Source organism: Aliirhizobium wenxiniae (assembly GCF_014201355.1).
Classification (GTDB): domain Bacteria; phylum Pseudomonadota; class Alphaproteobacteria; order Rhizobiales; family Rhizobiaceae; genus Neorhizobium; species Neorhizobium wenxiniae.
Genome location: NZ_JACHEG010000003.1, coordinates 343,142 through 400,627, shown reverse-complemented (window position 1 = coordinate 400,627; position 57,486 = coordinate 343,142). Strand labels below are relative to the sequence as shown.

Genomic DNA, 57,486 nt, shown 5'->3' with positions numbered 1-57,486 from the left:
CTCCGCGCGCCTCAATTGACCAAACCAAATTTGCGGAACTGAAATCGACAAGCTGACCAAGCTCATGACTGACATCCTTACATCGTCAGTGACGGGTAGCCGCTTTGGTTTGAGGTGGCTCCGCCACCGGAAGCGCCGCGCTCCATGAGAGCGGGACCAGAGCATAGATTCAAAAGAACACGACTGAACAGAAAGGAACCCACATGCGCTTCACGTTTCTAATCGTCTCGCTTACCGCCATAGCCTTCGAACCTGCCTTTGCGGCTTCTGAACATTTCGTTGCCGGCCGACTGGAATGCGAGCTTTCACGTTCCGCAGGAGAAGTTCTCGGCTCGAAGCAGGACGTCAATTGCCTCTTCCTCCCATCCGAGCAGGGTGCATCTGTGCACTACGCGGGTCTGATCGACAATTTCGGGCTCGATATCGGCCAAGTTGAGAAGGCGAAAATGGTGTGGGCCGTCACCGCGCTCAGCAGGCAGCAGAGCTTCGACCTGGAGGGCACCTATCGTGGCGTGGAAGCTGCGGCAGCAGTCGGCGTTGGCGGCGGCGCGGCTATCCTTACGGGCGGAACCCACGGCACATTTTCTCTGCAGCCGATCGCTGTCAGTGGACGGGAAGGGCTTGATGTCTCCGTCGGGATCACGCAGCTGCACCTCAAGCCAGCCATCTGAGGGCTTGCTCTTCCAAATGATGGTTCTACGCAAGGCCGACGAGCAATTTTCGTCGGCCTTTGCCTACTTCTCGTATGCTCGCCGGAACTGCTTTTTACAAGAAACGAGGAACGCGAAAGCCCATTGTCTCGACCAAAGTTCGGTAACAAAGCTCGTCTGGATATTATCGCATGCGCAACGCTCTTTTTTCGGTCAGCCTCCTTTTCCTGAGCGTCCCATTCGCGAGTGCCGCCCAAGTGGATGACAAAACGGCGGTCCAGATCGCACAGCCGCGCGAGACCATCTTCGAAAGAGGGGCAGACCGAAAGCTTTTCGCGCAAAGCGCCACAGCCGCCGACAACTTCTACGGCTTCTGGAATAACGGTAGCCAGGCGCTGCTCGACGCCGCGATATCGAGAGACTTCGTGGACCACACCCTTCCGGCAGGGCGACCCCAGGGCCCGACTGGCCCTGTGATTGCGTCGAAAGCGTTTCTTGCCGCCGTACCAGACCTTCGTGCGGAAGTCGTGCAGCGACTTTTCGTTGGAGACCGGGTGGTGTCACACCTGCGCTTCACGGGCCATTTCACAGGCGAATTCATGGGCAGGCAAGGCAACGGCGAAGCCGTGGACTTCATTGCGACCGACATCCTTAGGGTCCGTGAGGGGCGCATCACCGACAACTGGCATCTGGAGGACAATCTGACCTTCCTTCAGCAGATCGGCGTCATTTCCGGGGAGTGAGCGCGGGATCTCATCTCGCCACGGTGATCGTCAGCTCAGACTTCCTCAATGCACCTGATCAGGTCGTCGGCCAGAATCGGCTTTTGGAGAAGATCCTTAGCCCCGCCGGCGATCGCACGTCTCCTGATGACTTCGTCCTTCAGGGCGGTCATCATTATGATCGGCATTTCCGGCCAACGCTTCTTCACGATATCAAGCAGCTCAAGCCCGGTCATCTCGGGCATGTTGATGTCGGTCAACAACAGAGCGACAAGGTCGATATGATCATAGGCGAGAAACGAGCGCCCAGAGCTAAAGGGAAGGGCGTCATAGCCCATGGACTCGAGAAAGCCTGAAGTGGCCTCGAGCAGCGCCTCGTCGTCGTCGACGATCGCAACGGATTTTTTGTCGCCAGACACCTGATGTTTCCTTTTGCCCGACATACGGGCTTTGACATCTAGTTAGATGGACTGGCGGGAATTTGTAATAATACGATTGTATGGGTAGGCCGCGTTCGCGAACGGAGTCGTCGGGCCGCCGGAATTGGTGGCGTCGAATGACGCTCTCAGGCCAGCGACTTGAGGATCTCGGCTTTGCGAACCAGGTCGGCAAGCGATGTGACGTTCATTTTCCGCATCACGTTGCCGCGATGGATTTTCACGGTCACTTCGGAAATGTCGAGGAGATGAGCCACCTGCTTGTTAAGGAGGCCTTTGACGACGGCTTCCATCACTTCATGTTCGCGGGGGGTAAGGGAGGATGCAGCCTTAACCGCTTCATTGGCGGCAGTGAGTTCGAGACGCCGCGACCTGTCTCGCTCGATGGCCACTGAGACAGCGTCGAGCATCTCCTGGTCCCTGAATGGCTTCGTCAAGAAGTCAGTCGCTCCTGCCTTCATAGCACGCACGCTCATTGGGACGTCGGCATATCCGGTCATGAAAACGATCGGGAGCTTGTTGCCCATGCCGTTTAGTTTTGTCTGCAGGTCCAGACCGCTCAGTCCGGGCAGTCGCACGTCGAGGACCAGGCAGCCGGGGCGGTCGGGCAGCGGCTCCGCGAGAAGTTCCGTCGTGGAAGAAAACCCGAGTGAATCGATGCCGACCGAGCGCAGAACGTCCATCAGGCCATCGCGCATCCCGTCATCATCGTCCACGACGACGACCAATGGCGTATCGGCTTTGGCAGCAGAGGCGTCATTCGCCCGATTACCTATTGCAGCCGACATTGGCGAGGACCTCAAAATTGTCGATTGGAAGCGGCGCATTCCATCGACGTTACAATGGAGCCTGCGCAACTGTTCCCGCAAATAGTTACTACGCGTGGGCGCAAACCTCGACCTAGCCATAAGGATAGGTTCTGGCCACCCTCCATTATTGTAAAGTTCGGTAGGTTTGGGAGGGCCGAAAATATAAAGAAATCCCGGGATCCGCATCCATGAACGTCAGAGCCCAGTCCGATACTCCATACGTCGGCGACGAACCTATGCCGAGCGGAATGACGTTCAGAATTCTCATGTCGAGTCTGGTCGGCACTTCCGTCGAATTCTACGATTTCTATATTTATGCGACCGCGGCCAGCCTCGTGTTCGGCCCGCTTTTCTTTCCCGCATCCGTTTCATCGATGGAGCTGATTGGTGCCTACGCCAGCTTTGGGATAGCGTTCATAGCTCGACCCCTCGGCGGTGCGGTTTTCGGCCACTTCGGGGACCGGGTCGGGCGCAAGGCGACCCTTGTGGCTTCGTTGCTTCTCATGGGGGCATCTACGGCGGCAATCGGCCTGTTGCCCACCTACGCCGTCGCTGGCTGGCTCGCTCCGGCTCTCCTATGCCTGCTGAGATTTGGCCAGGGGCTGGCGCTCGGTGGTGAATGGACAGGGGCGGCGCTCCTCGCGCTCGAGAATGCACCCAAGGGATGGCGAGCGCGTTACGCGATGTTCGCCCCGCTCGGCGCGCCTATCGGCTTCTTATTGGCGAACAGCCTGTTTCTGATTCTGACGCTGACACTGTCGCCAGAGCAGTTCGCAGACTGGGGATGGCGGGTGCCCTTCCTCCTGAGCGCACCACTGGTATGGATGGGCATCTGGATCCGATTCAACCTCGTCGAAACGAGGGACTTTCACGCCGCGATAAGCAAGTCGAAGCCTTCGCGTGTACCTTTGCTCGACATTTTCCGACTGCATATGGACCAGGTGATATCCGGTGCATTCGGCGTCGTCGCCTGCTTCTCGCTCTACTACGTCGTCACGGCCTTCGCCCTCGGATACGGCACTTCGGAGCTGGGCTATACCCGGTCTTCGTTCCTCATGGTCGAGCTAGGGGCGATCCTGTTTATGGCTGCGGGCATCGTGGTTGCGAGCTGGCTATCCGATCGCATCGATCCCGAGCGTATTCTGATCTTCGGATGCGTCGGCACCATAATCTCAGGCGTCGTGCTCGCACCTATGCTGGGAAGCGGGTCGCTGGTGGTTATCTTCATCTATCTTGCTTTCTCCCTCTGGGTGATGGGCTTCGTGAATGGGCCACTCGGCGCGTGGCTCCCTGGCCTGTTTCCGACCCGGGTCCGCTATTCTGGAACATCGGTCGCGTTCAACATCGGAGGCATCATCGGAGGGGCACTGACTCCCGTGGTCTCCCAGGCCCTTTCCCAATACAGCGGGCTTGTCGCTGTCGGTTTCTATCTCGCCATCACTGGCGGGTTGAGCCTGATCGCCTTCGACGCGAGCGCAAGGCGAAAGGCATTGGGAGCGTTGGCGCAGAGCGAGATACGATATCGCTCCATCTTTGCGCAGAACCACGTCTCACTCTGCGAGGTCGATCTTTCCATGCTTTGGAAGCGGCTGGAGGCGGTACGAGCCTATCCTCCGGCAGCGTTGCGTGCATATCTCGATGCCACGCCGGAGTTCGTGAACCAGAGTTCGAGGCTTGTGAAGTTCGTGGACGTCAACGACGCTACCGTCCTGCTACTTGGCCGAGAGAGCGAGCAGGAGGTCCTTGGCTCAATAGATCGCTTCCTTCCAGCGCATAGCGAGTTGGTGGAGGCTATCATACTCGGTATGTGCTCGGGAGATGACCGCGTGGAGATGGAGGCACGACTTCTGCGTAGCCCCGGCAACGAGGTCATCGTCATCTTTGTCATCGCCTTCCCGGAGGACAAGGACGCCTTCGACCGCGTCGCGTGCGCGATGATCGACGTGACACAGCGCGAGCAGGCCAAGGAAGCTCTCATGGCGGCACAGGACGAACTGGCAAGGGTCGGCAGGGTCGCGACGGTGGGCGCGATCTCCGCGTCGATCGCCCACGAGGTGAACCAACCGATCGGCGCTGTTGTCATGAGCGCCCAGGCCTGCATGCGCTGGCTCCAGGCAAACCCGCCGGATATCAAGGCCGCTTCGACGGCGGCAGAGCGTGCGATCAAGCACAGCATGCGCGCCAGCGAAATCATTCAACGCACCCGGGAACAAGTTCGAGGTACCAAACGAAGGCTCGAAAGCGTCGATCTCAGGAATATAGTCACCGAGGTACTCGGGCTGTTGGACCGCGAACTGATTACCGCTTCGACCAGAGTGATAACCGATTTCTCGATCTCCGACCCGGTTGTTCTGGCCGACAGAGTTGAGATGCAACAAGTAGTAGCAAATCTCATCACAAACGGCCTCCATGCGATGGGAGGCATGCCCGTGGATCAGCGCGACCTGAGCATATCGATGGCCGCTGTAGAACCGGACATGGTCAGGCTGCAAGTCCGTGACCATGGCACCGGGATCGCGCCGGAAAATCTAGCGAAGCTTTTCAATCCCTTCTTCACGACCAAAAACGAGGGCATGGGTATCGGGCTCGCGATCTGCAAAACGATCGTGGAATCCCACGGTGGGTCGCTGACCGCGCGAAACCACGACGACGGCGGCGCGATCTTCGAGATCGTGATGCCGCTTTCGGTTGAAGAACAACAAGACCTGCCTCAGGCAGCGGCTCAGGGCGCATAATCGCAAGCTATCGGATGAGCCTGACAGTCTTCTCGGATGGCTCTTCTAGTCGTGACCCGAAGTTACAAGAACGTGCCGGTGAGAAAAACTACGGTGGCGCGCCTTCGAGGCGTTTGACGCCTCGCAATGAAAATGGAGTTTCCGATGAAAACAAATGTGGACAACCTTTTCCCAGCCGTGCAGTCAAAGACTCAGCGTCGCCGTGCCATCCTAGTGGGTGCGCTCGGTCTGGTTTTGACCTGGGAGGCGCAGGCTCATGCACAATCGACAGTCGCAGTCGATGCCGCCACCGCGCGCAAGGTGATTTCCGCAGCGATCGTGGAAGCGCAAAAAGGCCCTCCCTCGAGTATTTTCGTGGTCGATAACTCGGGAGCGCTCGTCGCTGCCGAACGCATGGACGGAGCGTTTCCGGCGAGCGCAAAGATCGCACAGGGCAAGGCCGAGACCGCCGCCGCGTTCTGGCAGAGTACGGGTAACTTGGAAAATGCGGCGAACGGTGGCAGGGCAGCGCTGCTGTCGTCGGGGTACGTCGTCATGCAGGGTGGCATTCCGCTCAAGATTGACGGCAAGGTCGTCGGGGCTATCGGCGTGAGCGGTGGCAACAAGGACCAGGACGAAGCGGTCGCTAAAGCCGGAGCAGCGGCGTTCGCGAAATGAGTGCGGAAGATCTGACCCGACCGTAGTGATACTCCGGCTGGCTCAAATATGGAAATGCCCGCTGAGTTTAAACTCAACGGGCATTTTTTGGGGAGGCGCTAGGATCAGCCGTCATCCACCACGACGGTCTCCGGCCTATCGCCACCCCGAGCGTGTTCGCTTCGCCACGTGCCGTCCGCAGCCTGGTATGTGATCTCGGCGTCGCGACCTTCAAGATGCTGGCGCTCAGCCGCGGCCATGGCCGCCTTGAGCGCTTGCTGGTGTGTCGCAAATGGTTCAGACCAGACGTTATCAAGTCGGTAGGCGTAACCCCCGTCATGTTGAGCGACGTGATAGGTGATCTTCAAAGAGGCTCTCCTCGAATAAGGCGCTCCGGGGGAGCGCGGCTATGTTTTTGACCATGTGCCACGCAGATCTGCATCGCCCCTAGGAGCCTCACAATAGCAACGGTCATACTGGGGGGATTGTCCAATACGCGCGCGCTCACCAGCCGTTGGTCGATTCGGCTTCCTGGGACTGCGCCATCCGCGATCTGCAGCTCAGGCATTGCATCATCCGCTTCCGCCAACAGAAATCTCCGTCCTGTTTCCGATGAACTACGCCAGTGGACGTCAGCGCTTGGCGACTGGCTGCTCGTAGAGTTCGGGCATGTCAGCGATATAGATGCGAGGTGTGGGACGCGCCCTGAATGTCTCGCCGAAAGCGACCAGATATCCGAGCATGCCGACCATCACGCAGAGGATGAAAAGGATCATGGGGCCTGTGCCATAGCCGGCCGGGGCAGGTGGATAGCTGTCTCTCATCGATTTTCTCCTTTCTGGAGGCATTGATGAGCGAAAGCTATGATCGTTGGTCCGGCCGTTATTGTATGAATTGGCGAGGTGGATGCGGAGCTGGTTCAAGAGGATAGGATTGTCCAAAAGCGCGGACCCCAAGTTCGTGCAAAGGCCGTAAGTTACAATAGCCGTGTGGGGTCAGTGGACAGAATGTCTCTTTGGAAATACCTCGAGAGATAAGGCTCCGACCATGAAACGTCACCTACCCGCCAGCTCGCGGAAGCATGTGCAGTCAGCCATCTTCGCGACGTTGGCCACGTTCTGTTCCGCGACTGCGACGCTGGGACAGGATATTTCAGCGCCCCCGCCTGTCTCCGTCGCCAAGCCGTTGGTCCGCGAGGTCACGGAGCAGGACGACTTCATCGGCAGGTTCCAGGCGGTGGAGGAGGTTCTCGTTCGCGCGAGGGTCGGAGGATATCTCGACAAGGTTCAGTTCACGGACGGCTCGCTCGTCAAGAGCGGAGACCCTCTGTTCGTGATCGACCAGAGGCCATTCATAACAGCGCTCGAGGAAGCGACTTCGGCGCTTGAGGTCGCGAAATCGACCCTCACTTATGCCGAGGCTCAGTTCCATCGCGCGGAGGCGCTGTCCACCAACGGCAGCCAGTCGATTTCGGTATTGGACGACCGGCGGCGCGAGTGGATATCGGCGCAGGCCAATGTGCGCGGTGCAAAGGCGAGCGCAGACCGTGCTCAGTTGGATTTGGACTATACCCAAATCACTGCCCCGCTCAGCGGTCGGATCGACAGGCACATGATCTCGCCCGGGAACCTTGTACAGGCAGATCAAACTGAACTGACGACGATCGTGTCTCTGGATCCGATAGATTTTTATTTCGACGTCGATGAACGGAGGTTGCTTTCCTACGCGGCACTCGCACGGGAGACTGGGCAGTCACTGCAGGAAGGCGGTGGCGGTCTCGACGTGGCGGTGACAATCGCGGACGGTTCGTCGAAGCCCTTCCACGGAAAACTGAACTTCTCGGAGAACAAGGTAGACAGCCAGTCCGGGACGATGCGCGTACGCGCTCGGTTCGCGAACCCCGATCTCGTGCTCCAGCCCGGTTTGTTCGGCAGGATCGAGGTGGGGGCGTCGAAGGCTTACTCCGCGATCCTCGTTCCCGACGAAGCGCTTTCGGCGGACCAGAACCAGCGGGTCGTTTACATCGTCGGAGAAGATGGAACGATAACGACGAGGGCGGTGCGGACCGGACCAAAGCTCTACGGTTACCGAGTGATACGCGAGGGCCTCAACGGCGATGAAACGATTGTCGTAAATGGCCTGATGCGAGCTCGCCCTGGCCAGAAGGTATCACCCAAGATGACACAGCTTCCGCAGGAAGCCACGGTACTGGGAGCGATCCAATGAGATTTTCGCACTTTTTCATCAGGCGGCCGATTTTCGCCTCTGTCCTTTCAATCGTCCTGTTGATCGTCGGAGCGATCGCCTACTTCAACCTTCCCGTCGCTCAGTATCCTGATATCGCGCCGCCCACGATCGTGGTGCGGACCTCTTATCCAGGCGCGGATTCCCAGACCATCGCGGACACCGTCGCGACCCCGATCGAGCAAGAGATCAACGGCGTCGAGGACATGCTCTATATGTCGTCCTACTCGAGCGCGGACGGCGCGATGTCGATCACCGTAACCTTCAAGCTCGGAACGGACCTCGACAAGGCGCAAGTCCTCGTCCAGAACCGCGTCGCGATCGCTGAACCCCGCCTTCCCGAAGACGTCCGTCGTCTCGGCGTGACAACAGTGAAAAGCTCGCCGGACATCATGATGGTCGTCCACCTGCTTTCGCCGGATAGCCGCTATGACCAACTCTATATCTCGAACTACGGCCACAACCGCATTCGCGACCAGCTCGTCAGGCTCGAAGGGGTGGGGGACGTTACCCTGTTTGGCGAACGCGAATACTCGCTTCGTATCTGGCTCGACCCCGAGAAGCTTTCCGCTTACGGAATGACGTCGGGCGACGTGGTGCAGGCACTGCGCGACCAGAACGTTCAGGTCTCCGGCGGCTCGATCGGCAGCCCGCCGGCGGCAGACACAAACGCGTTCGAATACACGGTGAGAACCGAAGGCCGCTTCAGCGACGCCCGCCAGTTCCGCTATGTCATCGTAAAGTCGACGGACAGCGGCCGACTTGTTCAGCTTCAGGACGTTGCCCGCATCGAACTCGGCTCAAAAAACTACGTCACGAACAGTTATCTGGACGGCATCCCGGCCGTTGGCCTTGGCATCTTTGCACGTCCGGGCACGAATGCCCTAGAAGCGGCGGCTTCGGTCCGGAAAATCATGGAGACCGAAGCCAAGAACTTCCCTCCGGGTCTCGAGTACAAGATCGTCTATGACCCGACCAAGTTCATCTCGGAATCCATCGACGAGGTCTACAAGACGATCTTTGAAGCCGCGGTACTCGTCGCCATCGTAGTCCTCGTGTTCCTCCAATCCTGGCGGACGGCACTTATCCCGATCGTCGCGATCCCCGTATCGTTGATCGGCACGCTCGCGTTCCTTCTGGCTTTTGGCATCTCGCTCAACATGCTTTCGCTTTTTGGGCTCGTTCTCGCGATTGGCATCGTCGTCGACGACGCGATCGTTGTCGTCGAAAACGTCGAACGAAATCTCAGGAACGGACTGACTCCAAGTCAGGCGGCGCATGTGACAATGGACGAAGTCGGTACAGCCGTCGTCGCCATCTCCCTCGTTCTCATTGCCGTCTTTGTCCCGACGGCGTTCATTCCGGGGATCACGGGACAGTTCTACAGGCAGTTCGCGGTCACGATCTCCGTCGCGACGGCGATCTCCGCCCTGAACTCGCTAACGCTTTCGCCCGCCCTGGCGGCGATCGTTCTACGCCCCCACGAGCACGGCAAATCTGCTGGAATCCTCGCCCGCTCCGGCCAGTGGGCGGCAGACAAATTCAACGGCGGCTTCGATCGGCTCAGTGAGGGATATTCCTGGATCGTCCGTCATATGGTGCAGACAAAGCTCGCGCTGGCAGTTTCCATTGTGGCGTTCCTCGCGCTGCTGGGCAGCACGTTCTACATGACGCAGATCGTGCCGCGGGGTTTCATCCCGACAATGGACCAGGAATACGCTTTGGTGGTCGTCCAGCTTCCTGATGGCGCATCCTTGGGCCGTACCGATGACGTAGTGAAGCGTGCCTCTGCGATAATGAACAAGATGCCGGGCGTTGCCCACACAGCCTCGTTTGCCGGATTTAGCGGAGCGACGTTCACCAACGCGTCTAACCAGGGGCTGATCTTTGCCACCTTCGACCCATTCGAAGAACGCCTCAAGAAGGGACAGTCAGCCGAAAAGCTCATCGGCCAGCTCTACGCCAGCCTCCAGCCGATCGAAGAAGCGTTCATCATCGCAATTCCTCCTGCCCCGGTCCGCGGCGTGGGGAACTCGGGCGGGTTCAAGATGCAGATCAAGGACCTCGATAACTCCGACATGAAGCGCATCCTCCCGCTCGCCTACGAGGTCATGGGAGCCGCCAACAAGACAAAGGGGCTGACTGGTGTATTCACCACCTTCAGCGCCTCCAGTCCGCAATACTTCCTGGACATCGACCGCGACAAGGCACGCTCGCTGAATGTTCCCATCCCGAACATCTTCGAGGCTCTGTCGATCAACCTCGGAACCTCTTACGTGAACGATTTCAACGCTTACGGCCGAGTTTATCAAGTAAGGGCGCAGGCGGAACAGAGCCACCGGATGGAAAGGGACGACATCCTCGCCCTCAAGGTACGATCGGCAACGGGGGCGCTTGTTCCCATGGGCACTCTGGTCGACATCAAGGATACGACGGGGCCGTCTCTCGTGCAGCGATACAACATGTACGTATCGGTTCCGATCCAGGGAAGCGCGGCACCCGGTGTCTCTACGGGGAGCGCACTCGACGTGATGGAGCAGGTAGCCGCCAAGGTGCTGCCGCCCGGTACGAGCTTCGACTGGACCGAATTGTCCTACCAGGAACGTAATACCGGAAACACTGCAACCTACATCTTCATCCTGTCGGTGATCTTTGTGTTCCTGGCCCTGTCCGCGCAGTATGAAAGTTGGACCCTGCCGCTCGCGATCATCCTGATCGTGCCTCTCGCGATCCTTGCCGCACTCATCGGCGTGCATTTGCGTGGCCTGGACAACAATATCCTCGTTCAGATCGGTCTGATCGTCCTGATCGGGCTCGCCGCGAAAAACGCGATCCTGATAGTGGAGTTTGCAAGACAGGCGCAAGAAGAGGGGGCGTCGGCAGTAGAGGCGGCCATTACCGCCAGCAAGCTGCGGCTGCGCCCGATCCTGATGACGGCATTCGCTTTCATTCTTGGCGTGGTACCGCTGATGATAGCCGAAGGTCCGGGTGCGGAACTGCGGCAATCGCTGGGCACCGCCGTGTTTTCGGGAATGCTGGGTGTCACGTTCTTTGGTTTGTTCCTCACGCCCGTGTTCTTTGTTCTGCTGAGATCGCGTTACAAGCGGCGTCCGGCCGCCGAAACCGAGATGAAGATCGCCGCCTGATACATCTCTAAAGACAGCTCGTACAAGAAATGCCGACCCTCAAGGTCGGCGTTTCTTGCTTTAGAACCCAAGCACAAGGACGGATCATACAAAAGTTCTTTCCGGAAAATCGAATCTTGCAAGAAACTCACCGGAATTCGAGGCCTTATACATGCAGGCGAGGCAACACGGTCGATCTCCTCCTCCTGTCGACCGCCTCTCCGCGAAGGTGTCCCCGTCGCCTTCCAGTCGTAGACCATCCGCCATGGCTGCGACTTCGCGATCCCTGCTCTTTGCCGCCCCTCCCAGTCAGAGCAGGGATCGCCGTCTTCCCGACACCTCTGAAGAGAGGATGGTTTCAGTGACCATCGCATCGTGGGTGCAGGATTGTGCAATCCACTAAGCGGGAAATCGCGTCCTCTCATAATTTAAGCGCCGGGCGAACGTGAGTTCGAAGCACCAAGGGTTCGCCCGGCATGACGGAATGGAGCGGCGGGCGCATCCAGAGTGCGAGTGGAACGCCGAAGTTCAGAAGGAAAAGCGCGGCCATGGCACGCTGGCGGAAATACATAATCGGGATCTGTACCATCGCGGTCGTCGGCCTTTTAGGCGCGGCCTGCTTCTTCTTTTGGCCCCATGCGCTTCCGGAAGTACAGGCGAGCAAGGCCCAGCCAACAGGAGCCGAGCTCATCGCTCGCGGCGAGTATCTTACCGTCGCAGCGGACTGTGCCGCCTGTCACACCACCAAAAGCGGCAAGGCTTTCGCGGGCGGTCTGGCCTTCAAGCTGCCGTTTGGAACGATCTACTCGCCCAATATCACGCCGGATAAGACGGTCGGAATCGGCGATTGGAGCGATGCCGAGTTCGTCAGGGCGATGCGCTCGGGTGTCGGCAAGCATGGCGAGGATCTCTATCCGGCTTTTCCATACACCTCCTACGCGCTCCTCTCGACGGACGACATCCTCGCCATCAGGGCTTACCTGACAACCCTCGCTCCGGTGACCGAGGCCGCGCCGGAGAACGCGCTAGCATTCCCGTTCAACCAGAGGCCTCTGATGCGCGGATGGAAGCTTCTCTTTGTTCCGAGGGGGCCTTTCGAACCGGATCCCGCCAGGGACAAAATCTGGAACGACGGCGCGTACCTCGTCGAAGCCTTGGCGCATTGTGGCGAATGTCACACGCCCCGCGGCCTGATGTTCCAGCGGAAGCAGGGTGTCGCCCTCTCCGGCGGTGACGTCGATGGCTGGAAAGCCTGGAACATCACTCCCGACAAGGAATACGGACTTGGAAACTGGAGCGACGAACAGATCGCGGGAATGCTGTCGGCCGGGCATGCGAAAGGACGCGGCGTGGCAGCAGGTCCGATGCGCGAGGCCATCGACCTTAGTCTCAGCAAGCTGCCCACATCCGATATCGATGCCATTGTGGCGTACCTCCGAACAGTCCCTGCTGTAGCGGGTGATCCCGATATCAAGGCGGTGAGGCGCAAGGAAGAAGAACTGAGCGCGGCGTCGACTCCGGTTTCCTCCGATACTCAACCCGGAAAGCAAATCTACGCCGGGGCCTGCGCGAGCTGCCATGGATGGGACGGCGAAGGACAGTTCAATCCGCGCGCTGCGATCGTCGGCGGGCATGCCCTCAGCGATCCGACAGCAAGCAACGTGGTGAGGGTCGTCCTACAAGGTTCCTCCGACCATGGAGCAGCTCCGGGAAGGACAATGCCGTCATTTGCGAAGATTTACTCGGACGAAGATGTGGCAGCGCTCGCGAACTACGTCGTCGAACACTTCAGCGGGCGAACGGGGACGGTCACCGCCAAGCAGATCTCCGAAGCACGCTAATCGATGACCGCCCGCGAAAAGGCACGGCACGATCCATTAACGCAGGCCCTCAAAAACCGGACAACCGTGATGAACGCTTACAGTCAGAGTCAGCTCATAGAGCACACCGCTCCACGCAGCGAGTTCGCCACAGACGACCCAGTCCTGATATTACGGCATGCCCGGGCTTCGTTGGAGGACGGCGTCCCGGTGGCGCTTGTGACCCTGGTCGATATAAGGGGAGGGGCAGCCCGTCCCTTGGGCGCGCAGATGAGCGTTCGCATCGACGGTCGTTACTGCGGCTTTGTGTCCGGCGGGTGTACCGAACCCGCCGTCGCGGCCGAGGCATTAGAGGCACTCAGAGCAGGGCATGACCGCTTCCTTCTTCTTGGAGAAGGTTCGCCGTTCTTCGACATCATCCTCCCCTGCGGGGGTGGTATCAGCCTTTCCATACATGTGCTCAAGGATGCCGGGGCCATCGACCAGGTGTTGGCCCATATCGGAGCGCGTCGCGAGGCAGCCCTCTTATACAAGCCAGCCGAAGAGAGTCTGGTCTGTAGCCCGGCTGACGAAACAGGGTGGCAGAACGGCTGGTTTGCCAGGATCTACAGGCCGCCCACGAGGATCGCGATATCGGGCAACGCCTTGGAAACCGATGCCACAGCGAGGGTCGCCTTGGCGGCCGGATATGGCGTCGATCTGGTCGGGAGATTCAATGGGAGAAAAGCCACCGACCTGCCGCTGGACAGGTATACGGCGGTGGTTCTCCTCAATCACGATCTGGATGCAGAGATCGAAACCCTGGAAGTGGCACTGAAGTCGGAAGCCTTTTACATCGGCGCGCTCGGAAGCCGCCGCACTCATGAAAGGCGACGGAGGGCCCTTGAGCAGTTGGGCTACGGAGAAGCTGACATCTCGCGGATCAAAGCGCCCATCGGAATATTCGAAAAGGCGAGGGACGCTTCGTCGCTCGCTCTTTCAGTGGTCGCGGACGTCGCGGCCGCGGCTTCCAAAGGCACTTACCGACCCGTCATCGCCGGCACGACCGAGAAAGGTTGAAAATGGCAGGTCTCACGCTGCCATGAGCGGTCCGCTGCCCTTCGTCAGGTGTTCGGTCAGAAAGGAGACGATCGCCTTGACGAGATGACCGCTCTCGCCGTCTTCGCCGAGCACCGCGATCTCAGTCATGGGCAGCGCTGGCCAATGATCTGGCGCACTCAAGATCTGCATGCCTTCCTGGACGAGGGAGCCAGCCAGTACCGTCACGCCGAGTCCGCCCGCTACTGCGGCCTGGATGCCCATGAGGCTGCTTGCGGTACAGACGGCTACCCACTCCCGACGCACATTGTCCAAAGTGGAGACCATGATGTCTCTATAGGAACAGGGTGCCCTCAGCATCACCAATCGGGCGGGCTTGGAAAAATCCAACTTGAAATCGGCGGAGGCCATCCAGACGAGGGGTTCGCGCCAGATGACGCGCCCCCGGTTGCCGTGGCCGTCTTTCTTGCAGATTACGGCATCCAACTGTCCGTCGTCGTATGCCGCGAGAAGGTCGCCGCTTAGCCCTGTCATCAAGTCCAGATAGACGCCCGGATAGAGACGACCGAAGCGAGCCAGCAGGCGCGGAAGCTGGTCGGGAACAAAGTCCTCCGAAACCCCCAGCCTCAGAGACCCGCTCGCCGGAGGTTCGGTCAGTTCGCGCACGAGCGAGTCGTTGAATTCGAGCATTCGCCTCGCGGCGACCAGAAGGCGTTCCCCTTCGCGGGTCAGCGTCAAAGACCTGCTCGTGCGCTCGAAAACCTTCTTCTGCAGGAGTTCCTCAAGGCGCAGGACCTTCTGGGATACCGCCGACTGGGAGCGGCCGATGATATCCGCCGCAAGCGTGAAGCTTCCGGTCTCAGCGACTGCGACGAACGCTCGAAGCAGGTCTATTTCCAGGTCCGGATACTTCATGCGGGGCCTCAGCTCGATCAGGTTGCTCATAGCTTAACTACCAATACGGCGTATTCAAAATAGACGACCACGCCCGGTCATTCGAAGCCCGGAAAGGCTCGGATAGGCGGGCGTGGTCCATTTGAAGCGATGACGTCAGGAACGCTGGCCCTTCTTGAGAACGACGGGGCCGCCGTCGATCTTGATGCGGAACAGCTTGTAGGGCTTCACGCGAAGGTCTTTACCGTTGTGGAACCCGGCCTGCCGATTGAGCTGGTTTGCGGTGAAGTAGAGATATCCGTCGGCGGCGACCGAAAGCGTATCCGGCCATTGGATTTCCTTGGACTGCGCGATCGTTGACCACTTGCCGTTCTCGAGCATCCTGATGCTGTGGTGCTCGTAGTCGCCGCCATAGACGCGGCCATTGTTGTCGGATTCGAGACCGTCGGATGCGCCCTTGAGCCCGAGGTCGACGACCTGTGCTGCAAGTTTGTCTTCCGGAAGTGTGGCGTCACGCAGCGAAGCCGTCGGAACCGAGTAAAGATGACGACTGGACAGCGGCGAGAAATAGAGGGTAGCACCGTCCGCCGAGATCGCGATGCCGTCGCTTGCGATCTTCACTGGGGATGTCTTGCCGCCCTGCGGGCGGTTGAGAAGCTTCTGATCGTCGATTTCGGCGGTGAATTCCGGATCAGCCGCTGTGGTCTTGTCGCCGGAAAGCCTCCGGGTGGCGGTGCCGGTAGCCAGATCGACGACGATGATGGCTCCCGGACCTGTCAGTGAGGAGTCAGTGATGTACGCGACACCTTCGCCTCCCTGCGTGAGGTCGAAACGAACATCGTTGACATAGGTCGAAGTCAGGATGACATCCTGAGGAAAGACGATCGTCTTAACGATCTTGTTCGTCTCCAGGTCTACAGCGATCATTTTCGGGCCTCCCGCCAAAGGCGGCTTGAAGCCAGGTGCAGCGGTGTCGAGGATCCAAAGCCTGTTTTCCGCATCTACCACCACGCTCTGCACGCTGATCAGCGACTTGCCGGGGTTGGAGGGATCGGCCTTGTTGATTGAAGCATCGGGGTAGGCGACGGCCTTGCCGTTGACGACCTCCGCGACGGTGAACGGCACGTCGTCGCCCCAGCGCGGGTAGTTGACGAAAATGCGACCGTTGGCGGACACCGTCACGCCTGTCAGCATCGCATCGGGAAACGACGCGACCGTTTCGATCTTGCGATGCTCGTCGACCGCGAAAGCCGCGGTGGAAGCCAAGGTGATCGCGATGGCGGTACCGATTTTGAGTAGTTTCGTGTTCATGACATTCTCCAAAAATCCGGGTTAGAACCCGCTGAGTACGGTTTTGCCGAGGCCACGCCCGCTCTCGAGGAGAGCGTGAACGTTCCTGAGGTTTTCGGCGGTGATTTTTCCTGCGTTTTCGCGCATCGTCGTCTTGATCACTCCGCTGTCGACGAGAGCGGAGATTTCGGTGAGGATGCGATGCTGGTCGTCCATTTCCGGCGTCTGGAACAGCGTCGGGGTGAACATGAGCTCCCAGTGAACAGAGAGGCTCTTCCTCTTGAATTTGACGACGTCGAAGATATCCGGGTCATCGATCATGGCCAGCGCACCACGCGGCTTGAGGATTTCCAGGATGGCCTGCTGATGGCGGTCGGTTGCCGTCAACCCAGCCACGTACTTGACGTGAGGGATACCGATGCGGCGCATCTCCTCATCGAGCGGCTTTCGATGATCGACGACGTGATGGGCACCCATCTGCTTGACCCAGTCGATCGTCTCGGGGCGCGAGGCGGTCGCGATGACGGTCAGTCCTGTCAGGCGACGCGCTATCTGGGTAAGGACGGACCCCACGCCACCCGCGCCGTTGATAATCAGGATCGCCTCCCGGCTTGACTTCGTGCCGTACTGGACGCCGAGTTTTTCGAAGAGGAGCTCCCAGGCTGTGAGAGACGTTAGAGGCAGCGCGGCTGCCTCAGCGCTTGATATGGTCTTTGGCTTGGGGCCGACGACCCGCTCGTCCACCACATGGTATTCGGCATAGGTTCCCTGCCGGTTGATCGCACCCGCATAGAAAACGGCGTCGCCTGGCTCGAAGAGCCGGACACTGGATCCGACCTTCTCGACAATTCCGACAGCGTCATATCCGAGTATTCTGGCCTGTCCGTCGGTGGGTGCGGAATTGCCGCGTTGCTTGACGTCCGCAGGGTTGACCGAAATGGCCTCGACCTTCACCAACAGGTCATGCGGTCCCGGTTCAGGCTTGGGCACTTCGATATCGACAAGCGCATCCGGCTCGGTCACCGGCTTGTTCTTGTAGTATCCAATCGCTTTCATTTTTGTCTCCTAGAGATCTTGCTTGTTCGGTTTCCGGCGAGGGATCGCGTTCAACATTATGCCGATCACGATCGCCGACGTGCCCGCGGCAAGAGGGGCGGTAAGGGGTTCGCCGAGTAGCAGGAGCGACAGAAGAACGCCCGTGACCGGAACGCCCAGCATGGCTGTCGACATTGTCGTCGCCGGCAGCCACGAACTGGCCGCATTGACCGCGACAAAGCAGAAAGCCGTCGCTACTGGACCGACGAATACCGTGGAGGCGAAGAACGTTATTGTATCATCGGCCGAGAAATCGCCTTCGATAATCCAGGCGAGCGGGACCAGAACGATCGTAGCCAGCAGCATCTGCCAAGGGGCTAGATCGAATGCCGATGAGACGGCCTTGAAATAACGCAGGTGGATGATGCAGAGCGCCCAGCATATCGACGCGATCAGCAGCGCTCCGTTCGAAGCGACCACGACTGGATTGCCCCAGTCAATCGCCGAAGGGTTCACGAGCGTGGCCACACCCGCAGCGGCCAGCATGATGCCGCCGATACGTAAACTGCCAACCTTCTCCTTGAATACGACGATCGCGATGGGCGTCACCCAGAGCGGGGTGGTGTAGCTTAGAATGGCTGACCTTCCGGCCCCGAGATGGATCATGGCCAGAGCGCCAAGCATTGTGAAGGCCGCCATCTGCAACAGGCCTATCGAGGCAACGAACGGCAGGTCGCCGCGTTTTGGCAGGCGTATCCCGCCGCGGAGAAATTGAGCTATAAAAAGGGCGGCTCCGCCCGTGCCGAACCTCAGCGCTGAGAACCAGACAGGGGTGACATGGGCCAAGCCTACCTTCATCACTGGCCAGTTGGCACCCCAGAGTACGATCGCCACGACCAAGCTCAAAAGCGGCAGAAAGGCTGGCTTCCGGTGGTTATGCCGGTTCGTTATGGCTGGGGGGAATTCGCACAGGCGTGCGTTACGCAGGCCCTCGCGAGATGCGTTCGTGGACATTTGTCTGTCTCCGGAGATGTCGCTATGCGACGTCGATAACTATCTTGCCTTTTGCAGAGCCCGATTGAAGGAGGTCGTAGCCCGCAGGCGCGTCTGCCAAGCCGAAACGGCGTTCGTCTATCAGTGGCTTTACAAGTCCACTTTCGACCATGGTCGCCACTTGCCGCAGGATATCGCCGTGTGTGTCAGCACCGATATCATACAGCATCGGTATCAGCGTGAAGACGACACCAAACGTGAGCCCCTTGCTATGCACGGGGGTCAAGTCGAGCGTTGCGCGCGAAGCGGTCGTCGATATCCGGCCGCTGATCGCAGCCGCCTGGAACGAATTCGCAAGGTTTTCACCTCCGACAGTATCGATGACGACAGGAAAGCCGCGGCCTTGAGTAATCCTTGATACATAGTCCGCGGGCTTTTCCTGCCTATAGAAAACGACTTGCTCGGCACCAAACCCCCGGACTATGGCTTCATCTGAATCTTTGCCAACTGTCGCGGTTACCACCGCTCCCAGGTCGTGGGCGAGCTGAACGGCGATGTGCCCCACGCCGCCGGCTGCCCCGTGAATGAGGACTTGTTCAGATGCCTTGAGGTTGGCTCGGGCGATCGCTTCCCAGGCGGTAATCGACACAAGCGGAAGCGCGGCGGCCTGACGCATGGAAAGGTTCCGAGGCTTTCTGGCGATAAGGCGCGCATCGGCGGCAATTAACTCCGCCAAGGTGCCGCCATGTCCTTTAACTCCGCCGGCCAAGCCAAAGACTTCGTCCCCGATCGAGTATCCGGTGACGTTGTCGCCCACTTCGACGATTGTCCCGGAAAAGTCACATCCAAGCACCGCCGGCAATGCCGGGCCGATGGGTAAACCTTCGCGGATTTTGTTATCGATGGGGTTGAGAGATGCAGCCGCTATGCGGACAAGCACCTGTCCCTGCTTCAATACAGGATCAGGGATATTATCTACGGCGAAGTTGTCGGTGCTGCCAAAAGCGCTGAGGACGAGGGCTTTCATCGTTGGCTCCATTATTCATGTCGATAATAGTGGGAGCCACTTGCCCATAAGACAAACGCATAATTCTTTTGGCAACAATTCGATTTACAGCTAGATCATGTGCGATTGCTCGCCAAACAATAGTCTCTGCGAAAGAACGGCGGTTGCTTCAGGCCGTGGCGGCTTCGAGCATCCACTACGACCCGCGAGATATATTGGAACATCCGGTGTTTGATTTGCAGATGTCCGAATCCGATTTCGACTGCTGTCGAAATCGGTTCAGGCTTGGTTGTTGTCGAGAAGTCCCATGCCGATCGACATAAAATCGTCCAGTGGCCGCCGATCGTTCGTAATCTTCATACGGAGCACGGTACCCTCCCAGCTATTGATGAGGAAGCGTGCCATCGCCGACGGCTCAAGACCCGGCTTGATTTCTCCGTTAGCCTGTCCCTCGAGTATGACGCTCGACAACAAGTCAGCCCACGTCGAAAGCGAGTCCTTTAGTGCCTCCCGGAGGAGCGGAACGTCGTCCGAGCTTTCCGCTGAAAGATTGCCGATCAGGCAGCCTTTGTCGAAGCCGTCCTTCTCGTATCGGGAAATGAAGAACCCGAAATGCTCCCTGATCCGGGTGAGGGGGGACAGGGCAGCATTAGACAATATTTCCCGCTTCGACGATGCGACATACATCTGCAAGACTTCAAGAGCGAGACCTTCCTTGGTCTTGAAGTAGTTGTAGAAACTGCCTTTTGGGACGCCAGCGGCATCCACGATTTGCTGCACGCCACACGCGCTGTAGCCAAGCGCGTGGAAGCGGTCCTGAGCGGCTGCGAAAATCTTATCTCTGGTCGGTGTGGCCATGAGGTTCTCCTTCGGTCCCGCGATATGAACGAGGCCATCTGAATTCAAGTGTCAGCGGTCATCGAGCGGCAAAAATAAACTCGATTGACAGAATAATACGACCGGTCATATTAAAACGCAAGACGGAACGGAGACGCGTTGCCATGGCGACTGAAATCCAAAACCAAAAGCTCACGCCGGCCTGGGTGATGGCGCTGGGAACTTTTGCGATCGGAACCGAAGGCTTCATGATTGTGCCGCTGCTGCCCAACATGGCTGACGACCTGCAGCTGTCTATCGCGACCCTCGGAACACTTGTGACCGTTTTCACGCTGACCCTCGCGTTCAGCTCGCCGATCCTGACGACGCTGTTCGGCAGCGTGGATAGGCGACGCCTCTTGATTTTGACGATGGCGTTCTTTGCGTTGGCCAACCTCGTTGCTTGGCAGTCGAGCGGATACTGGGGCATTTTTGCGGCCCGCGTGCTTCTGGCTCTTGCAGCAGGACTTTATACCCCGAACGCCAACGCATTGATCGGCGTCCTGATTGCGCCAGAAAGACGAGGCAGGGCACTTGCGATCGTAAACGGCGGGATGACGATCGCAATCGCACTCGGACTGCCGATCGGATCGCTCGTGGGGAATGCGCTCGGGTGGCGCGTGACGTTTCTCGGCGTCGGGATTCTCGCGGCGATCGCTGTCGTCGGTTTGATCGTCGGCCTCGATCGAACAGCCGGGGCAGGACTTCCGGTGCCTAGCCTTTCAGCCAGAATCGCGGTTGCGAAACGGCCACCTGTTTTACTTGGTCTGGCTGTCACGCTGTTCTGGGCGGTCGGTGCCTACACGGTCTGGACCTACATCACTCCCTACCTGACCTCGGTAGCTGATTTCGGTCCGAACGGTATCAGCTTTATCGTCTGCCTCTGGGGTGTCGGTTCAGCCGTCGGCGTATTCAGCGGGGGTGCCCTCAGCGATAAGTTCGGAGCCAAAACCGTAATGGGCACGAGCCTCGTGGTCCTGGCAGTGGCATTTCTGGTTCTGTCACTCACCGCATTCTTCCTCACACCTTCGCAGGCCATAATCCCGATCGTTATTTCGGTGGCCGTATGGGGCGTCACTGTCTGGGGATTCTTCCCGGCGCAGATTTCCCATCTGATCCAAACAGGCGGGCAGGCATCTGCACCGATCGTTCTCTCGCTCAACGCCAGCTTCATGTACGGCGGCTTCGCGATTGGAAGCGCCATCGGCTCCGTTGTCATCGCTCGCGGTGAGGTCGCCGATCTCGGCCTCGCAGCGGCTCTCGCTGAATTGATCGGCGTAGCACTGCTCTTCGGTTTCGCTGCCAAGGCAGCATCCCCCAACACGTCGCCCGCCCGCTGAACAATGGCGGTCTCGACGCGGACCAAAACGTCAAACCCAAATCAAACCCAAGGAGAATAACCATGAAAATGTCCGGCAACACGATCTTCATTACAGGCGGCGGTTCCGGTATCGGCCGCGGTCTGGCCGAGGCCTTCCATAAGCTCGGCAACCAGGTGATCATCTCGGGACGCCGCAAGGCCAATCTCGATGAAACCATCAAGGCAAACCCCGGTATGGCCGCTTACGAGATGGACATTACCGACCCGGCGAGTATTGAGCAGGTTGCCGCCAAGATCATCGCGGACTACCCAGCGCTCAACGTGCTGTTCAACAACGCTGGCATCATGCCGTTCGACGATGCAGCCAAGGCGATCGATGAAAAGACGATGCAGAACATCGTCACGACGAACTTTCTGGGCCCGATCCGGATGACGTCCGCCCTGATCGAACATCTCAAGAAGCGGCCGTCGGCGGTCATCATCAACAACACCTCGGTACTCGCTTACGTGCCGCTCGCTTACAATGCTGTCTATTCGGCGACGAAGGCCGCCCTTCATTCCTTCACTATGTCGCAGCGCTTCACCCTGCGCGACACTTCTGTGAAGGTCCATGAAATCGCTCCGCCGTGGGTAGATACGGACCTCATCAAGAAGAGCGGCGATCCTCGCGCCATGCCGCTCGACGCCTTCGTCAAGGAAACGATGGAGAAGCTCGCGACCAACCGGGAAGATATCTACGTCGACGCGATCCAGATGCTCCGCGACAACCCAGGCTCGAAGGAACACGAGTTCTTCTTCCAGTTCAACGAAGTGATGGTGAAGGAACCGATCCCGGTCTGAAGTCTACCGGCCGATTTCGGAGCGGTCGACATCCGGCCGCTCCGGCAAGCCGCCTGTAAAGGCACGTTAGAACGACGCCCGGAACGCGGCGCTTTCAAGAGGACAACCCAATGAGCTACAGACTTCTCGTGGACGGTGAACTGATCGACGGAGCAAAGGACGTCGGCGTCATCAATCCGGCGACCGCCCAGGAATTCGAGATCGCTCCTCGTGCGGACGAGGCCATCGCATTGAGAGCCATAGCCGCAGCGAAAAAGGCGTTCCCCTCGTGGGCGGCGCTTACCTACGAGCACCGCTCCGGCTATGTCGAAGCGTTCGCGGCCGCGCTGGAAGCCCGGGCTTCGGACTTTTCGCGTCTTCTCACTCTCGAACAAGGAAAGCCTCTGCCGCAGGCGGAAGCCGAAATCCGGGGTTCCGTCGCGGCCCTCCGCTTCTTTGCTTCCCAGGAAATCAAGCCGAGAGTGATCCGGGACAACGAACACGAATACATCGTTGAACAGCGCTATCCTCAGGGCGTCGCCGCCGCGATCACGCCGTGGAACTTTCCGATCTCCCTCCTGGTCTACAAGGTGGGGGCCGCGCTGATGACCGGAAACCCGGTGATCGCCAAGCCAGCGCCGACCACGCCCTTGACGACATTGCTTCTCGGCGAACTGGCTGCCAGGATCTTCCCCCGGGGAGTATTCCAGACGCTGGCGGACACCAATGATCTCGGACCGCTTCTGACGAGCCACGAAGACGTTGCGCATGTCAGCTTCACCGGATCGACGCCGACCGGCAAGAAGGTTCTGGAAAGCACGGTAAGCACGCTCAAGCGCTTCACGCTTGAACTCGGCGGCAACGATGCTGCAATCGTGCTCGACGACGCCGATATCGACAAGGTCGCTCCAGCGATCTTCCGCGCGGCAACCCTGAATGCCGGACAGATTTGCTTCGCGACCAAGCGTGTCTATGCGCCAAAGAAGCTCATCGAACCGCTCACCGAAGCTCTGGTCGCCCTCGCAAAGGAAGCCAAGGTCGGCGACGGTCTGGAGCAGGGCACCACGATCGGTCCGATCCAGAACAAAATGCAGTACGACAAGCTACAGGGCTTCATCGAAGACTCCCGTCACAACGGTAGAATCGTCGCGGGCGGCGAGCGCACAGACGGCAACGGCTACTTCATCAAGCCGACAATTGTCCGCGACTTGCCGAACGATGCCCGTCTCGTCAAGGAAGAGCAGTTCGGTCCGGTTCTGCCGATCCAGGTTTACGACAGCGTCGATAGCGCGATCGCGGAAGCCAATAGCGTCGAATTCGGACTCGGCGGCATTATCTGGACGGGCGATGTCGAAAGGGGCGTTTCCGTCGCCTCCAAGATCGAGACCGGAACCATCTGGGTGAACCAGCACATGTCTCTGCCGTATGATGTTGCGTTCGGCGGAGCGAAGCAGTCGGGCCATGGGTTGCAAAACGGCATCGAAGGCATGGAAGACTTCACTCAGCGGCGGATCGTCAACGCCCGTAAGGCGGCGTGATCGGATTTATGACAACCACGCCGGCGGTATGGCCGCCGGCGTTCCCTCCCACGGACATTGAGGTCGATAGCCTTGAAACTGTTTGCTCACCCCGGTGCCAGCTCCCTTTCGGTGCATATCCTGCTGAGGGAAACGGAGCTGCCGTTCGAACTTGAGATCGTGAATGCCACCGAAAAGGTTCGAGCATTTGGTGGAGATTACCGTCAGATCAATCCGAGGGGCATGGTGCCCGCCCTTGAACTAGAAGACGGAACGATCCTCACCGAGAACCTCGTTATCGCACAGTACCTATGCGACACTGCCGGACGTACCGACCTGATGCCCGCCGCCGGGACCAAGGAACGCTACGAAGTCATGGAATGGCAGAGTTTCATTGCCACGGAACTGCACAAAGCGACCTCACCGCTATTCTGGCCACTCGACGAGGGGGCCAAATCCTTCGTGAGGAAACGTTTATTCGGCAAGTATCGGGTCGTCGATGATGCACTCCAGGGCGGGCCGTTCTTGACCGGTAATCACTTCACCGCAGCTGACGCATATCTCTTTCCGATCCTGAGCTGGGCTCTTTTCTTCAATCTAGAGCTATCGGAATTCCCGAACATTCGAGGTTTTCTTCACCGGATGGGTAAGCGCCCGAGCGTGTTGAATGCGTTGAAAGCGGAAGGCAAGGGGCTGGTCACCATCCTCAGAGAGGAAAGCGAAGCGCAGCGGTTTGAAACTGGTTCGCCAACCGACCGTGCTCTCAACGACCATGGCCTGGAAGCCAACCTCGGATGATCAGGCCGCGCAGGCCTCTAAGCGAGAAGCTTTCGAGCCGTTTCGATATCGGCGATCGGATGTGTGCATTCAAACGTGGCGAGTGACGACTTGAGCTGGCTTCTCGCCGCTGCCGATTGCGAAGGTGGCGAGAGGCGGAAAAGACATATGGCGCATCGGAGCTCCCAGAAAACGGCTCCCATCGAACGCGCCAAATCCAAGGCCTCCCGCAGAGTGGCGACAGCCTTGTCGCGGTCCTTTTTGATTAAAGTCACCGCCGTGAGCCTTAGTAGCTCCGGTCTGCACCATCCGGCATCGCCGGAGAGCGCCCTATCGAGGGCGGGGGCGGAGGCCCTGCACCCCGCGAGAACCGTCATGTACTCGAGACGCATGCCAACGCCTTCGAGCAATACACCCTGCAATGCCGTCTGGACTTCTACGGTCTGGGTGTTATCCGGGACGACCATGTCATAACCATCCACCCATTCCTGCCAGCGAACGAGCATGTCTCTCGCGGTCAGTTGCCGGACGGTATCAAGCCTGGCCCGCGCGTCGGCGGTATTGCCAGAAAGGTAAGCGACGGGGACGGCGGTGAGGCAAAGCATCAGGCAACTCGATATTGAATGTCCAAGCTGCTCGGAATCCGCCAGCATTTCGCGAACGGCCACAAAGCTCTGGTCGATCTTACCCTCGAGAAAGTCGATCATCGCGATCACGGCTTTCGCTATTGTACCCTGATCGTATCCTGTGCCGTTGTTAAGAGTTGTCCTGACTGCCCGGCTGGCTTCCAGAAGAGATATCTCTGCTTGCTCCCGGGATGCGGAGAACTCGCCGTGGAAGAGATAGTTATGCTCTAGGAAACGACTGAAGCTCGCGGCACCCGGAAAACGTTTCTGGAGATCCAGAGCGATGGCGATCGTGTCGGTGTAGCGGCCATTCGAACTCGCCACCGACGCCTTACCGCCGTAAGCTCTCATGATCCGGCCGGGATTCCCCAAATGTTCGGCGATGACGGCGGCGCGCTCGAACTCGGCTATTGCCTCATCATCGCTCTTGAAGCCACGGACATGATAAAGGCCGCTACCCCGAGAGACCCTGAGCTGAAGCTCTACATCGGTCCCGAGATGCTTCGTTGAATGCAAAAGGTCCAGAGCCTTTTCCACTGCGACCAATTGCTCGTGCATCACGCCGAGCTGCGTCCAGAGCACATTTGATATAGCTATTAGTTCTACGGCTAGGTCCAGATCGCCTTGCTGAGAAAACGCCCAGTTTGCGGCGGAGCGCAAATCGTTGATGAGCGGGCCGTACCGTCGCATCCAATCGTGGGTCGGGAGGACGCGCCAGTCGTATTCGGCCCGTATCAGTTCTTCACGACAATACAGCGCGTGAGCCTTCCGGTACTGAGGTTCCAGCCCGCTTGCTGCGAGCTTCTCCGCTGCATAGCCTTTCGTCGTGTCCAGAAGCCGATATCTGCCGTCATTGTTGGAAACTGCAATCATGGATTTGAGTACCAGGCCATCGAAGGCGGTGTCGAATGCCTCTCCAATCAGCCAGTCGCCTGCGATCGCCTCAGCGCCTTGATCTGAAAATGTGCCGGGAAACACTGCCATCTGAGCAAAAAGCTTCCTTTCGTCCTCAGTCAGACTGTCATAGCTCCAATTCAGGGTGGCCCTCAGGGTTTGTTGACGAGGCGGGGCAGTTCGCCGTCCCCTCCGAAGGATCGACAGGGGATCATCGAGCGAATCGAGCACGCTCGTCAGTCCAAGATTGCTGACTCGCGAGGCGGCGAGCTCGATGGCGAGCGGGATACCGTCCAGACTGCGCACGATATCCGCGGCCGCGCTGACGCTTTCGTCGTCTTCGAAGGTCAGGGTGTCGGAGGCAAGCCTGACCGACTCGATCAAGAGCTCTACTGACGGAAAGGCGAGTAGTTCTGAGCGAGGCGTCTCGGCTTCCGGTACGGGCAAAGAAGGTAGCTGCCTCACTCGCTCGCCGGCGACACGTAACGATTCCCGGCTGGTAGCTATCACAGAGATTCCCGTTGTCTCCTTGAGTATCCGGTCCACTGTGACCGCGACGGCCTCGATGAGATGTTCGCAGTTGTCGAACAGAAGAAGAGCATCACTTTCCCGAAGCGCGTTCAGTACGGCCTGACGATAGTCGTCGGTGAAGACGATCAGGCCTAGCGCCGATGCCAGTGTGGGCATGATCAGACTCTGATCTGTCAGCGCTGCTAGGTCGATGAATATAACCCTCCGCGAAGCGCTTATTCTGCGGGCAATTTCGAGGGCCACCGCGGTCTTCCCCATACCCCCAGCGCCGGATATTGTCAGAAGTCGGGTTGAGCCAAAGGCTATAAGGCAAGTTTCGACGAAACTCTCGCGACCGATCAGTCGACCAGGAAACCTTGGGAGGTTGGACTCTGGAGCGGCCGACGGAATGCTGTGGAGGGAATGGTTCGCGTCAGCAACCTCGACGGGCGCGACGAAGATGTAGCCTCGCCCTGCGATGTTTTCGATGTAGCGACGCCCGCTGCGATCGCCGAGTGCTTTTCTGAGGGTGACTATATGAACCCTAAGAGCGCCTTCCTCGACCGTAGTCGTGGGCCAGGCGGCGTGCAGCAGGTCTTCCTTGGAAACGATTTCGCCAGCCCGGCTTGCTAGTACGGCAAGTATTTCCAAGGCTTTCTTGCCTAATTGATATGGCTTCCCAGCTTCTGAAAGCCTTTTGTTGGTGAGATCCAGCTCAAAGCTTCCGAATTTGAGAAAAGACATCGTATTCGCCGCAGTACCCGCTGGATTGAAGGAATACAGTGGGTATCACACCTGAATGATCATCGTGCAACGGATATCGTTGCTTTAGGACGTTCGCTCGTGAAGTCGTGATGATTGTGAGTAAGCCAACATATCGCAAGACCTGAAAAATCATCACAAGAACCGCGCAATCAGGTCTTGCTCCGCTTGGGACGGCGTCTCCGGATATCTTGCGATCACGTTCTTCAAGTCGTCGAGGCCGCGCGGAGTCAAGCGGGCGAGGCAGGCGGCGCATCGGAGCTCCCAAACCAGATGGCCGCGCTGACGGGCGAACTCAATGCCGGCATCGAGCAGCTCTATCGCTAGCGACGGTTCTGCGCCAGCCACACGCTCGGCTTTCAGGCGAAGCGCTTCGGCGCGGACCATCCCGCGTCACCGCCGAGTATTCCTATACGTCTTTAGGAACCACGCCTTCGTCGGGATACGACAGCGGGGGAAGACGGCTGACATATTCGCCCATGACACCCAAGGGCTCCCGGCTTGTAGCGAGAACCGTGGTTGAGCCAGTGCTACAGAGTATCGTCTCCACGACTTCCGCACAGCCCCCGATCACGTGTTCGCAATTGTCGAACACGAGCATGTACGGCTGCTCGGCGAGGGTAGCCAACACCATCGGCATCGGATCTTCGGCGAAACTGATCAAGTCCAATCGCATGGCAAGATAGGACACCAGTTGGCTGTCGGCGGTGAGGGTGGATAAGTCGAGGAAAATGACTGGACGTCCGATCGCACGGAAATGGTTCCCGATCTCGACAGCCACCGAGGTCTTTCTGATCCCCCCGGTCCCGATAATACTCTGGAGCCTGTGGACTTCCAGCTTTTCTATCGACGATTCAATGAAAGTGCTTCTGCCCAAGATTTCCGCTGGAACGTAGGGAAGACCCGCGTCGACAGGACCGGGCTTGGCCAGTCTCCCCATTTCAACAGGCTTGAGAAAGAGGTAACCACGCCCGGGAACGGCCCTGATCCAGGGGGCGTCAGGCTTCGTACGGAGAATTTTGCGAAGCTCGACCAGATGCACCCGGATTGCTATTTCGTCGACTGTCGCTTTCGGCCACACCGCTTCCAGAAGCTCGGCTTTCGATAGAATCCGTCCGGCGTTCAGCGCCAAGTAACGCAACAGATCGAACGCCCTCGCACCGATGCGGACTGGCTTGCCACCATCGCGAAGCCGCCTCGAATTAATGTCCATTTCGAAGGTTCGAAGCGAATAACTGTCAATTGATCACCGAGCGAGGAAGTACCTGGAAAGCTGAAGGTTCAACGACCCGGACCCGGTCGGGGCTGTCTCCCGGCCTTAGCCCACTATCCGCCGCGGCAGCTCTCCGTAACGCGCATGGGTTTCGATCGTCGCGAACTCGATCTTTGCGGCGTCGCACGTTGTTGATGAAGGTGTGTCGTCAGGCGTTATATCCGCCATCGACGTTTAGGGTGCTGCCCGTGATAAACGTCGCTCCAGGACCTGCCAGAAACATGATCGCATGAGCCACCTCAGATGGCCGCCCCAGTCTCTTGAGCACGTTCGCCTCCCGCTCTGCCGCGAGCGTTTCCTGCGAATGCGCTCCATCGACATCGCTTTCCAACGCCCCAACCTGCACGACATTGACGGTTATGCCCCGAGGACCGAGATCGTGCGCAGCTCCTTTGCAGAATGCAGCTATCGCCGCTCTTGTCGCGGCGAATTCGGCCAAACCGGGGGTGCCTACGCGGTCAGCTATGCTCGAGCCTAACGCGATCACACGCCCTCCATCGTTCATGACCTTCGAAGCGGCCTTAATCAAGGCGAATGCGCCTCTGACGTTCACCGACAACTGCTCTTCGAGAGCGTCCTCATCGACGTGCTCGTCATCGATCTGCCCTTCTACCCGGCGGACATTGTTCGCGACCAGCACATCCAGACGGCCGAAAGCCGCCATCACCGCCCGCACGAGTTGGGTCGCCTCAACCGTATTTGGTCGGCTGCTCGTCGGGAAACAGACAACGCGTCCTCCGTATGATCGGAGCGTCTCAAGGAAGTGAGCCTCCGGCTCGTTTTCCAGCGCAAGCGCCAAATCAGCCCCCCATTCGGCGAGCGCCTGAACGGTCGCTAGGCCAATACCGCTATCGGCCTGCGTAACAAGAGCCACGCGGCAAATCGAGGCTCGATCCGAATTCTGTTCCACAACGTTCATGGAAGCCTCATCAAACTTGCATTGGCCAATGGAACCTCGCTAACCATCTGATTTTTAGCGGGTAATACGCTCGCAATTACGCGGTTACGCGATGTCGGTATTGTAAAATTCGGTCCCGGCGAATGTTAACGCTGGCATTAAGAGCCATAACTTCTTTTTACATCTCATAACTCGATTTCACGCCTCTCAACACGGCAACCTCACTGCATCGAAACAGCGAGGACATCGTGATGAACAAGACGATCTCATTCATCCCGCTCCAGGACGAAGCAAATGGTTCCAAGACCTGGGGCCTGGAGGCAGACTACCGCGCCATCAAAGGTTTGATCGAAAGACAGAGCCTTGCTGACAAGCGGATCGCGACATCGGTTGAGGCCAAAGAGAAGGCTACCGCTGGCCTGAGCGAGTGGCAGCGCAAGAAAATCATTCGCTACGTTGACGGGAACGTCGATTCCAAGCTGCGAGTATCCGATCTCAGCGACCAGGTGCGCCTGAGCGTCAGCAGGTTTTCCAAGGGCTTCAACGTCACTTTCGGGCGCCCGCCCTATGATTACGTTCTATCCAGACGTATCGAGGCCGCGAAGTACCTGATCGCTTCGACGGACGAACCGTTGAGCCAGATCGCGCACGCTTGCGGGCTGAGCGACCAGGCTCACCTCTCCAAGGTGTTCAAACGCCTCGTCGGAACGACACCCCTGAAATGGCGTAAGAGCGCTTCTGTCGCGCAATCGACGCAGTGGGATTACCTGACTGTGGGAACACGCCAAGGAAGTGGCCACCTCGACCAGCCCCTTGCCGCTCTCTGAATGAACGGCAATTAAGGAGCTAGGCGCAGATAAGCGATGCGGTCACCTTTGCCTCCTGTATTGTCCTACCGCGTCCGCCTGGGTTCCCACGCTCCAGTGCGGAATCGTCCAATTTTTCAGAGTCCACCTCCAGTAAGATACCCAATGACGCTGCGAGTGTCCGGCGCACGTGGCACGGTGGTTTTTTCCGCATCCAGCGAATGCACCCGAGCACTCGCGGATCAGATCACGCGCGATCGGGCGGCCGGTTCTGCGTTCGACATCAGGTGACGGAGAAGGGTGAGCCATGAAACAGGTTACAATCAACGGGAATGTCCACGACATCGATGTGCCGGACGATATGCCCCTGCTTTGGGTACTTCGAGATGTGCTCGGCATGACGGGAACCAAATATGGATGTGGGATCGCCCAATGCGGTGCATGTACTGTCCATCTCGACGGCGTGGCGGTGAGGTCCTGTCAGACGACTATGGATTCAGTCTACGGTCAGCCCGTCACCACGATCGAGGGTGTCGGGGACACTCCCGTCGGTGCCAAGGTTCAGGCTGCCTGGCTCGAAAAAGAAGTCGTGCAGTGCGGGTACTGTCAGTCGGGGCAGATCATGTCCGCGGCAGCGCTCCTCAACGAGAACTCAAACCCGACCGATACCGATATCGACGATGCGATGGCAGGCAATATCTGCCGCTGCGGCACGTATGTGCGAATCCGTGAAGCTATCCATTCGATTGCAGTGTGAGGATGCCACAGTGATCGAGAACCTCGTATCCCGTAGAAATTTCCTCAAGGGTACCGCACTTGCGACCGCTGGCCTTGTCTTGGCCGTGCAACTTCCCGACAGCGTCCGCCGCGCAGTGGCCGCTGCGGGAGATCAGCAAAGCTTCGTGCCGAATGCATTCGTCAAGATCGATGGCGACGGCATCACACTGATCATGCCGCACACAGAGGTAGGACAGGGTATCTATACCTCCAGCGCGATGCTCATGGCCGAGGAGCTTGAACTCGACCTTGACCAGGTAAAGGTCGAGGCCGCGCCGCCGGACATCTCCAAATACATGGATCCGATCCTCTATGACCAAGCTACGGGTGGATCTACCTCCACCCGCTCTGACTGGATGCGTTTACGCGAGGCCGGAGCAGCGGCGAGGATCATGCTGGTCGAAGCGGCAGCCGAAGGCTGGGGCGTGCCACCCGGCGAGTGTCGTGTGGCACAAGGGGTCATCTACCATGACACTTCGGGAAAAAAGGCCCCCTACGTCGACATCGCTCCCCGCGCGGCCTCGCGTCAGGTGCCCAAGGAGATCAAGCTCAAGGAGCCATCGCAGTTCCGGCTTATCGGGACAAAGGCCAAACGGATAGACACACCCGCGAAGGTCAACGGCTCGCTGATCTACGGGATTGATACCCGATTTCCGGACATGGGATACGCGACCCTGGTAATGGCACCCGTTAAAGGCGGGCGCATCGCGAGGATGGACGAGGCGGCGGCCAAGGCCGTACGTGGCGTCCGCGACATCGTCCGGACGGATGACGCGGTTGCCGTCATCGGCGACCACATGTGGGCGGCGAAGCAAGGTGTCGATGCTCTTGGCGTTGAGTGGGACCACGGCCCGAACTCCTCGGTCACTAATGCCTCCATCGTCACCGAAATGGACGAAGTGTCGATGAAGCAGGGTGTTGTTGTTCGAGACCAGAACGACGCAAGATCCGTCATCGACAAGGCAGCGACAAAGCTCGATGCCATCTATCATTCGCCGTTTCTTTCCCACTCGCCCCTCGAGCCATTGAACTGCACGCTGCACATCGAGAACGACAAGGCCGAGCTCTGGGTCGGGACGCAGGTTCCCGTCCGGGCGCAAAAGGCAGTCGCCGACGCCACCGGACTCTCCCCCGAAAAGGTCACCGTGAATAACCAGCTGATGGGCGGAGCGTTCGGACGGCGTCTCGACATCGACTCGATCGAGATCGCGGCGCGGCTGCTCAAGGACATCCGTTATCCGGTAAAGGTGGTCTGGACGCGCGAGCAGGACATGACGCACGATTTCTACCGTCCATATTACTATGACCGCGTCGCCGCAGGCCTTGACGACAGCGGTCGCCTCGTTGGCCGGACCCATCGTGTGACAGGGTCTTCGGTCTTTGCGCGCTGGGCCCCGGCGGCCTTCATCAACGGCGTGGACCCGGATGCCGTCGATTGCGCTGCGGAAACGCCCTATGACGAGGATGCCGTCCTCGCAGACTACGTACGTCACGAACCCGCCGGGGTTACGACGAGCTGGTGGCGCGGGGTAGGGGCGACCCACAACCTGTTCGTGGTTGAGAGCTTCGTTGACGAGATGGCACACGCAACGGGCCAAGACCCACTCGAGTTTCGCCGCCGGATGCTGACGAAAAATCCACGTGGCCTCGCGGTGCTCAATCTCGCTGCCGAAAAGGCGGGCTGGGGTGAGAAGCTGCCGCCTGGTCGAGGACGAGGAATAAGCCTGCAGGTCGCTTTCGGTAGCTACCTTGCCCACATCCTCGACATCGAGATCACATCGAGAAAGCAGATCAAACTCGTCCGGTCCATTCTCGCGGTCGATTGCGGTATCGTCATCAATCCGGACACCGTCCGGGCCCAGATGGAAGGCGGAGTGCTTTTCGGACTGGGAACCGCGATGTTCAACGAGGTGACCTTCACGGACGGCAAGGTGGACCAGACCAATTTCGACACCTACCGCATCCTTCGCATTAACGAGGCACCCAAGGTCGAGGTGTATCAGGTCGAGAGCGTCGAGAAGCCGGGCGGCGTAGGTGAGGCAGGAACGGCTGCGGCCGCGGGGGCGTTGGCCAACGCCATTTTCTCCGCGACGGGACGACGGATAAGATCGCTTCCGCTTTCGCAGGGCGCCGTAAAGTGAGCAGAACCTCTCGCCTAGAGGGAGCCTCTTCGAAAGTCTGGGCGATTACGCGCCGGCGGCTTGCAAGCTCCAGTCTGTGAATTGAATTCCGTTACGGGCGGCCGCTGCCGCCCGTTATCGCGAGCATTTCGCTTGCTTCAAAGACCTTGGAGAATCTCGACCGTCCTGTCCAGAAGACCTTCCGTACCGCCGACGCTCGTATGAACCAGGCTGAGAACGCCGCCGAAACTGGCCGCTGCGACGACATTTTGTCCCGGAACGGATCGGAGAACCGGAGCCCATACTCTCTCCACCACGAGGTCACCATAGCTGGTTGGAAGCCGGACAAGGCCGAAATTCGTCATCACGGTATCGTATGGAATCTGGCTGACTATTCTTTCGCGGCTGGCGTCATAACTTGCATCGTCCGCGAAGCGTTTCGCGAGGTCGCCGATTATCCGGCTCGCCATCTCCTTGCTACGAAATTTATCGATCTGTTGTCCGACGCGAAGCGCCTCAGCCCAGAACTCGCGATCGCCCTGTTCGAATGGAGTGATCGCGATCGAGAGAAACAGTCCAACTTGATCGGGGATCGACAAAAATCCCTTGAAGTCTATCGGAGACATCACCCGCAGGGTCTCGCTTTTCCAACGGTCGTCCAGCGACAATTGCGCCCGTCCCACTGCCGCCGTCAGCATCGAATTGACGGTCACGCCTTGGGATTTGGCTAAATGTATGAGCCGTTCGGTGAGATCCTGTTTAAGTTCGATGGCTTTAACCGCGGCTCTCGGCAGGTCTGCCTGCGACGGAGTGGATGAAGCAGCGGAGCGGCTGTCATCGCCGCGAGGCGTGTCTCGTACGAACTGGGGAAGTGGCATTCCCAACCTTTCCTCCAGGAGGTCTGCGGACGGTGGGTCGTTCAAATTGCCACCGCTCAAGGCCACCAGAACCTCGTGCATGACGAAAAGGGCCGCCATGCCATCGGCTACACTATGATGAAACGTAAGGACGATGGTGGTCTCGGAGGCACCAGTTAATGCCACCGCGCGAACCAAGGGACCCGCGTCCGACGAAAAAGGTCGGTTCACTTCGTCTTGAGCCACATGGTGCCATTGCATTTTATGACTGGCAATCATCGTCAGCGGAATAGGATTTTCCGAAACCAGGAACGCGTGAACGCGATCCTCATCCCACCCGACCGATGCTCGGAGGAGCGGTTGCCTCGCTTGCACCGTCGACAGCGCCTTCACGAGAGCAGCTTCCGGCACCACACTTCCCACACGCACGGCGACAGAAAAGGCCATCGCTCCTGCCTCTCCGTAAGCGGCGAAAAGATGCTCGAACGTACCGAGATTCCTGATTTTCTGTAGCGTTTGTAATGTCATATCATGCCTCGCTGCCGAATTTGCCAAATGGCGAAGCAATAGCGACAGCCGACCCATCGATATTGGCGAATCGGGTTGCGCCGTCAGGTCCGCCCGTGTCGGCGTCTGGGGGCATGCTACGGCCCAGCTCCCGCGAAAATCGCCACCTAGATCGTCCCGCAGGGCTGAATCGTCCTATTCCCGACGAGGTGCAATAAATAGCCATTGAGGCATCCCGTACCCAAACGGCCTAGCCCGAAGATTTGGTGCCTAAGATGCCTCAGCCCTATCCCATCCTCATCGAAGCGCTCGCTCAGATTGCCGCTTCAAACGACCGTGATCAGATCTCCGATATCGCACGGAACGCCGTCCGGAGTATTCTCTCTGTCGAGGCCATCGCGATGATCAAAGCTGGAGGCGAGGTCGGATTGCCTGTTTGGTCGACGTTTTCAGAAGGGCTTGCCATAACCGCGCCGGCCGCAGCGATTACGTTCGGCTATGTCCCCGCAGTGGCCGGAACACAGGCAATCGAGGCCGCAACCACGGAAAATTCTGTGAGACGGTGCGCGAAATCCGTGGAGCAGCTTCCAGCGTTATTCAACGTCGTTTCGACCGACTATCGGGACTACTACGACAGTCACAACACAATGGCCGAAATCATCGCCGCACAGACGCTTGTGAGAGCGGCGTCCGCGGCTATTTCCCGGTGCGTAAACCTGGCCGCATTGGCGAGCGCGAGCGCTCGCCTGGAGTTGGAGCGCGACGAGGTGCGTCATCGTCTGAAGAACGTCTACGCTTCAGCGATAGGCCTCGCCAATCTCTCATTGCCGAAAGAGCACTCCAAGGAGTTCGCAGACCGTTTGCGAACCCTTGCAGAGGTTCATCATTTTCTCGACGGCGAAAATGATGGGAAATTTGGGATACCTCTCGGCGAGGTGCTTGCAGCGGTCTTGTCACCCTATCACGACACGACCCAGCCGAGGGTGATGGTCGAGGGCCCCGACATTGAGGTCGGCTCGCACATGGCCGCCGCGCTGGGGCTGCTGGCGAACGAACTTGCGACGAACGCACTCAAACACGGGTCGCTGTCGGTAAATACAGGCCGAATTCTGGTTCAGTGGACAGTGTATGATGGCGAGCTTGGCTTCTCGTGGAGGGAAATCGGTGGCCCCGAGGTCGACTGCGGAGCCGCGCCGAACCAGGGTTCAAAACTCATGCGCATGATCATAGAGGGCCAACTGCGCGGAAAGATGATCCAGCGTATCACGCCAACAGGACTTTTGTTCTCTGCGATACTGCCTATCGCATAGCGCCGCCCTAGCCCCCGTTCTCGAACCGGAAGGTGGGATGTCCGCGCAGACGCACCTCTTGGCGGCACAGGCTTCTGAAACGACGTGGATTCATCCGCCACGCCCGGATTTTCCAAGAACCGCGATGACCGAACAAGCACATTCGGCGCTGACAATTCGACAATCCAATCGAGCGATCACTTGCTGATCTCCGACCCGAACTGGAGCAAAAATGCTGAAGATGGTTTTAGCCGTCGCCATGGTGGGCATCTGTTGTAACGCCAACGCGCAGGACATGCCGGCCTCGACCGTCACCTCCGACGGTGCTGTTGCGGATGCGCCCGGACAGGGCATCATCCCGTCCGTCAGTATGCATACGGCTGCCCTGCCGCAGCTCTACGATCTGGACGCCCAGCCCAAAGAGCAGATTTCTCCATTTGTCCAGCGGCAGTACCTGAGCGGTGTACAATCCACTATCGTCAAGTGGACGGTCAAGAAGGGCGGCGTTTTCCCGCTACACCATCATGCCAATGAACAGATCACCTGGATCACCGAGGGCCGCTGTGAAGTATCATCACAGGGCAAGAGGTTCATTCTGACAGCGGGCACTGTCCTCGTAATCCCGCCGAATGTCCCGCACGAGTTCCATTGCACGGAAGACACGATCGACATCGACTTCTTCGCACCTGCTCGCCAGGACTGGGCGGACGGCGCTCCCTCGATTGCCGCCGGATCGAAGTAGTCTCTTCCTGCAGTTTCATCCTTCAAACTGAGAAATCCGAAATGTCAGAATCAGGTCAATTCCGGGCGAGCCGGCGGTGGTTTCTATCTTCGGTGGCGGCGACAATGCTCGTCGGCACCACGGGCAGCGCGTTCGGGCGCACCTTTTCCGGAGGCCTGCCGTGGAAGGCGGCGTCGGCCGATCCGCCCGTGCCGATTTCCCCGGGGGGCTGGCGGTTCTTCACCGAAGGGGAAGGGCGGCTTGTCAGCGCGATCGTGGATCGGCTTATTCCCGCAGACGATCTGAGCGTTAGCGGGAACGACGCCGGGTGCGCGGTATACATCGACCGACAGCTTGCGGGAGACTACGGCTCGTCGAGCAGACTTTATACGAAAGGGCCGTTCCTCAAGGGCATCCCGCAACAGGGCTACCAAGGGCAACCCAATCCAAGCGAGCTTTATCGCCGCGGTCTGGCGGCGATCACGCGATACGTCGCCGAAAAGTACGACGGAAAGGCTTTCGGCGATCTTTCGCCCGATCAGCAGGACAGTTTCCTCACTGAACTCGAAGCTGACCGCATCGAATTGCCGGACGGCGTGGGCGGAAAGGAGTTTTTCGGCTTCGTCTTGAACAACACCATGGAAGGCTTCTTCGCAGACCCCGTGTACGGCGGCAACAAGGACATGGTTTCCTGGAAGATGCTCGGCTTTCCGGGCGCGCGCTACGACTATCGCGACCACGTCTCCAAACACAACGAACCCTATCCCCATCCCCCGGTATCAATTCTGGGTGCGATGGACTGGGCGTCGAAATAAGAAAGCCAGGCAATGACGAATATTCTTCCCCGAAAAGACGTCGTGATCATAGGCCTCGGATGGACGGGCTCGATTCTGGCGAACGAACTCGCGGACGAGGGGCTCGATGTGCTGGCCATAGAACGTGGCCCGTGGCGAGACACCGGAACCGATTTCAACATCGGCTATGTACAGGACGAGCTGCGTTACGGGATCAGGCGCGACCTCTTCCTTCAGCCTGCCGTCGAGGCCATGACGATGAGGAACAATGTCTCCCAGACGGCATTGCCGATCCGCGACTACGGTTCCTTCCTCCCGGGCAACGGCGTCGGAGGAGCGGGCGTCCACTGGAACGGGCACACCTGGCGTTTCTGGGATTCCGATTTCGAAATCCACTCGAAATTGACCGAACGCTATGGCGCTGCCCGTCTCGAAGGCCTTCAGCTACAGGACTGGGGTATTACGGGCGCGGAGATCGAACCCTACTACGACCGTTTTGAATATCTGGCGGGGATATCCGGCAAGGCCGGAAATATCAACGGCAAGATCCAGAGTGGCGGGAACCCCTTCGAGTCGTCGCGGTCGAGAGACTATCCGCTGCCCCCGATGCAGATGACCTATGCTCCGACGCTGTTCGCCGAAGGGGCGCGGTCTATCGGATGGCATCCGTTCCCGACCCCCTCGGCGAACCTTTCCGAAGCGTATGTGAACCCGCTCGGGGTCGCGATGGGCCAATGCACGTTCTGCGGCTTCTGCGAACGTTTCGGATGCGCCAACTATTCCAAGGCCAGCGCCCAGACGACCATCCTCCCGGTTCTCATGAAGAAGAAAAATTTCCAGCTGCGGACCGACAGCGAAGTCCTGCATATCGACCTCGACAAGTCCGGCAAGATGGCCCGCGGCGTCACCTATGTCGACTCCTCCGGCGTCGAGTTCTACCAGCCCGCAGACATGGTGCTCGTGTGTGCCTTCGGCTTGCACAACACCCGGCTTATGATGCTCTCGGGGATCGGGAAGATCTACGACCCCCAGACCGGGGAAGGCACCATCGGCCGCAACTACGCCTATCAGACCGTCTCGGGTGCCCAGTTCTTCTTCGACGACAAGAACTTCAACCCTTTCATCGCCGCTGGCGCGCTCGGCCAGACGGTAGACGACTTCAATGGCGACGCCTTCGATCACGGTCCGCTCGATTTCGTCGGCGGAGCTGGGATCAACTGTCTTCCGAGCAACGGAAGGCCGATCGCCACGCGACCCGTGCCACCCGGCACCCCTCGATGGGGATCGCAATGGAAGAAAGCGACGGTCAGCGCTTACAAGAGCACTATGAGCCTTTTCTCCCAGGGATCGAGCTACCCGACAAGCTACAACCACCTCGATCTCGATCCGACCTACAAGGATCGCTTCGGCCGCCCCCTCATGCGTATCACGTTCGACTTCCCGGACAACGACCTGCGGATGTCGCACTATGTCTCCGACCGCATGGTCGAACTCGGCAATGCGCTAGGCGGACGCGAAACCGTCGTGCCCAAGCTCAAGAAAGGGTGGGATGCCCTAGCTTACCAGACGACGCACAATACGGGCGGCGTGGTTATGGGCAACGATCCCCGGACGAGCGCCGTAAACCGCTATCTGCAGAGCTGGGACGTGCCTAACGTTTTTGTCGTCGGAGCTTCCGCTTTTGCGCATAACGCCGGAAAAAACCCAACCGGAACCGTCGGCGCGCTGGCCTTCTGGGCCGCGGACGCCATCAGGAACCAGTATTTACGCAACCCCGGAACGGCTTTGGTGAGCGCATGAGACACTCCCTGGCATTACTCGTGACCACAGCCATGTGCGCCGTCCTGTCCCCGTGGTCGGCAAGCGCCGCGGATCAGGCAGACCAGATAAGCCGCGGTCAATATCAAGCCATTCTGGGAGACTGCGCAGCCTGTCATACCAAGCCAGGCGGCCAGCCGCTTGCAGGTGGTGCGCCGCTCGAGACACCTTTCGGCCCGCTCGTGCCGCCCAATATTACGCCGGATCTGGAAACAGGTATCGGCTCATGGACCGCGGAAGAGTTCAAGACGATGATGCGGACGGGCATCGGTCATGGAGGAAAGCGGCTCTACCCGGCGATGCCATATCCCGCGTACACTAAAATGTCCGACCGCGACGTTTCAGATCTGTGGCAGTATCTGACCACCGTGCAACCGGTGAAGAACGAGGTCGAGGCGAACCAGTTGCCGTTCCCGTTCAATATCCGCTTTTCGCTCTTTGGATGGAATCTCCTTAATTTCACCGAAGGTACCTATCAGGCGGACCCGTCCCGGTCCGACGAGTGGAACCGGGGTGCTTATCTCGTGACCGGTGCCGGACATTGCTCCACCTGCCACACGCCCAAGAGCATCATGGGTGCCGATCAGGAAGGTCAATTTCTCAAGGGCAGTTCGCTACAGGGATGGTATGCGCCCGATATCACTGGCGGCAACCATACGGGTATCGGTTCCTGGACAAGCGATGACATCGTGACCTACCTCAAGACAGGCGTAGGTACGAAAACCATCGCGTCCGGCCCGATGGCCGAAGCGATTGAGAACTCGACCTCCAGGATGGAAGACGCGGATCTGGCCGCGATCGCCACTTATCTCAAGTCCTTGCCGGACGACAGCAAGGCAACCAGCACCGCGCTGCCGGCGAATGATCCGCGGATGATTGCGGGTCAGGCGATTTACCGGGACAACTGCTCTGCATGCCATTCGGCCGACGGGAAGGGAGCGATGCCGCTTTTTCCCGCGCTCTCCGGCAACCAGATCGTCCAGCAAGGCAGCCCGGAAACCCCGGCGCATCTGGTCCTGTTCGGAAGCCAGGGGGCGCAGACGGACGCCAGACCGACAAATCCATCCATGCCCTCCCTCGCATGGCGGCTGAGCGACAAGCAGGTCGCGGACGTTCTCACCTACGTCCGAAACAGTTGGGGTAACGCTGCGCCAGCCGTCACCGAAAGCGATATAAAAAAAACGATGGAGAGCCGTTAAGCTCGATTTTACAATCAGATAGTTCCTTCGAATGGTTTTCTCGGAAAGGAGTGAACCCCTCTAGGAGAAACTAAGAATGGCACGAGTAGAATCCTTTGACATCCTCGTTTTCGGCGGCGGCAAAGCTGGCAAGACACTGGCGATGGACCAGGCAAAAGCAGGAAAGCGTGTCGCGGTCGTGGAGGCCGGACTTATCGGCGGTTCCTGTATCAACATCGCCTGCATTCCGAGCAAGACGCTTATCCGCAGCGCAGAGGTTGCCCACGCGACCCGGCGGGCGGCGGAATTCGGCACCCACGCGGACAACGTTCGTACCAGTCTCGACCTCGTCCGCAACCGCACGGCCAGCGTCGTTGCCGAGATGGTCGCGTTCAACCAGTCAGGCTTCGACGCGAGCGGTTTTGAACTCGTCATCGGCTGGGGCCGCTTTGTTTCGCCCAAAACGATCGCCGTCGAGACCGGAAACGGCGTCAGAACGCTGACGGGCGACAAGGTTTACATCAATCTTGGCACCACGGCCGCCGTCCCGGATGTTCCGGGCTTGGCGAACGCCGACCCGATCACCCACGTCGAGGCGCTTCAGCTCGGTGACATGCCGAGGCATCTTCTCGTTCTCGGCGGCGGTTACATCGGCATGGAACTCGGGCAGGCCTTCAGGCGGCTCGGAGCGGATGTCACGATCATCGAAAGCGGCGAGCGCCTCGCCCCCCGGGAAGACGAGGACGTGAGTTCCGCCCTGCTGGACGTGCTGCAGGGCGAGGGCGTCAATATTGCCCTCAACTGCAACGGAACAACTGTCACAGGCAAGTCGGGTCAATCTGTAAGCGTCAAGACAGCGGACGGGCGTCATTTCGAAGGATCGCACCTTCTGGTCGCCGCAGGCCGACGGCCGCGTACGGAAGGCATCGGCCTTGAACTCGCTGGTGTCGAGTTGGACACCAGGGGCTTTATCAAGGTCGATGAACATCTTAGGACGACTGCCCAAGACGTCTGGGCCATGGGCGAAGTCGCTGGAACGCCTATGTTCACCCACGCCTCGCTCGACGACTACCGGATTGTCGCGAGCCAGCTCAAGGGAGGGAGCCGAACGACACAAGGGCGTATCATCCCGTACTGCGTTTTCATCGATCCCGAGTTCGCCCGTGTGGGCCTCAACGAAAGCGAAGCACGCTCTCGGGGCATCGAGTACCGGACGGCAAGGCTGCCAATGGATGTCGTGCCCCGTGCACGAACCCTTTCACAGAGGAAGGGGTTCATGAAAGCGCTGGTCGCAAAGGATAGTGACAAGATCCTCGGCTTCAGCATGCTCGGGGTCAATGCCGGGGAGGTCATGAGCGTCGTGCAGATGACAATGCTCGGTGAACTCCCATTTACCGTACTCCGTGATGGGATTTTTGCCCATCCGACAATTACCGAAGGGCTGAACATGCTCTTCGGCAACGTCAAGTGAAATCACGACTTCCTGGCCGTCGCGAAAGCGGCGGCCTCTAAAGGTATTCGGCCTCCTTCGGAATCTCGAAGAGCCGACGTATGCGGGACGCCAACGTATCGGGATGTGGCCCATGGACGAGGGCGTTCGCATTCGTCAGGTGCTCCTCGTCCTCCATCCTGCGCGAGAGCAACACGCCTAGTTCTTCCGCCAGGGCGGGGCGGTCACGCATGACAGCGGCAAGGTCTTCTTTCGAAATCTCGTAAATCACTACGAAGGTCAGCGCTCTTGTATCTCCGGCTTCAGCGGCATCGACGAGGACACCGCGCTCGCCGAAAAGGTCACCCGGCGACAGGCGGGCCAGTTCGGACCGAGCGCCGTTCTCGGTGTGCTCGACCACTGCGACGCCGGTCCGCATGATCATGAGCGAGGACAGTTTGCTGCCCTGCGAAGCGATCATCGAGTTCTTCTGATATGTCCGCCGGGTCATGGAGGAAGCGAGGGCGTCCTTCTCGTCGTCGGTCAGCGTGGTGAACAGGGAAATCGATTCCAGCAGACGCCAAGGGGTGCCCGGATGCTTCGCCGACAGACCGTCTAGCCCCACCTCCGGATAGGGAATTGCAACATCACGCGGCCCCGCCATTTTGAGCCCCGTCGCCTTGGCGTGGCGGTAGATCAGGTCGAAGATCTCGCTTTTGGCAGCGCCAGCCAAGGAAAAACCGGACACTCTGAAGGACAACTCGATCTCGATGGCTTGGCTGTCGATGCCGACCACGAGCGCGGATGGCGGTGGTGTCTTGACGATCGAAACGCTGCTTAGAAGGACGGTCCGCATCGTCTCCTCGATCGCGGCCGGCGTGCGGGTAGGGAGGAAACGCACCGTTATGGAGACCCCATGGGTTTCATCCGGTCGCGTCAGGTTCACGAGACGCGCCTTGGCCAACGTGCTGTTGGGAAGGACAACGAGATCCTCCGTGCCATTGACGAGGTGTGTGGATCTCCAGTTGGTCTCGACGACCCGTCCTTGAAACCCGCCCTCGAGGACGATCCAATCACCGACCGCGTAGGGGCGTCCGAGGTTGAGAGCAACACCGGAGAACACGTCATTCAGGGTGCTTTGCAACGCCAGGCCGAGCACAATCGCGAAAGCGCCGGAGGTCGCAATCAAGGTGCCAATCGGGAGGCTGAAAACATTGGCTACCAGAGCCAATCCTGCTCCGAGGTATATCACGCCGACCACGAGGTCCTGAGCGAGACGCCCCTCACGCGGCTTGTTCTCGAAGATGAGGAATAGCCGGACCGACGTTACGAGAACCACTGCCCCCCCCCGATCCACCATACTGCCTTGAGCGCTCCGGTCGTGATCCGCCGGGACAGCACATCGTCGCCGATATCGGGAGAATAGGGTGTGATACCGTGAGAAAGAAGCGTGGCGGTCAAAAGGGCGAAGAAGCAGACGCTGACGATGAACCTGATCGTGGGGTTCCGCCCGAGAATGACGCGGACTGCGACCGTCGCTAGCACGAGTATCGAGAATTGGAATAGGGGGTTCCATAGGAGCTGTTGGATCATGCTGTTCTTCATCGGCTGAGTTAACTCGCCAAAGAGGAATGCATGAAAGGAGATGAGGCGGATTGCAATATACCGCCCCGACGGAGCCGGAAAGACGCAGGACCGCGACGTTCCGGCTGCGAAAGCTACTGTGACAGGCTCTACTGATGCGCGATCCACTGTGCCGGCACGAGCCTAAACCCGTTGCCGTCCCTAATCACGTTCGCGACGCCCGGATACTCAATGTGCATCCCCGCGACCGTCAGGCCCTCGTCGGCCGCCCGCCCGAGGATTGCCTTTCTCGTCTCGACGGCCATCGCGCTGTCATAGTCGGTGAGGAAACCTGCTTCGGGACGTTGCGCTTGGATATGCGGAAGTCCGACGACATCCCCCCATATGAGTATTGCTTCTGTGCCGCTGCCGACTCGGTAGCCGACATGGCCGGGGGTATGTCCGGGGAGGGGGATCATCTCGATGTCCGGGGCGACCTCGCCTCCTTCCAGCAAGGTCATCCGATCTCCGTAGTGCAGTAGTGCCCGCCTCGCGCCTTCCGCGCCCTGCCGATCCGCCACGAGATCGATATCCTGCTCAAGCCAATACCGCGCTTCGTCGCGATGAAATACGACCTTGGCATTCTCGAACACCGCGTTGCCGTCGATATCTACCAGCCCACCGACGTGGTCGCCGTGGAGATGGGTAAGCAGCACGATTTCGATGTCCTTGGGTTCCAATCCAACGAGGGATAGCGCCCTAGCCACTTGCCCGGCGGTCGGCATCACACCGGAACCCAGGCCGCAATCTATGAGGATCGGTCCGTGCTTGTCGCTGCGAACAAGATACGTGTTGATCTCGAGCAGGAAGTCGGCGCTACGTAGCGCCTTCCGCTGGATGGCAACGCCGTCTTCCAGGGGAAGATTCTTGAGGAAAGTGCCGAGTTCGAGCTGGACATAACCGTCGGACAGCGTGGTGAGCACCGCTTCGCCAACCTGCCAATTTACCGCGCTCGCCGTGTTTATCTTACTGTTTTTGGGCATTCCATATCTCCTACAATCATCAATTGGCGAACTGGTATCAGAATGATATCTAGTGTAAATTACGCACTATTAGGTGACTAGATTTCGCCGAGGGAACTGATGCCAAACGAGAAGCCGATCTATCCGAACCGGATCCTGCTCGATCAGGTTGCCGACAAGTGGACCATCCTGGTCTTGGGCGCGCTCTGCGCAGGCGGCGGCAAAGCCCGCTTCAACGCCATCCTCCGTGAGGTGGAAGGGATGACCCAGAAGACGCTCACCGTCTGTTTGAGGAAGCTCGAGCGTAACGGCCTCGTCGCTCGAACTATCCTGGATACCGCTCCCATCGGGGTTGAGTATTCGACGACGCCTCTGGGTTACACGCTCAGCAAGCCATTCAAGGCCCTCCACGACTGGGCGGAGGAACACCTCGAAGAGGTGGAGGCTTCCCAGCGGGAGTTCGATGCCAGGGATCCGGCTTTCAAGGAGGCCGCCGACGGCTAGGCTAGGGCCACCCTCAAACCACGCACATCTGGTGTCGACCCCAAATGATTTAATCAGGGCGACGTCAGTGGGCGACGTGTCCGGGCGAAATGGGATCGCTTCCGGGAAACGTCTCCATAAGGGCCTCCACCAGATAGTCGTCCTGTTCATCGTGGGCGTGTTCCGCCGCCTCGACACTTTCGTCCATATACGCTGATGTGAGAAACCGTATGGTCGCCGGAAGTGCTCGGAGAAGGTACTCGGAGCCGTGCGCGCTTCCCTCGATAAGGTCTACGGTGCAAGGCACGTCCGCCTCAACCATCGCCCGCAGCAGCATGCCCGCACCTGTTGCGGGGACCAGCTCGTCCGTCGAGTTGAAAAGTAGCATCGCCCGGCGGACGGACCGACCCTGCACAGAGGGCTCGTCGCCTCGAGGAGACTAAGATTGTTCGCCACAAGCGCCAATATGACACCCCTTAGGAACGGTATCTGCTCGCCCGCTTCCTTGATGGTCTCCCAGTTTACGCCGTAGTAGTCACGCAAGTGATCGCTGTCGCCGAGGGTGGCGGAACTGTCCATAAAGCTTTTGAAATCAATTAACGCAGACCATCCCACGACTGGGACACCCTCTTTCAAACCGACTTCAATCGCGACGGTACCCCCAGTGCCGACGCCCATCACTGCGATGCTATCTGGATCAGGATCGAACTCCGAAGTGCGTATCCAGCCAAGCGCCGCAATGGCGTCGCTCAGTGCGCGACCGCTCGGCCCGCTTCGATCGAGGCCGAAGTTCGCGGAGAAGACCAGGATACCCGATCTGCATAGGCGTTCGGCGAGCAGAGCTTCGTCGCTCTTGTCGCCATCCGGCCATCCCCCGTGTAACAGAAGAACAGCCCCTCGGGGAACGTCCGGGACGTAGACATCCAGCGTCTGGCTATTGCTGTATTCCAGATCCCTGAGAACTCGCATGGCTTCCTACCCTTCGTCTGTGACGCGTTCGGCGAACGCGAGGCCCTTGAAAAGCTTAGGCCGCGGCGGAGACGATCACGGGCACGCTCTTATAGGACGGGGTCCCTGAGAGGCGATCGTAGTGCCCGAGCGTGACGACGACGTTGAGTTCCGGATAATAGCCCGCCACCGATCCCTTAGGGATGTTGTATTCCACCACCGTAAACTTGCTGGCCTTCCGCGGCTCGCTGGAAAGAGTTGCGGTCAGGTCGATAAGGTCGCCGTCACGAAGCCCGCGGTCGGCGAGGTCTGTCTTGTTCATGAAGACGACGTCACGTCGGCCGAACACGCCCCGGTACCGATCATCGAGGCCATAGACGGTCGTGTTGTATTGGTCGTGGCTGCGGATTGTCGTGAGCATCAGGGCCTGCCGATTCCCGACAAGACGATCGCCGTCGAGACTTGGAGAGAGCAGAAAGTTGGCTTTCCCGGACTCTGTTTTCCAGACGCGATACGAAGCTGGAACGTCGAGCCTGAAGCCGCCCTTCACGCGTACACGTCGGTTGAAGTCGTGAAAGTCCGGAAAGACGATTTCGATTTTCTCGCGGATACGATCATAATTGCTGACAAGTACGTCCCAATCGATGCCGTGACGATCGCCGAGTGTCGCTTTGGCGATCCCTGCAATGATAGCTGGCTCCGAACGCAGGAGGGGACCTGGCGGATTGAGAAACCCCCTGGATGCGTGAACCATGGACATTGAGTCCTCGACGGTGACCGACTGGGGACCGGACGCCTGGGTATCGAGATCTGTCCTGCCGAGGCACGGCAGGATAAGCGACGTCTTCGCCACAAGAAGATGCGACCTGTTGAGCTTTGTCGCTATGTGTACGGCAAGATCGAGCTTGCGCATTGCTGCGAATGTCGCGTCCGGGTCGGCCATGGCGACGGCGAGATTTCCACCGAGGCAGACGAGCGCCTTGGAGCGACCGTCGGCAATCGCCTCGATCGTCTCGATGGCATTGTGCCCCTTCTCGCCCGACGGCCGGAAGCCAAATGCCTTTTCCATTCCGTCCAGGAGGGCATCGTTGGGAATTTCCGTGATCCCGACGGTGCGGTCGCCCTGGACGTTCGAGTGTCCGCGAACCGGGCAGATACCTGCCCCCTTACGCCCCAGGTTCCCGCGTAGCATCATGAAATTCGCGAGCTGTTGGACGTTCGCCGTGCCGTTTTCGTGTTGGGTCAGCCCCATTCCGTAGCAGACGATGACACTGTTGGCATGGATATAAACGTCAGCCGCACTCTCGAACGCCTCAATCGAAAGCCCGGAGACATCCACGATGCTGTCCCACGATGTGGCCTCCACCTCTTTCCTGAGTTCTTCGAACCCAACTGTATGCTCGGCGATGAAATCGCGGTCCAGCACGCCCGAACCGCCGCGGCGAAAGTCCTCATCGTCGCGCTCGAACACAGCTTTCATCAGGCCCTTTAGGGCTGCAATGTCACCGCCGACGCGCAACTGGTTGTAGGAAGACGCTATTGGTGTCGACGACAGCGTCAGCATCTCGACAGGGTTCTGAGGTGCGGCAAAACGCTCGAGAGCACGCTCCTTGAGAGGGTTGAATGCGACGATCGGTACGCCTCGGCGCGAAGCCTCATGCAGGGTCGTCATCATTCTCGGATGGTTAGTGCCCGGATTGTGGCCGAAGGAGAAGATCGCGTCGCAGTGATCGAAATCCTCGAGCGTCACCGTCCCCTTGCCGACCCCGATCGACTTGGGCAAGCCGACACTCGTAGCCTCGTGGCACATGTTCGAGCAGTCCGGGAAATTGTTGGTTCCGAAGGCGCGAACGAAGAGTTGATACATGAATGCCGCTTCGTTCGAGGATCGGCCGGAGGTATAGAACTCGGCCATATTCGGATCAGGCAGCTTGTTGAGTTCGGACGCGATGAGGTGGAGCGCGTCTTCCCATTCGATGATCTCGTAGCGGTCGCGGCTTTGGTTGTAGAGGAGCGGCGACGTCAGCCTTCCGGCGTCTTCGAGCTTGTGATCGGTCCAGGTCCAGAGCTCGTCAACGGTGTTGTTTTCAAAGAATTCCGGACCGACACGTCTGGCCGTGGATTCCCAGGTGATAGCCTTTGCACCGTTCTCGCAGAATTCGAATGACGAGGTATGCTTGGGATCCGGCCAAGCGCAGCCGGGGCAATCGAAACCTTCCGGTTGGTTTGCCTTGAGGAGCGTCGCGGTTCCCTGAGCGACGACCTGCTGATGGGCCAGTGTCTTGGCGACCGCCTTGAGCGCACCCCAACCGCCTGCCGGGTCATCGTAGCGCTCAATTCCTTCGGGACGCTCATCCTGCATATTCGATCTCCGCTATCCAATACATTCAATCTGTTCCCGCTTGCTCCAGTCGGGCCGCCTTTGTCCGCGCCACATCCCTCAACGGCCGCCAGAGCGTGGCGATTGAAGGGGCGTCGCCGTGAAGTGCCGCGTACCGCGCGGGGGTCTGTGGCTTGATGAAAAGAGCGACGATCTGCGGATAGGTCTTGTACAAATCCTCCTCGATGCCTTCGATCTCGACTTCGACACCCTTCTTCGACAGGCTGTCGTCGAACCAGATACTCAGGGAGACAAGCAATTGGTCTGGAGCTAGGTGAACACTGACCATGCCATTTATCGTCGTGACGGAGGCCCGGGCACGCACGTCTGAAAGGATCGCCGTGACGACGCTTTCGTCGGCCGGAACACCGATCAACAACGACTTGCTTTCGGCCGCCAGTTTGAACGCGGTCAACGAAAGGATGAGGGCAATGGCGACGGATGTAGCACCGTCGTAACGGGGGTCCCCGGACGCGACGGACAGAGACAGGCCTACGGCTGTCGCGATGAGACCAAGAACGGCGGCGGCACCTCCGAACAAAATGGTCAAGGCGGTCGGATCACGCCGTCGTCTAAGCGATCGGAAAAGGCTTTGCGTGCCCTTTTTCGCGTTGGCACCGCCGAGGGCGAGCCAGAGTGCAACAAGCTCCGCCACACCCGAGAGGGAAAGGACGATGTAGTTAAGCTCCACGTTCTCGATTGGTCGCGGAGACATCATCTGTTGGATGCCGTCAAGTAGGGCGATTCCAGAGCCCAGTGCGAAGATCAACACCGCGACGACAAAGTTCCAGAAAAAGACTTCGCGCCCAAAGCCAAGCTGATGTTCCGGCGTAGCCCTTTTTGCGGAGACGAGTAGACCGTAGAGAAGGATGATCTCGGTACTGGCGTCGATCAAAGAATGGACGCCCTCACTGGACATGGAAGCGCTGCCGGATTCCCTCGCTGCGAGGAACTTGAGGGCAGCCACCACAAGATCGGCAGCGAGTGCGATGAAGACGATCCGAAGTTCGGATCGAAGTTTGCCTGGAAGGCTGAAGCGATGCGTTCTGTTCACTGTCGCGGCTCCGGGAAAGCTGACTTCTGATAAAATGCAAAAGACCGCCCCGGATGTCGCGGGGCGGTCTATGGCGAGCCACGGAGGGGCTCACGGCTTCGGAGGAGAGTCCGAAGGCTACCGTGAAACGGAGGCGTCCGTTCGAGACGCTGAACCTGCCAATGAGCTAAGTCGGGCAGCTGAGGTTTACGAGTCATACAAAGGTGTGGGTACCCGGAGGCGCGATTGTCCAAGAACGCGTCGCCAGTCGGGTGCAATCTCGCCAAAGCATAGGGCGAAATCCATCACGGCATTTCCCGTCCGCACCTATCCGATGGAGCATATCATGGACCAAGTTCCCGCCACGAGCATTCGCAAGGCACCTCTCACCACCCCTACCGATCTGGGAGGAAACGCCCGCACTGACATCGCCGCCTCGCTCACCGCCATGCTGGCTGATGTCTTCACCTTGTATCTCAAGACAAAGAACTTCCATTGGCATCTCTCCGGGCAGCACTTTCGAGACTTTCATCACATGCTCGATGATCAAGGTGGCCAACTGATCGCGATGACCGACGCCATTGCTGAGCGTGCGCGCAAAGTCGGCGGTACTTCACTGCGCTCGGTCGGCCATGTCGCCCGTCTTCAGCGTCTTACGGACAACGACGCCGACTTTGTCACCCCTGAGGATATGCTTGCCGAACTCAAGAGCGACAACCAGCAGTTGATCCGTATCATGCGCGAGGTGCACGAGTTGACCGCCGAACACCGGGATTTTGCATCCACGAGCCTTATCGAAGGATGGATCGATGAAGCCGAGGGCCGCGTGTGGTTCCTTTTCGAGTCCGGCCGCCGAAACTGAACCGCAGCAGGTGCGCACTCTTCAGAGCAAGGCTTTGGCGGACGTGACGTCTTCGACCCGTTCGTCGTATTCTACGGAATCCATGACCTTGAGAAGCCTGCTTCTAGCACTCTCCAGCCGATCGGGAGGAGAGTGTCTGAGAATGCTGGTCGCGCATCGCAGCTCGAATGTCGTTCCCGCTTGGCTCACCGCAAGGTCGTAGGCTGCCACGAGTAAGGCACGGCCTTGGGTGGGTGAGTGCTGCATCGCCAACTCGCCCCTAAGGCGCAATGCTTCCGAGCCGCACCAGGTTCCCACCGGATCAATCCTTTGCAAGGTGGTGTCGTCGGCAAGCCGCCCGGCCATCACGATGGAATTCTCGAAGGGCGCTCCCTTTATGCCGTTCATGGAACGCTGGAATGAACCCCGGTCTTGGGTGTGTAGCGCCGCCAGAACGCTTTCATAACCGCTCGCCCAATCGCGCCATCTCAAAAGCGAGTTTTTTGCCGAAACCTCCCGGAGGATACCCAGCAGCTCGGCTGCAAGTGCAGTGTCGCTAAGGCCAAACGCCGTCGGGCAAGCCGAAGCCGCGAGAAAAAGACAGGTCGATATGGCGTGATCGCGGGCTACAGTCTCTTCCAAGGTATCTTTAAGCGCGGCCCTTGCCGCGGAGTAACGTCCTTGGATCCAATGCGTCTTCACCACTGTGCATAGTGTGCTGATACGTGGATCGAAGCTACTACCGCTATTCGGCTGAGAGCCAATGCTCTTGCATTGCGTGCTGAGAGCAATCCATGCGTGCTCCATGGCTTTGTTGAAATCACCGACATAGTGGTAGTTGTGGTTGAGCAGGCGGCTTCGAGCCTGCGGGGCGATGGTATCTAGCTCGCCATCGAACCTGTTTACGAGGTCGATGGCCCCTTGATAGTCGCCGTTTGACGTTTGAATAGCTGCGATCCCAACAATTGCCCTCATAAGCTTTACGGTATTCTTTTCGGCGACGGCCAGGTCGAGGACCCTATGGTACTCGGCGATGACGTCCGCGTTCCTTTCTATGGACTTCGTGTGATACAGCGCGCTTCCGTAGGACATCCTGAGTCTCATTTCGAGGGCTGTATCAACTAAGCCCCGTTCTACGAACAATCTCAAAGCCCTCTCGGCGACCGCTAGTTGTTCGGCGATCAGACCGAACTGCACCCAGATGGTATCGGAGGCCGCGGTGAGCTGTATTCCCAAGTCTTCGTCGCCGCCGTCGCTAAACGCCCAGAGCAGTGCCGCGCGTAGATCGTGAACCAGATCGGTATTCAGCGATCGCCATTTCGCCGGATCAGCCGTCGACCAATCGCGTTCAGCAACACGGGTCCGATCAAGGCAGTACACCGCGTGAGAATGGCGGCATGATGTTGCGAATTCAGCCTGCGCGAGCTTCTCACGGGCGTAATCTCTTGTCGCTCCGAGCAGTCTGAACTTGCCGCCATGTTGTGTCACGACCAGGAGAGACTTGAGAAACAGCCCATCGAACGCTTCGTGGAACTCCTCAGCATATCCCTCGCTCCCTGCGACGGCCATTGCGGCTTCCGGTGAAAATGTCCCCGCAAAGACGGAAAGGCGCTGGAGAAGTTCCCGTTCGTTGCCGGAGAGTGTCGAATAGCTCCAGTCGATTGTCGCGCGAAGTGTATGCTGTCGTGGTGGTGCGGTCCTGCGTCCGCGTCTCAGCACCGCTATCGGATCAGCGACCGAGCGGTGAAGTGTCGCGAGATCCATGTCAAACGAGCGCGCCGCCGCAAGCTCGATGGCAAGTGGTATTCCATCGAGCCTGCGGACAATATCTGCGGCGAGTTGGATACTGTCTGGCTCCGTCAGGTCGATGTTGTCGCCGGCGAGGGCGGCTAGCGAGATGAACAGTTCGACGCCTGGGTATTCCCCCGGATCTGGAGCGGCTCGCCCGTCCATTGGATATTCCAATGGTGAAAGCTGCCGCACCCTTTCCATGGATGCTCTTAACGCCTCGCGACTGGTGGCCAGCACTTGGGTAGTGGGAGAACTGCGCAGCAGCGCCTCCGCGACATTTGCGGCAGCATCCACGATGCGCTCGCAGTTGTCGAACAGCAGCAGCGTCTGTGTCTTCGACAGTTCTGTCAGAATGCCGGGCAGGATGTCTTCGCCGAATGTATTAAGACCGAGCTGGCTGGCAATGGATGGAAGGAGCTTTTCTCCGTCTGCCACCACTGCGAGGTCCACAAACACGATCCGTCTGCTTGCGGAGAGGGCGTGCGCGCAAACCACTGCTACTGAAGTTTTTCCGATGCCCCCCGGTCCTGCAATGGTCAAAAGGCGGGCCGTCTTGAGTAGCTCCAGGGTTGAAGCGATAAATTCGTCTCTCCCGACCAGCTTTCTTGGGATGCGGGGGAGGGCGCTCATCAAGTCGGTCACGACGGCGGTGTCCGGTTCCTGCCCCCCCTCATTACGTGCCAAAGATTGCACGTTCCCGGCGAACACGTATCCACGGCCGGGGATGGTCTCGATGTAGTGCTTTGCCCCGTCGCCCAACGTCTTCCGGAGAGACACAAGATGAACCCTTAGCGACCCCTCGTCGACCGTGGTCGTCGGCCAGACGAGATTGATCAACTCCTCCTTGGAAATGACTTCCCCGGCGCGGGAGACAAGTGTGGAGAGAATATCGAAGGCCCGACCGCCTAGTCTGAGCGGCTGTCCGCGTTCGGTCAGCCGCCTTTGCTCTATATCTATCTCGTAATCGTCGAACTGCAGGAGAGACATCGGCAGGGTCTCTCCAGTCAATTCAAGTGGGCGACCGGAGACGGTCGCAGGAGGTGTGCTCTGACCGCACCGAAGATCTCGGGGCCGCTCGCCGTGCGATATCCGTTTTCAGCGGATATCCAGCGGAACACGCCGCGACCGTCAATTAGGAAGGTCACTGTGATAGCGGGGACGGCCCTCTCGCGATTGAAGCCGTAAAGCCTGGAGACCAGTGTGAGCATACTATTCATCTGAGGTCACCTCGTCGAGCGGCGAGCGGTGTCGAGGCGCAAGCCGTTTGGTACGGTGTCCGTCAAATGCCGGGACGAACTTTGAGCAGTGCGTTTCATCTGACTTCGCGATCTTCCAAATAAGGCACCGAATTGTCCAGCCTGTGAGATTTCGGTCTTATGAGTCTGCTGGCAGCTTCACTGAAAACATGAGTTAACGCTTGTGAAATGTTGTTAAATCCAAGCTTTCTCCCAGGCGCATTCGGCCGAAACAGCAGCAAAAACAAGCTGAACTCTCTCTGTCCTCTCGGAACCAGTCCACGCGTCACAGGTTTTCAAGTCGATAGTCCTGCGCAGATGGATTCACAGTCCTGTAAAGGGCTGTGATTACCAAGGAATGGTTCGTGATAGAGACTTCCATTATTGCTGTAATAGACGACGATGCAGGCGTTAGGTCGGCTATCGAAGACCTCCTCAGAAGTGGCGGATATCAAACGCGGGTTTTCGGCAAAGGCGCCGATTTTCTCCGCTCTCCGGGAATTTCCGAGTGTGATTGCATTGTCAGTGATTTTCAGATGCCCGAAACGAGCGGGCTCGACCTTCTCAGGACGCTCCGCTTTCGCAGGATCGGCACCCCGGTAATCATCATTTCCGCTTTGATGGCGACTACTGTTCAAGTGGAAATGGCGAAGGCCGGCGCTTTCGACTTCCTGGAGAAGCCCTTTCCGCCGGAAACTTTTCTGGAAGCCGTGCGCTCGGCGGTTGCCAAATCTACCAAATGGAACCGTGCCGCCGCGAGCAGGTAATAGGCCGAGGATGCAATCGCCATAATGTATTGAAATCCCCCGCTTGTATGGCCCTGCAGAATTGCCTTGCGAAAGTTCCCGGTCTAAATTTGTCTGGGCTAAAGGCGATGCTTTCCTTCCCCTGGCGAGGGCGAAAAGGTATCGGCTTTGCGTGTGCAAAGGACGATCCGTGGAAGAGCAGCCTCCATCATCACCGCTGATACGTGTCGTCGATGACGACAAGTCAGTGCGGGTAGCATTAGTAGACCTATTTAAATCGATCGATCTCGATGCGATCGCGTACGACTCGCCACGCGCCCTTCTTGATGCCGACGATCTGGATACACCCGGCTGCATTGTCCTCGACGTACGCTTTTCGGGAGCCAGCGGTCTCGACTTCCAATCGGATCTGCAGCAGGCCGGAAACCGAATGCCCATTATTGTGGTCACGGGGCACGGAGATATTCCCATGAGCGTGAGGGCGATGAAAGCCGGAGCGGTCGACTTCCTTACTAAGCCCTTTCGCGAGCAGGATCTCATTGACGCGGTCACGGGCGCAATCAAGCGTGACGAGGTAATTCGGGCCGAATCCCAAGGGCGTTCGGACATCGAAAAGCTCTGGGAAAGCCTTACTCCGCGAGAGGTGGAGGTTATGCGCGCGGTCGTAAACGGCCTCATGAACAAGCAGATAGCAGGACAGCTTGGGATCAGCATGGTCACCGTAAAGCTTCATCGGTCGAACGTTATGAAGAAAATGCGCGTCAGGTCGGTGGCCGACCTTGTTAAGAAAGCAGAGCTTCTGGCTCAGAAGTGATGTAAGGCTAATTGTTCAGGCGGCTCTGCCGACCGGCGTGAACACTGCTTGCAACGCCCGCGAAGGGACGATGGCCGCGTTTTGCCTTTTCTGGTACCCGTTCTCGCGACGGACCGAGGCGTCTGACACGATAGCGAAATCTCGTTCGGTCATTGCAGAAGAGGTAAGTTTTTCTTTGGCGTATTCACGGACGAGTCTCGGAAGCGAATACAGTCCTGAGTTAAGCTGCCCGCAAAGCAACGATTTCACGACTAGACCGTCGATCGCTTCCTCGAATTCCCAGAACTCCATTTCGCAGCCTGTGAGTTCCAAGGCCATGTCGCGCGTGAACTCGCCCTCGAAGATCGAAAGCTTTGCGAAAACGGTCTGCATTGTCCCGTCAAGGAGATCGAAACTCCAATCGAGATTTGCCCTCAACGTCTGCTGCCTGGGATGGGAGGTCCGATTGCCGCGACGGAGGGCCCGTAGCGGGCGGTCGAGGGACAACACCAGATTTTCCAACCCAAGGTCCGCAACGCGAGACGCGGCCAGTTCGATTGCAAGCGGATTTCCGTCTGTTTTGCGCACGATTTCGGCGGCGAGTTCTAAGCCCCGGGGACTTTCGATGGCAAACTCCTCAGCGACCAATGACACACGGTCAGCGAAGAGCTCGATCCCGGCAAACGAATTTACATCTGACACGCGCTCGTTTTCGGCGGGTATCGTCAGGCCGGAAAGATGGAGCACATTTTCCCCAATGATCCCAAGCGGTTCGCGGCTAGTAGCGAGGATAGCGACATTTGGATTGTGGTACGCAATGGCCTCAGCCACCACGGCGGCCTGATCAATCGAGCTTTCGCATCCGTCGAGGACGACCAAAATGGTCTTCCCAAAAAGACTATCGATGGCTTTCTGGATTGTATTGGGCGTGACATCTCCCGATTTCAGCGCGGCTGATAGCGGCGAAAGAGGGCCATGTGGGCGGGCGGAGATATCGACGTAATAAACTGCATCGTAGGAGCCCTGTATCTCTCGGGCTATTTGTATGGCAACGCAGGTCTTCCCGATGCCGCCTTGCCCCACGATAGTCGAGATACCAAAGTCCATCTCGGAGGCCCATCTGTCGACGAGTTGCTCGCGGCCGATAAGCCGGGAATATGCCCCGGGAAGGGGATCGGCCTTCGACGCCGTGGGCTGGTGACGATGACCGCCGAGTTTCTTCACGGGCATAGTGAAGGTGTAGCCCCGACCTGCTACGTTTTCGATCATCTTCGAACGCGTTCCGTCGTCGAGTGCCTTGCGCAATGCGACGATGTTAACGCGAAGCGAGCTTTCCTCTACATGGGTGTCCGGCCAGGCGGCCTCCATGAGCTCTGCTTTGGACAGCACCTCGCCGGGGCGCGAAGCCAGCGCCGCGAGAAGATCGAAGGCACGTGATCCCAGTCGGACTTCGCCGCCACTTCTCTTGAGGCTCCGGCTCTGGGTATCCATTTCGAATTCGTCAAATTGCAGCACCGTCATCGTCCACCTGCAACCGCTTTGCGGATCTCTCCGCGCTCGAGGCTGCGGTCGATCCTGCGACAAAAACTAGGGCAACGGCTTATGCTTTGCCCTATGCAATGGATATACGACTGGCGGTTGGGAACAATTGTACTGTGGTTTGGCCCGACCTATCCCAAGAGACAGGTCAGCAGAGTTTGTAGTAGCGCGCCTGATCAAAGACGCAAACGCAAGTAGCGGGCGCGCGATTTACTCGAGGGTCAGTCCATCGTTCTCAAGATTGGACTTAGATTCACGTCGTAGACATCGAAACGGTGTCTGTGGCTGAGGGGAAAGAAGTTGGATGCCTGATCGGGTTCAAGGTGAACTGGAGTTGGCTGTCGGCTTCCATTGACGATCGGTGTGCTTGTAGCCCACTCCGCGATCCTTTTGCCAGACGCAGGGATTCCGCCTCGAGCAACTCCGCAAACGAGCGCTGGTCTAAGCCGTCGGCCGCATTTACGAGGGCAATCAAGCTGTCGGCTATGGCTTCCTGAATTGTCAGGCTTTCAGTCATGGCAAACTCCGGTTTGTCCGCTTGGCTTGCTTGGGGCCGGCACAGTGATCCTTGAGCCCGGTAAGCGGCGAGCGCCGGGGGCAGCTTTCGAGCGCTTGACCCATCAAATCGCGCGTTTGGGCCGCCAGCCAAGGTTGCCCCTGGATGGCGGTCGAACGAAGGCAAGCCCCGGCTACATCTTCAGAACGATGCGGAACCTCGGCTTGCCGTGCATCATCTTTTGATACGCTTCGATCGCTCGTTCGAGCGGAAATTCCTCGATCATCGCCGAGATGCCGAATAGCGAGCTGAAGCGAAGGGTCGTGTCCCCGGTGGCCGGATCCCCGGTGAGCGCTCCGGCTACCGATCGTTCCTTGAAGAAAAGGTCTCCGGACGCAAGCTCGATCGGCTCCGGCGTCGCGCCGAGAACGATCGTCTTACCGCGGGGTTTGAGACCCTTTACGGTGTCCGCAACACCCTTGCCGCCAGAGGCGGTGGCAAGAACCAGGTCCGCACCACCGATCTTCTGAAGTGCTTGGTCGACAGGCTCAATGGTGCTGTCAATGTAATGGTGGGCACCGAGCTGCTTTGCCAGCTCTCCCACCGCCGCTCC

Annotated in this window: 51 protein-coding genes (2 of these 51 only partly in view); 26 read left to right on the top strand and 25 right to left on the bottom strand. The window is 58.7% G+C overall.

From position 1 onward, the window contains the following. The 3 genes from HNQ72_RS17260 to HNQ72_RS17250 all read left to right on the top strand — a co-directional run. Positions 1-19 carry the 3' end of a helix-turn-helix domain-containing protein gene (locus tag HNQ72_RS17260; RefSeq protein ID WP_183993570.1) on the top strand. The gene continues 533 nt to the left of window position 1, outside the view, so 19 of the gene's 552 nt are visible here — the last part of the coding sequence; the start codon falls outside the window, past its left edge; its stop codon occupies positions 17-19. A gap of 184 nt (positions 20-203) precedes the next feature. Continuing rightward, positions 204-671: a DUF992 domain-containing protein gene (locus HNQ72_RS17255; protein WP_183993568.1), complete on the top strand. Its 468-nt coding sequence runs from the start codon at positions 204-206 to the stop codon at positions 669-671. 170 nt (positions 672-841) lie between these two features. After that, a complete protein-coding gene (locus HNQ72_RS17250) occupies positions 842-1,393 on the top strand; it encodes an ester cyclase (protein ID WP_183993566.1) in 552 nt (183 codons plus the stop codon). Positions 1,394-1,428: 35 nt separating this feature from the next. Here the strand turns inward: HNQ72_RS17250 and HNQ72_RS17245 are convergent, their stop codons facing one another. Both HNQ72_RS17245 and HNQ72_RS17240 read right to left on the bottom strand, forming a co-directional pair. Further along, positions 1,429-1,791: a response regulator gene (locus HNQ72_RS17245; RefSeq protein ID WP_183993564.1), complete on the bottom strand. Its 363-nt coding sequence runs from the start codon at positions 1,789-1,791 to the stop codon at positions 1,429-1,431. 146 nt (positions 1,792-1,937) lie between these two features. After that, a complete protein-coding gene (locus tag HNQ72_RS17240; protein WP_244654521.1) occupies positions 1,938-2,597 on the bottom strand; it encodes a response regulator transcription factor in 660 nt (219 codons plus the stop codon). Positions 2,598-2,884: 287 nt separating this feature from the next. On the opposite strand from HNQ72_RS17240, the gene HNQ72_RS17235 reads away from it, so the two are divergent. Both HNQ72_RS17235 and HNQ72_RS17230 read left to right on the top strand, forming a co-directional pair. After that, the gene (locus HNQ72_RS17235; protein WP_246450417.1) at positions 2,885-5,353 is read left to right on the top strand and encodes an MFS transporter; all 2,469 of its coding nucleotides are present in this window, start codon (positions 2,885-2,887) and stop codon (positions 5,351-5,353) included. Between the two features lie 144 nt (positions 5,354-5,497). Then, positions 5,498-6,010, top strand: a complete 513-nt coding sequence (locus HNQ72_RS17230) for a GlcG/HbpS family heme-binding protein (protein WP_183993560.1) — start codon at positions 5,498-5,500, stop codon at positions 6,008-6,010. Between the two features lie 104 nt (positions 6,011-6,114). On the opposite strand, the gene HNQ72_RS17225 is transcribed toward HNQ72_RS17230, so the two are convergent. Both HNQ72_RS17225 and HNQ72_RS17220 read right to left on the bottom strand, forming a co-directional pair. Then, entirely contained in the window at positions 6,115-6,357 is a 243-nt protein-coding gene (locus tag HNQ72_RS17225; protein ID WP_183993558.1) for a DUF2188 domain-containing protein, read from the bottom strand. Between the two features lie 264 nt (positions 6,358-6,621). After that, entirely contained in the window at positions 6,622-6,813 is a 192-nt protein-coding gene (locus tag HNQ72_RS17220) for a hypothetical protein (RefSeq protein WP_183993556.1), read from the bottom strand. A gap of 223 nt (positions 6,814-7,036) precedes the next feature. On the opposite strand from HNQ72_RS17220, the gene HNQ72_RS17215 reads away from it, so the two are divergent. The 4 genes from HNQ72_RS17215 to HNQ72_RS17200 all read left to right on the top strand — a co-directional run bounded on the left by HNQ72_RS17215 (position 7,037) and on the right by HNQ72_RS17200 (position 14,237). Further along, positions 7,037-8,215, top strand: a complete 1,179-nt coding sequence (locus HNQ72_RS17215; RefSeq protein ID WP_183993554.1) for an efflux RND transporter periplasmic adaptor subunit — start codon at positions 7,037-7,039, stop codon at positions 8,213-8,215. Next, entirely contained in the window at positions 8,212-11,379 is a 3,168-nt protein-coding gene (locus HNQ72_RS17210; protein ID WP_183993552.1) for an efflux RND transporter permease subunit, read from the top strand. Before HNQ72_RS17215 ends, HNQ72_RS17210 begins: the two co-directional genes overlap by 4 nt. A gap of 455 nt (positions 11,380-11,834) precedes the next feature. Further along, positions 11,835-13,199 (top strand): c-type cytochrome, encoded by a 1,365-nt coding sequence (locus tag HNQ72_RS17205; RefSeq protein WP_244654520.1) that lies wholly within the window; start codon positions 11,835-11,837, stop codon positions 13,197-13,199. Positions 13,200-13,268: 69 nt separating this feature from the next. Beyond that, a complete protein-coding gene (locus tag HNQ72_RS17200; protein WP_183993732.1) occupies positions 13,269-14,237 on the top strand; it encodes an XdhC family protein in 969 nt (322 codons plus the stop codon). Positions 14,238-14,249: 12 nt separating this feature from the next. Here the strand turns inward: HNQ72_RS17200 and HNQ72_RS17195 are convergent, their stop codons facing one another. From HNQ72_RS17195 to HNQ72_RS17170, 6 genes are all read right to left on the bottom strand, one after another. Further along, positions 14,250-15,131 (bottom strand): LysR substrate-binding domain-containing protein, encoded by an 882-nt coding sequence (locus tag HNQ72_RS17195; RefSeq protein ID WP_183993550.1) that lies wholly within the window; start codon positions 15,129-15,131, stop codon positions 14,250-14,252. A 135-nt stretch (positions 15,132-15,266) separates the two neighbouring features. Continuing rightward, positions 15,267-16,421 carry an L-dopachrome tautomerase-related protein gene (locus HNQ72_RS17190; RefSeq protein ID WP_183993548.1) on the bottom strand — a complete coding sequence of 385 codons (1,155 nt, stop codon included), beginning with the start codon at positions 16,419-16,421 and terminating at the stop codon, positions 15,267-15,269. A gap of 21 nt (positions 16,422-16,442) precedes the next feature. Then, positions 16,443-17,456, bottom strand: coding sequence for a zinc-binding alcohol dehydrogenase family protein (locus HNQ72_RS17185; protein ID WP_183993546.1), 1,014 nt, complete (start codon positions 17,454-17,456; stop codon positions 16,443-16,445). Between the two features lie 9 nt (positions 17,457-17,465). After that, a complete protein-coding gene (locus HNQ72_RS17180; protein ID WP_183993544.1) occupies positions 17,466-18,449 on the bottom strand; it encodes a DMT family transporter in 984 nt (327 codons plus the stop codon). A 22-nt stretch (positions 18,450-18,471) separates the two neighbouring features. Next, a complete protein-coding gene (locus tag HNQ72_RS17175; RefSeq protein ID WP_183993542.1) occupies positions 18,472-19,455 on the bottom strand; it encodes a zinc-dependent alcohol dehydrogenase family protein in 984 nt (327 codons plus the stop codon). Between the two features lie 258 nt (positions 19,456-19,713). Next, positions 19,714-20,292: a TetR/AcrR family transcriptional regulator gene (locus HNQ72_RS17170; RefSeq protein ID WP_183993540.1), complete on the bottom strand. Its 579-nt coding sequence runs from the start codon at positions 20,290-20,292 to the stop codon at positions 19,714-19,716. A gap of 143 nt (positions 20,293-20,435) precedes the next feature. On the opposite strand from HNQ72_RS17170, the gene HNQ72_RS17165 reads away from it, so the two are divergent. The 4 genes from HNQ72_RS17165 to gstA all read left to right on the top strand — a co-directional run bounded on the left by HNQ72_RS17165 (position 20,436) and on the right by gstA (position 24,765). Continuing rightward, positions 20,436-21,650, top strand: coding sequence for an MFS transporter (locus tag HNQ72_RS17165; RefSeq protein WP_183993538.1), 1,215 nt, complete (start codon positions 20,436-20,438; stop codon positions 21,648-21,650). Between the two features lie 62 nt (positions 21,651-21,712). After that, complete coding sequence (locus HNQ72_RS17160) at positions 21,713-22,471, top strand: SDR family oxidoreductase (protein ID WP_183993536.1); 759 nt, start codon at positions 21,713-21,715, stop codon at positions 22,469-22,471. A 110-nt stretch (positions 22,472-22,581) separates the two neighbouring features. Further along, positions 22,582-23,988, top strand: coding sequence for an aldehyde dehydrogenase family protein (locus tag HNQ72_RS17155; RefSeq protein WP_183993534.1), 1,407 nt, complete (start codon positions 22,582-22,584; stop codon positions 23,986-23,988). Between the two features lie 72 nt (positions 23,989-24,060). Further along, complete coding sequence (gstA, locus tag HNQ72_RS17150) at positions 24,061-24,765, top strand: glutathione transferase GstA (RefSeq protein ID WP_183993533.1); 705 nt, start codon at positions 24,061-24,063, stop codon at positions 24,763-24,765. A gap of 17 nt (positions 24,766-24,782) precedes the next feature. On the opposite strand, the gene HNQ72_RS17145 is transcribed toward gstA, so the two are convergent. The 4 genes from HNQ72_RS17145 to HNQ72_RS17130 form a co-directional block, all read right to left on the bottom strand. Further along, complete coding sequence (locus HNQ72_RS17145; RefSeq protein ID WP_183993531.1) at positions 24,783-27,518, bottom strand: ATP-binding protein; 2,736 nt, start codon at positions 27,516-27,518, stop codon at positions 24,783-24,785. A gap of 153 nt (positions 27,519-27,671) precedes the next feature. Beyond that, positions 27,672-27,923, bottom strand: a complete 252-nt coding sequence (locus HNQ72_RS17140; RefSeq protein ID WP_183993529.1) for a hypothetical protein — start codon at positions 27,921-27,923, stop codon at positions 27,672-27,674. Between the two features lie 22 nt (positions 27,924-27,945). Next, entirely contained in the window at positions 27,946-28,749 is an 804-nt protein-coding gene (locus HNQ72_RS17135) for a winged helix-turn-helix domain-containing protein (protein WP_183993527.1), read from the bottom strand. 208 nt (positions 28,750-28,957) lie between these two features. Further along, on the bottom strand, positions 28,958-29,728 hold the full coding sequence (locus HNQ72_RS17130; RefSeq protein WP_183993525.1) for an SDR family NAD(P)-dependent oxidoreductase: 771 nt from the start codon (positions 29,726-29,728) through the stop codon (positions 28,958-28,960). Between the two features lie 230 nt (positions 29,729-29,958). Between HNQ72_RS17130 and HNQ72_RS17125 the strand changes: the two genes are divergently transcribed. The 3 genes from HNQ72_RS17125 to HNQ72_RS17115 all read left to right on the top strand — a co-directional run bounded on the left by HNQ72_RS17125 (position 29,959) and on the right by HNQ72_RS17115 (position 33,431). Then, on the top strand, positions 29,959-30,534 hold the full coding sequence (locus HNQ72_RS17125) for a helix-turn-helix domain-containing protein (RefSeq protein WP_183993523.1): 576 nt from the start codon (positions 29,959-29,961) through the stop codon (positions 30,532-30,534). A gap of 286 nt (positions 30,535-30,820) precedes the next feature. Continuing rightward, positions 30,821-31,270: a (2Fe-2S)-binding protein gene (locus HNQ72_RS17120; RefSeq protein ID WP_183993521.1), complete on the top strand. Its 450-nt coding sequence runs from the start codon at positions 30,821-30,823 to the stop codon at positions 31,268-31,270. 10 nt (positions 31,271-31,280) lie between these two features. After that, positions 31,281-33,431: a molybdopterin cofactor-binding domain-containing protein gene (locus HNQ72_RS17115; protein WP_183993519.1), complete on the top strand. Its 2,151-nt coding sequence runs from the start codon at positions 31,281-31,283 to the stop codon at positions 33,429-33,431. 137 nt (positions 33,432-33,568) lie between these two features. Here HNQ72_RS17115 and HNQ72_RS17110 read toward each other — a convergent pair whose 3' ends face one another. Then, on the bottom strand, positions 33,569-34,795 hold the full coding sequence (locus HNQ72_RS17110; RefSeq protein WP_183993517.1) for a phthiocerol/phthiodiolone dimycocerosyl transferase family protein: 1,227 nt from the start codon (positions 34,793-34,795) through the stop codon (positions 33,569-33,571). 254 nt (positions 34,796-35,049) lie between these two features. On the opposite strand from HNQ72_RS17110, the gene HNQ72_RS17105 reads away from it, so the two are divergent. The 6 genes from HNQ72_RS17105 to HNQ72_RS17080 all read left to right on the top strand — a co-directional run bounded on the left by HNQ72_RS17105 (position 35,050) and on the right by HNQ72_RS17080 (position 42,045). Then, on the top strand, positions 35,050-36,084 hold the full coding sequence (locus HNQ72_RS17105; RefSeq protein WP_183993515.1) for a sensor histidine kinase: 1,035 nt from the start codon (positions 35,050-35,052) through the stop codon (positions 36,082-36,084). Positions 36,085-36,295: 211 nt separating this feature from the next. After that, entirely contained in the window at positions 36,296-36,805 is a 510-nt protein-coding gene (locus HNQ72_RS17100) for a cupin domain-containing protein (RefSeq protein ID WP_210319629.1), read from the top strand. Between the two features lie 104 nt (positions 36,806-36,909). Beyond that, complete coding sequence (locus HNQ72_RS17095; protein ID WP_244654519.1) at positions 36,910-37,599, top strand: gluconate 2-dehydrogenase subunit 3 family protein; 690 nt, start codon at positions 36,910-36,912, stop codon at positions 37,597-37,599. Between the two features lie 12 nt (positions 37,600-37,611). Further along, positions 37,612-39,378, top strand: a complete 1,767-nt coding sequence (locus HNQ72_RS17090) for a GMC family oxidoreductase (protein ID WP_183993512.1) — start codon at positions 37,612-37,614, stop codon at positions 39,376-39,378. Continuing rightward, positions 39,375-40,595 carry a c-type cytochrome gene (locus HNQ72_RS17085; RefSeq protein ID WP_183993510.1) on the top strand — a complete coding sequence of 407 codons (1,221 nt, stop codon included), beginning with the start codon at positions 39,375-39,377 and terminating at the stop codon, positions 40,593-40,595. The genes HNQ72_RS17090 and HNQ72_RS17085 overlap by 4 nt, the downstream gene beginning before the upstream one ends. 76 nt (positions 40,596-40,671) lie before the next feature. Beyond that, positions 40,672-42,045 carry a dihydrolipoyl dehydrogenase family protein gene (locus tag HNQ72_RS17080; RefSeq protein ID WP_183993508.1) on the top strand — a complete coding sequence of 458 codons (1,374 nt, stop codon included), beginning with the start codon at positions 40,672-40,674 and terminating at the stop codon, positions 42,043-42,045. A 37-nt stretch (positions 42,046-42,082) separates the two neighbouring features. On the opposite strand, the gene HNQ72_RS17075 is transcribed toward HNQ72_RS17080, so the two are convergent. The 3 genes from HNQ72_RS17075 to HNQ72_RS17070 form a co-directional block, all read right to left on the bottom strand. Further along, positions 42,083-43,342, bottom strand: coding sequence for a cyclic nucleotide-binding domain-containing protein (locus HNQ72_RS17075; protein WP_308422362.1), 1,260 nt, complete (start codon positions 43,340-43,342; stop codon positions 42,083-42,085). Next, on the bottom strand, positions 43,330-43,596 hold the full coding sequence (locus HNQ72_RS31095; RefSeq protein ID WP_308422361.1) for a hypothetical protein: 267 nt from the start codon (positions 43,594-43,596) through the stop codon (positions 43,330-43,332). Before HNQ72_RS31095 ends, HNQ72_RS17075 begins: the two co-directional genes overlap by 13 nt. A 140-nt stretch (positions 43,597-43,736) precedes the next feature. Next, on the bottom strand, positions 43,737-44,609 hold the full coding sequence (locus HNQ72_RS17070) for an MBL fold metallo-hydrolase (RefSeq protein WP_183993506.1): 873 nt from the start codon (positions 44,607-44,609) through the stop codon (positions 43,737-43,739). 99 nt (positions 44,610-44,708) lie between these two features. On the opposite strand from HNQ72_RS17070, the gene HNQ72_RS17065 reads away from it, so the two are divergent. Beyond that, positions 44,709-45,092: a winged helix-turn-helix transcriptional regulator gene (locus HNQ72_RS17065; RefSeq protein WP_183993504.1), complete on the top strand. Its 384-nt coding sequence runs from the start codon at positions 44,709-44,711 to the stop codon at positions 45,090-45,092. A 270-nt stretch (positions 45,093-45,362) separates the two neighbouring features. Here HNQ72_RS17065 and HNQ72_RS17060 read toward each other — a convergent pair whose 3' ends face one another. From HNQ72_RS17060 to HNQ72_RS17050, 3 genes are read right to left on the bottom strand one after another with little or no spacing between them, the layout of a single operon-like run. Then, on the bottom strand, positions 45,363-46,040 hold the full coding sequence (locus HNQ72_RS17060) for an alpha/beta hydrolase (protein ID WP_183993502.1): 678 nt from the start codon (positions 46,038-46,040) through the stop codon (positions 45,363-45,365). A 55-nt stretch (positions 46,041-46,095) separates the two neighbouring features. Beyond that, on the bottom strand, positions 46,096-48,381 hold the full coding sequence (locus HNQ72_RS17055) for an FdhF/YdeP family oxidoreductase (protein ID WP_183993500.1): 2,286 nt from the start codon (positions 48,379-48,381) through the stop codon (positions 46,096-46,098). A 25-nt stretch (positions 48,382-48,406) separates the two neighbouring features. Next, entirely contained in the window at positions 48,407-49,453 is a 1,047-nt protein-coding gene (locus tag HNQ72_RS17050; RefSeq protein ID WP_210319628.1) for a cation diffusion facilitator family transporter, read from the bottom strand. Positions 49,454-49,778: 325 nt separating this feature from the next. On the opposite strand from HNQ72_RS17050, the gene HNQ72_RS17045 reads away from it, so the two are divergent. Then, positions 49,779-50,294, top strand: coding sequence for a Dps family protein (locus HNQ72_RS17045; RefSeq protein WP_183993496.1), 516 nt, complete (start codon positions 49,779-49,781; stop codon positions 50,292-50,294). 21 nt (positions 50,295-50,315) lie between these two features. On the opposite strand, the gene HNQ72_RS17040 is transcribed toward HNQ72_RS17045, so the two are convergent. Next, entirely contained in the window at positions 50,316-53,051 is a 2,736-nt protein-coding gene (locus HNQ72_RS17040) for an ATP-binding protein (RefSeq protein WP_183993494.1), read from the bottom strand. A gap of 613 nt (positions 53,052-53,664) precedes the next feature. On the opposite strand from HNQ72_RS17040, the gene HNQ72_RS17035 reads away from it, so the two are divergent. Both HNQ72_RS17035 and HNQ72_RS17030 read left to right on the top strand, forming a co-directional pair. Continuing rightward, entirely contained in the window at positions 53,665-54,066 is a 402-nt protein-coding gene (locus HNQ72_RS17035) for a response regulator transcription factor (RefSeq protein WP_183993492.1), read from the top strand. 169 nt (positions 54,067-54,235) lie between these two features. Then, on the top strand, positions 54,236-54,859 hold the full coding sequence (locus HNQ72_RS17030; RefSeq protein WP_244654518.1) for a response regulator transcription factor: 624 nt from the start codon (positions 54,236-54,238) through the stop codon (positions 54,857-54,859). A gap of 15 nt (positions 54,860-54,874) precedes the next feature. On the opposite strand, the gene HNQ72_RS17025 is transcribed toward HNQ72_RS17030, so the two are convergent. The 3 genes from HNQ72_RS17025 to HNQ72_RS17015 all read right to left on the bottom strand — a co-directional run. Continuing rightward, the gene (locus tag HNQ72_RS17025; RefSeq protein WP_183993490.1) at positions 54,875-56,359 is read right to left on the bottom strand and encodes an ATP-binding protein; all 1,485 of its coding nucleotides are present in this window, start codon (positions 56,357-56,359) and stop codon (positions 54,875-54,877) included. A gap of 271 nt (positions 56,360-56,630) precedes the next feature. Next, a complete protein-coding gene (locus HNQ72_RS17020) occupies positions 56,631-56,894 on the bottom strand; it encodes a hypothetical protein (protein ID WP_183993488.1) in 264 nt (87 codons plus the stop codon). A gap of 172 nt (positions 56,895-57,066) precedes the next feature. Next, on the bottom strand, positions 57,067-57,486 hold the 3' end of the coding sequence (locus HNQ72_RS17015) for an alcohol dehydrogenase catalytic domain-containing protein (protein ID WP_183993487.1). Its footprint extends 600 nt past the window's final position; 420 of the gene's 1,020 nt are visible here — the last part of the coding sequence; the start codon falls outside the window, past its right edge — the gene reads right to left on this strand; it ends in the stop codon at positions 57,067-57,069.

Bases quoted from the DNA above. Each gene is read 5' to 3' on its own strand.
- HNQ72_RS17255 (WP_183993568.1), top strand. From the start codon at position 204: ATGCGCTTCACGTTTCTAATCGTCTCGCTTACCGCCATAGCCTTCGAA.
- HNQ72_RS17250 (WP_183993566.1), top strand. From the start codon at position 842: ATGCGCAACGCTCTTTTTTCGGTCAGCCTCCTTTTCCTGAGCGTCCCA.
- HNQ72_RS17240 (WP_244654521.1), bottom strand. From the start codon at position 2,597: ATGTCGGCTGCAATAGGTAATCGGGCGAATGACGCCTCTGCTGCCAAA.
- HNQ72_RS17235 (WP_246450417.1), top strand. From the start codon at position 2,885: ATGTCGAGTCTGGTCGGCACTTCCGTCGAATTCTACGATTTCTATATT.
- HNQ72_RS17230 (WP_183993560.1), top strand. From the start codon at position 5,498: ATGAAAACAAATGTGGACAACCTTTTCCCAGCCGTGCAGTCAAAGACT.
- HNQ72_RS17220 (WP_183993556.1), bottom strand. From the start codon at position 6,813: ATGAGAGACAGCTATCCACCTGCCCCGGCCGGCTATGGCACAGGCCCC.
- HNQ72_RS17215 (WP_183993554.1), top strand. From the start codon at position 7,037: ATGAAACGTCACCTACCCGCCAGCTCGCGGAAGCATGTGCAGTCAGCC.
- HNQ72_RS17210 (WP_183993552.1), top strand. From the start codon at position 8,212: ATGAGATTTTCGCACTTTTTCATCAGGCGGCCGATTTTCGCCTCTGTC.
- HNQ72_RS17205 (WP_244654520.1), top strand. From the start codon at position 11,835: ATGACGGAATGGAGCGGCGGGCGCATCCAGAGTGCGAGTGGAACGCCG.
- HNQ72_RS17200 (WP_183993732.1), top strand. From the start codon at position 13,269: ATGAACGCTTACAGTCAGAGTCAGCTCATAGAGCACACCGCTCCACGC.
- HNQ72_RS17195 (WP_183993550.1), bottom strand. From the start codon at position 15,131: ATGAAGTATCCGGACCTGGAAATAGACCTGCTTCGAGCGTTCGTCGCA.
- HNQ72_RS17190 (WP_183993548.1), bottom strand. From the start codon at position 16,421: ATGAACACGAAACTACTCAAAATCGGTACCGCCATCGCGATCACCTTG.
- HNQ72_RS17185 (WP_183993546.1), bottom strand. From the start codon at position 17,456: ATGAAAGCGATTGGATACTACAAGAACAAGCCGGTGACCGAGCCGGAT.
- HNQ72_RS17180 (WP_183993544.1), bottom strand. From the start codon at position 18,449: ATGTCCACGAACGCATCTCGCGAGGGCCTGCGTAACGCACGCCTGTGC.
- HNQ72_RS17175 (WP_183993542.1), bottom strand. From the start codon at position 19,455: ATGAAAGCCCTCGTCCTCAGCGCTTTTGGCAGCACCGACAACTTCGCC.
- HNQ72_RS17170 (WP_183993540.1), bottom strand. From the start codon at position 20,292: ATGGCCACACCGACCAGAGATAAGATTTTCGCAGCCGCTCAGGACCGC.
- HNQ72_RS17165 (WP_183993538.1), top strand. From the start codon at position 20,436: ATGGCGACTGAAATCCAAAACCAAAAGCTCACGCCGGCCTGGGTGATG.
- HNQ72_RS17160 (WP_183993536.1), top strand. From the start codon at position 21,713: ATGAAAATGTCCGGCAACACGATCTTCATTACAGGCGGCGGTTCCGGT.
- HNQ72_RS17155 (WP_183993534.1), top strand. From the start codon at position 22,582: ATGAGCTACAGACTTCTCGTGGACGGTGAACTGATCGACGGAGCAAAG.
- HNQ72_RS17145 (WP_183993531.1), bottom strand. From the start codon at position 27,518: ATGTCTTTTCTCAAATTCGGAAGCTTTGAGCTGGATCTCACCAACAAA.
- HNQ72_RS17140 (WP_183993529.1), bottom strand. From the start codon at position 27,923: ATGGTCCGCGCCGAAGCGCTTCGCCTGAAAGCCGAGCGTGTGGCTGGC.
- HNQ72_RS17135 (WP_183993527.1), bottom strand. From the start codon at position 28,749: ATGGACATTAATTCGAGGCGGCTTCGCGATGGTGGCAAGCCAGTCCGC.
- HNQ72_RS17130 (WP_183993525.1), bottom strand. From the start codon at position 29,728: ATGAACGTTGTGGAACAGAATTCGGATCGAGCCTCGATTTGCCGCGTG.
- HNQ72_RS17125 (WP_183993523.1), top strand. From the start codon at position 29,959: ATGAACAAGACGATCTCATTCATCCCGCTCCAGGACGAAGCAAATGGT.
- HNQ72_RS17120 (WP_183993521.1), top strand. From the start codon at position 30,821: ATGAAACAGGTTACAATCAACGGGAATGTCCACGACATCGATGTGCCG.
- HNQ72_RS17110 (WP_183993517.1), bottom strand. From the start codon at position 34,795: ATGACATTACAAACGCTACAGAAAATCAGGAATCTCGGTACGTTCGAG.
- HNQ72_RS17105 (WP_183993515.1), top strand. From the start codon at position 35,050: ATGCCTCAGCCCTATCCCATCCTCATCGAAGCGCTCGCTCAGATTGCC.
- HNQ72_RS17100 (WP_210319629.1), top strand. From the start codon at position 36,296: ATGCTGAAGATGGTTTTAGCCGTCGCCATGGTGGGCATCTGTTGTAAC.
- HNQ72_RS17095 (WP_244654519.1), top strand. From the start codon at position 36,910: ATGCTCGTCGGCACCACGGGCAGCGCGTTCGGGCGCACCTTTTCCGGA.
- HNQ72_RS17090 (WP_183993512.1), top strand. From the start codon at position 37,612: ATGACGAATATTCTTCCCCGAAAAGACGTCGTGATCATAGGCCTCGGA.
- HNQ72_RS17085 (WP_183993510.1), top strand. From the start codon at position 39,375: ATGAGACACTCCCTGGCATTACTCGTGACCACAGCCATGTGCGCCGTC.
- HNQ72_RS17080 (WP_183993508.1), top strand. From the start codon at position 40,672: ATGGCACGAGTAGAATCCTTTGACATCCTCGTTTTCGGCGGCGGCAAA.
- HNQ72_RS31095 (WP_308422361.1), bottom strand. From the start codon at position 43,596: ATGATCCAACAGCTCCTATGGAACCCCCTATTCCAATTCTCGATACTC.
- HNQ72_RS17070 (WP_183993506.1), bottom strand. From the start codon at position 44,609: ATGCCCAAAAACAGTAAGATAAACACGGCGAGCGCGGTAAATTGGCAG.
- HNQ72_RS17065 (WP_183993504.1), top strand. From the start codon at position 44,709: ATGCCAAACGAGAAGCCGATCTATCCGAACCGGATCCTGCTCGATCAG.
- HNQ72_RS17060 (WP_183993502.1), bottom strand. From the start codon at position 46,040: ATGCGAGTTCTCAGGGATCTGGAATACAGCAATAGCCAGACGCTGGAT.
- HNQ72_RS17055 (WP_183993500.1), bottom strand. From the start codon at position 48,381: ATGCAGGATGAGCGTCCCGAAGGAATTGAGCGCTACGATGACCCGGCA.
- HNQ72_RS17045 (WP_183993496.1), top strand. From the start codon at position 49,779: ATGGACCAAGTTCCCGCCACGAGCATTCGCAAGGCACCTCTCACCACC.
- HNQ72_RS17040 (WP_183993494.1), bottom strand. From the start codon at position 53,051: ATGTCTCTCCTGCAGTTCGACGATTACGAGATAGATATAGAGCAAAGG.
- HNQ72_RS17025 (WP_183993490.1), bottom strand. From the start codon at position 56,359: ATGACGGTGCTGCAATTTGACGAATTCGAAATGGATACCCAGAGCCGG.
- HNQ72_RS17020 (WP_183993488.1), bottom strand. From the start codon at position 56,894: ATGACTGAAAGCCTGACAATTCAGGAAGCCATAGCCGACAGCTTGATT.